40 protein-coding genes, 1 tRNA gene and 1 pseudogene (2 of these 42 cut by a window edge) are annotated in these 57,671 nt (G+C 55.9%); 36 read left to right on the forward strand and 6 right to left on the reverse strand.

Annotated elements, in window-relative coordinates:
• From ptsP to NTX17_04235, 34 genes are all read left to right on the forward strand, one after another.
• Positions 1-49: the end of a phosphoenolpyruvate--protein phosphotransferase gene (gene ptsP / locus NTX17_04070; GenBank protein ID MCX5800543.1), read on the forward strand. The gene continues 1,712 nt to the left of window position 1, outside the view; 49 of the gene's 1,761 nt are visible here — the last part of the coding sequence; the start codon falls outside the window, past its left edge; the stop codon is at positions 47-49.
• 44 nt (positions 50-93) lie between these two features.
• On the forward strand, positions 94-1,161 hold the full coding sequence (locus NTX17_04075; GenBank protein ID MCX5800544.1) for a bifunctional phosphoglucose/phosphomannose isomerase: 1,068 nt from the start codon (positions 94-96) through the stop codon (positions 1,159-1,161).
• Entirely contained in the window at positions 1,158-2,138 is a 981-nt protein-coding gene (locus NTX17_04080; protein MCX5800545.1) for a sugar phosphate nucleotidyltransferase, read from the forward strand. The genes NTX17_04075 and NTX17_04080 overlap by 4 nt, the downstream gene beginning before the upstream one ends.
• Before the next feature lie 18 nt (positions 2,139-2,156).
• Complete coding sequence (gene metK, locus NTX17_04085) at positions 2,157-3,299, forward strand: methionine adenosyltransferase (GenBank protein MCX5800546.1); 1,143 nt, start codon at positions 2,157-2,159, stop codon at positions 3,297-3,299.
• A gap of 6 nt (positions 3,300-3,305) precedes the next feature.
• Positions 3,306-4,574 carry an adenosylhomocysteinase gene (gene ahcY, locus NTX17_04090; GenBank protein MCX5800547.1) on the forward strand — a complete coding sequence of 423 codons (1,269 nt, stop codon included), beginning with the start codon at positions 3,306-3,308 and terminating at the stop codon, positions 4,572-4,574.
• A gap of 48 nt (positions 4,575-4,622) precedes the next feature.
• A complete protein-coding gene (locus NTX17_04095; GenBank protein ID MCX5800548.1) occupies positions 4,623-6,923 on the forward strand; it encodes a DNA translocase FtsK in 2,301 nt (766 codons plus the stop codon).
• A gap of 13 nt (positions 6,924-6,936) precedes the next feature.
• The gene (gene rimO, locus NTX17_04100; GenBank protein MCX5800549.1) at positions 6,937-8,322 is read left to right on the forward strand and encodes a 30S ribosomal protein S12 methylthiotransferase RimO; all 1,386 of its coding nucleotides are present in this window, start codon (positions 6,937-6,939) and stop codon (positions 8,320-8,322) included.
• On the forward strand, positions 8,319-9,053 hold the full coding sequence (locus tag NTX17_04105; protein ID MCX5800550.1) for a hypothetical protein: 735 nt from the start codon (positions 8,319-8,321) through the stop codon (positions 9,051-9,053). Before rimO ends, NTX17_04105 begins: the two co-directional genes overlap by 4 nt.
• 103 nt (positions 9,054-9,156) lie before the next feature.
• On the forward strand, positions 9,157-9,930 hold the full coding sequence (gene bamD / locus NTX17_04110) for an outer membrane protein assembly factor BamD (protein ID MCX5800551.1): 774 nt from the start codon (positions 9,157-9,159) through the stop codon (positions 9,928-9,930).
• 63 nt (positions 9,931-9,993) lie between these two features.
• The gene (gene nadD, locus NTX17_04115; GenBank protein MCX5800552.1) at positions 9,994-10,590 is read left to right on the forward strand and encodes a nicotinate-nucleotide adenylyltransferase; all 597 of its coding nucleotides are present in this window, start codon (positions 9,994-9,996) and stop codon (positions 10,588-10,590) included.
• A gap of 24 nt (positions 10,591-10,614) precedes the next feature.
• A complete protein-coding gene (polA, locus tag NTX17_04120; GenBank protein MCX5800553.1) occupies positions 10,615-13,317 on the forward strand; it encodes a DNA polymerase I in 2,703 nt (900 codons plus the stop codon).
• Positions 13,292-13,945 carry a dephospho-CoA kinase gene (coaE, locus tag NTX17_04125; GenBank protein MCX5800554.1) on the forward strand — a complete coding sequence of 218 codons (654 nt, stop codon included), beginning with the start codon at positions 13,292-13,294 and terminating at the stop codon, positions 13,943-13,945. Before polA ends, coaE begins: the two co-directional genes overlap by 26 nt.
• A 6-nt stretch (positions 13,946-13,951) precedes the next feature.
• Positions 13,952-15,050 (forward strand): peptide chain release factor 2 gene (prfB, locus tag NTX17_04130; GenBank protein ID MCX5800555.1). Its coding sequence is split into 2 segments (ribosomal slippage): positions 13,952-14,020 and positions 14,022-15,050, totalling 1,098 coding nucleotides; the frame shifts between segments, so codons are not numbered across the junction.
• A gap of 105 nt (positions 15,051-15,155) precedes the next feature.
• Complete coding sequence (locus NTX17_04135) at positions 15,156-16,529, forward strand: phosphomannomutase/phosphoglucomutase (protein MCX5800556.1); 1,374 nt, start codon at positions 15,156-15,158, stop codon at positions 16,527-16,529.
• 48 nt (positions 16,530-16,577) lie between these two features.
• Positions 16,578-17,693, forward strand: a complete 1,116-nt coding sequence (locus NTX17_04140; protein MCX5800557.1) for a DUF4912 domain-containing protein — start codon at positions 16,578-16,580, stop codon at positions 17,691-17,693.
• 98 nt (positions 17,694-17,791) lie between these two features.
• Positions 17,792-19,390 carry a DUF1957 domain-containing protein gene (locus NTX17_04145; GenBank protein MCX5800558.1) on the forward strand — a complete coding sequence of 533 codons (1,599 nt, stop codon included), beginning with the start codon at positions 17,792-17,794 and terminating at the stop codon, positions 19,388-19,390.
• Positions 19,391-19,548: 158 nt separating this feature from the next.
• Positions 19,549-20,628: an ethylbenzene dehydrogenase-related protein gene (locus NTX17_04150; protein MCX5800559.1), complete on the forward strand. Its 1,080-nt coding sequence runs from the start codon at positions 19,549-19,551 to the stop codon at positions 20,626-20,628.
• Between the two features lie 213 nt (positions 20,629-20,841).
• Complete coding sequence (locus NTX17_04155; protein ID MCX5800560.1) at positions 20,842-22,380, forward strand: hypothetical protein; 1,539 nt, start codon at positions 20,842-20,844, stop codon at positions 22,378-22,380.
• A 15-nt stretch (positions 22,381-22,395) separates the two neighbouring features.
• Positions 22,396-23,838 (forward strand): TldD/PmbA family protein, encoded by a 1,443-nt coding sequence (locus NTX17_04160; protein MCX5800561.1) that lies wholly within the window; start codon positions 22,396-22,398, stop codon positions 23,836-23,838.
• Complete coding sequence (locus tag NTX17_04165) at positions 23,838-25,187, forward strand: TldD/PmbA family protein (protein MCX5800562.1); 1,350 nt, start codon at positions 23,838-23,840, stop codon at positions 25,185-25,187. The genes NTX17_04160 and NTX17_04165 overlap by 1 nt, the downstream gene beginning before the upstream one ends.
• Before the next feature lie 409 nt (positions 25,188-25,596).
• Complete coding sequence (locus tag NTX17_04170) at positions 25,597-28,284, forward strand: TonB-dependent receptor (protein ID MCX5800563.1); 2,688 nt, start codon at positions 25,597-25,599, stop codon at positions 28,282-28,284.
• A gap of 47 nt (positions 28,285-28,331) precedes the next feature.
• The gene (locus NTX17_04175) at positions 28,332-30,794 is read left to right on the forward strand and encodes a hypothetical protein (GenBank protein ID MCX5800564.1); all 2,463 of its coding nucleotides are present in this window, start codon (positions 28,332-28,334) and stop codon (positions 30,792-30,794) included.
• 40 nt (positions 30,795-30,834) lie between these two features.
• Positions 30,835-31,770, forward strand: a complete 936-nt coding sequence (locus NTX17_04180) for a PorV/PorQ family protein (protein ID MCX5800565.1) — start codon at positions 30,835-30,837, stop codon at positions 31,768-31,770.
• Positions 31,771-31,860: 90 nt separating this feature from the next.
• Entirely contained in the window at positions 31,861-33,357 is a 1,497-nt protein-coding gene (locus NTX17_04185) for a GWxTD domain-containing protein (protein MCX5800566.1), read from the forward strand.
• 166 nt (positions 33,358-33,523) lie between these two features.
• Complete coding sequence (locus tag NTX17_04190) at positions 33,524-34,561, forward strand: ATP-dependent 6-phosphofructokinase (GenBank protein MCX5800567.1); 1,038 nt, start codon at positions 33,524-33,526, stop codon at positions 34,559-34,561.
• 74 nt (positions 34,562-34,635) lie between these two features.
• Positions 34,636-35,565, forward strand: a complete 930-nt coding sequence (gene fba / locus NTX17_04195; protein ID MCX5800568.1) for a class II fructose-1,6-bisphosphate aldolase — start codon at positions 34,636-34,638, stop codon at positions 35,563-35,565.
• A gap of 155 nt (positions 35,566-35,720) precedes the next feature.
• Positions 35,721-36,749, forward strand: a complete 1,029-nt coding sequence (gene pyk, locus NTX17_04200) for a pyruvate kinase (GenBank protein MCX5800569.1) — start codon at positions 35,721-35,723, stop codon at positions 36,747-36,749.
• 52 nt (positions 36,750-36,801) lie between these two features.
• Positions 36,802-37,905 (forward strand): ATP-dependent 6-phosphofructokinase, encoded by a 1,104-nt coding sequence (locus NTX17_04205; protein ID MCX5800570.1) that lies wholly within the window; start codon positions 36,802-36,804, stop codon positions 37,903-37,905.
• Positions 37,906-37,936: 31 nt separating this feature from the next.
• Positions 37,937-39,655: an alpha-glucan family phosphorylase gene (glgP, locus tag NTX17_04210; GenBank protein ID MCX5800571.1), complete on the forward strand. Its 1,719-nt coding sequence runs from the start codon at positions 37,937-37,939 to the stop codon at positions 39,653-39,655.
• Between the two features lie 178 nt (positions 39,656-39,833).
• Positions 39,834-40,838, forward strand: coding sequence for a type I glyceraldehyde-3-phosphate dehydrogenase (gap, locus tag NTX17_04215; GenBank protein ID MCX5800572.1), 1,005 nt, complete (start codon positions 39,834-39,836; stop codon positions 40,836-40,838).
• Positions 40,839-40,891: 53 nt separating this feature from the next.
• Complete coding sequence (locus NTX17_04220; GenBank protein ID MCX5800573.1) at positions 40,892-42,091, forward strand: phosphoglycerate kinase; 1,200 nt, start codon at positions 40,892-40,894, stop codon at positions 42,089-42,091.
• Positions 42,092-42,106: 15 nt separating this feature from the next.
• Positions 42,107-42,859 carry a triose-phosphate isomerase gene (tpiA, locus tag NTX17_04225; GenBank protein MCX5800574.1) on the forward strand — a complete coding sequence of 251 codons (753 nt, stop codon included), beginning with the start codon at positions 42,107-42,109 and terminating at the stop codon, positions 42,857-42,859.
• A 145-nt stretch (positions 42,860-43,004) separates the two neighbouring features.
• Entirely contained in the window at positions 43,005-43,550 is a 546-nt protein-coding gene (gene secG, locus NTX17_04230; protein ID MCX5800575.1) for a preprotein translocase subunit SecG, read from the forward strand.
• Positions 43,551-43,569: 19 nt separating this feature from the next.
• A tRNA-Leu gene (locus tag NTX17_04235) sits at positions 43,570-43,654 on the forward strand.
• An 82-nt stretch (positions 43,655-43,736) separates the two neighbouring features.
• Here NTX17_04235 and NTX17_04240 read toward each other — a convergent pair.
• Positions 43,737-44,756 (reverse strand): hypothetical protein, encoded by a 1,020-nt coding sequence (locus NTX17_04240; GenBank protein ID MCX5800576.1) that lies wholly within the window; start codon positions 44,754-44,756, stop codon positions 43,737-43,739.
• A 730-nt stretch (positions 44,757-45,486) separates the two neighbouring features.
• Between NTX17_04240 and NTX17_04245 the strand changes: the two genes are divergently transcribed.
• A complete protein-coding gene (locus NTX17_04245) occupies positions 45,487-50,253 on the forward strand; it encodes a DUF4062 domain-containing protein (GenBank protein MCX5800577.1) in 4,767 nt (1,588 codons plus the stop codon).
• Positions 50,254-50,581: 328 nt separating this feature from the next.
• Here NTX17_04245 and NTX17_04250 read toward each other — a convergent pair whose 3' ends face one another.
• The 3 genes from NTX17_04250 to NTX17_04260 form a co-directional block, all read right to left on the reverse strand.
• A complete protein-coding gene (locus NTX17_04250; GenBank protein ID MCX5800578.1) occupies positions 50,582-53,071 on the reverse strand; it encodes a RyR domain-containing protein in 2,490 nt (829 codons plus the stop codon).
• Positions 53,072-53,164: 93 nt separating this feature from the next.
• The gene (locus NTX17_04255) at positions 53,165-53,578 is read right to left on the reverse strand and encodes an NUDIX domain-containing protein (protein ID MCX5800579.1); all 414 of its coding nucleotides are present in this window, start codon (positions 53,576-53,578) and stop codon (positions 53,165-53,167) included.
• Between the two features lie 279 nt (positions 53,579-53,857).
• Entirely contained in the window at positions 53,858-54,034 is a 177-nt protein-coding gene (locus NTX17_04260; GenBank protein MCX5800580.1) for a tetratricopeptide repeat protein, read from the reverse strand.
• Positions 54,035-54,087: 53 nt separating this feature from the next.
• Between NTX17_04260 and NTX17_04265 the strand changes: the two are divergent.
• Positions 54,088-55,004 (forward strand): annotated as a pseudogene (locus NTX17_04265) (IS3 family transposase).
• A gap of 72 nt (positions 55,005-55,076) precedes the next feature.
• Here the strand turns inward: NTX17_04265 and NTX17_04270 are convergent.
• Positions 55,077-56,180 (reverse strand): toll/interleukin-1 receptor domain-containing protein, encoded by a 1,104-nt coding sequence (locus NTX17_04270; GenBank protein ID MCX5800581.1) that lies wholly within the window; start codon positions 56,178-56,180, stop codon positions 55,077-55,079.
• 248 nt (positions 56,181-56,428) lie between these two features.
• Positions 56,429-57,671: the 3' portion of a hypothetical protein gene (locus NTX17_04275; protein MCX5800582.1), read on the reverse strand. The gene runs 455 nt beyond the window's last position; the window shows 1,243 of its 1,698 coding nt (coding positions 456-1,698); its start codon lies off the right edge, out of view; the stop codon is at positions 56,429-56,431.

Consider the following 57,671-nt stretch of genomic DNA (forward strand, 5'->3'; position numbering starts at 1 on the left):
CGTCGAGGAAGTGATTGTAGCGAAGTTTCCTCAAATCCTGTCCCCTTGATTCGCCGTCCTGCTGGTAACTGTCCGACTTTCTGAGAGGGAATCATGATACTTGACGCCCCGATCGAGTTGAGAAAAATGGATCCTTCCGGAATGCTGAGGCTGGTCAGCGATATGCCTCAGCACATCGAGAAGGCGATGGTCATCAGTTCCTCCGCCCCGGTGGGTGTGTCCGACTCAGGGTTCAGGCACGTGGCGGTGGCCGGCATGGGGGGCTCGGCCATTGCGGGTGACCTGGTGAAAATGCTCATGGAGGAGAGGGCCGGTATTCCGTGCGTTGTGGTGAGGGAGTATGACTCCCCTCTTTTCGTGGGGCAGCGGACGTTGCTCTTCTGTTCGAGTTACTCGGGCAACACGGAGGAGTCGCTCTCGCTGTACGAAGACGCCAGGAAGAGAGGTGCGCGCGTCATTTGTCTCGGGTCCGGCGGTGAGCTCCAGAGGCGCGCCATGGTGGACGGCGTGCCTTTCCTCAAGATGGAAGAGGGATTGCCTCCGAGAGCGGCAATCGGATACTCCTTCTTCATGATGTACGACGTGCTGCGTCGAATGTCCATTCTTCCCGAAGAGCCTGGAGAAGCGAGCGAGGTCGTCTCGCTACTCAGAAGCAAGACACAAACTTATCACGAGGAGACTCCAACCTCTCACAATCCTGCCAAGAAGCTGGCCGCGGAGCTTTTCAACAGGTTCGTGGTCGTCTACGGAAGCAAGCTCACGTCCTGCGTAGCACTAAGGTGGAAATGTCAACTGAACGAGAACAGCAAGACGCCGGCCTACGTCGGCAGCTTTCCGGAACTCGATCACAATGAGATTGTGGGTTGGCGTGGGTTGAAGACGCTCGGTATCCCCACAGAAGCGATCGTTCTGAGAGATTCCTCTGAACACGACAGGGTCGGCAGGCGAATAGACATTACACTCGAGCTGATGAAGGCCGACGGAGTACAAACGAAAGAGGTCTGGAGCGAAGGGCGAAGCCTTCTGGCGAGAATCTTTTCATTGATTTACCTCGGCGATTTCGTTAGCATCTACCTTGCCATGCTCCGTGGTGAAGATCCGACTCCGGTACGAAGAATAGACGAACTCAAGAAGAGATTGTCGGAGGAAACGAACACATGAGGACGAAGGCAATAATCCCAGTGGCCGGCGTGGGAGCTCGATTGAGGCCCCATACGCACACGGTTCCGAAGGCGCTGATGAATGTTGCCGGCAAGCCTATTCTGGCTCACATTCTTGATCAGCTTCCGGAGCTCGGAATCCAGGAAGTGGTCATGGTTGTTGGATACATGGGAGACAGGATAAGGCAGTACGTAGAGGGGAACTACTCTCTAAATGTGACGTACGTGGAACAGGAGGAGAGAAAGGGTCTCGGTCACGCCGTTCATCTCACGGAGACTCACGTGAAGGACTCCCCGGTTCTCATCGTCTTGGGAGACACGATTTTCAAAGCAGACTTCTCCAAGGTCGTTGGTGGGACGACCAATTACATAGGCGTCAAGGAGGTCGCGGATCCGCGAAATTTCGGAGTCGTCGAGGTGACAAACGGCCACATCAAGAGGCTCGTCGAGAAACCGGAAGTCCCGCCCAGCAATCTGGCCATAGTCGGTGTGTACTACGTTGCACAGACCGAGCTGATGTTCGAGTGCATTCGCGAAATCATGCGAAGGAAGATAAGGACCAAGGGCGAATATCAGCTCACGGATGCACTCCAGCTCATGCTTGACCGCGGCTCCGAGATGCAGACCTTTTCCATCCACGGCTGGTACGATTGCGGCAAGACCGAGACACTGCTCATTGCCAATCGCGATCTCTTGGAGCTTGTCCGACATCAGCCGACAATATCTGGCAGCATCATCGTACCTCCCGTGGCAATAGACGAGTCGGCGAAAATCGACAACTGTGTGCTGGGACCGCACGTGTCCGTAGACACAGGTGCGATCGTCAGGAACTCGATTGTGCGCAATTGCATCATCAATGCCCACGCTTGCGTGGAGGACATACTCCTGGACGCTTCTGTGGTGGGTGAGAACGCGGTGGTACGAGGCGCCTTCAAGAAGGTGAACGTCGGAGACTCTTCAGAGGTGCAACTGACCTAGCAAGCGGAGGATCGTTGAATGGAGAAGAATCGTCTCTTTACGTCCGAATCGGTGAGTGAGGGCCATCCTGACAAAGTTGCGGACCAGATCTCGGACGGGATTCTCGATGCGTTGATCGAACTCGACCCGCTGTGCAGGGTGGCCTGTGAAACCCTTGTCACCACGGGTCTGGTGTTTGTGGCAGGCGAGATCAGTACGTCCTGCTACGTCGAGATACCTGAGATAGTTCGCTCGATCGTGAGAGACATAGGGTATACGGATGCCAGCTACGGCTTTGATTACGAAACCTGTGCGGTCATAACTTCGATTGACGATCAATCCGAGGACATAGCCCTGGGTGTCGACAAGCACGGCGCGGGTGACCAGGGTCTCATGTTCGGGTACGCCACGACCGAAACCCCGGAGCTCATGCCGCTGCCGATACTGCTCGCGCATCGTCTCGCCAGGAGACTGGCCCACGTCAGAAAGGCGGGCATACTCCCTTACTTGAGGCCCGACGGAAAAACGCAGGTCACAGTTCGGTACGAAGGAGACAGGCCCGTCGGAGTGGAAACCGTCATAGTCTCCACCCAGCATCATCCCGACGTTGCGCACGCCAAGATTGAGAACGACGTCATCGAGTCCGTGATCAAAGCTGTGATTCCCAAGGAGATGCTCCAGGGCAGAAACGTGAATTATTTCGTAAATCCGACCGGGAGGTTCGTGAAAGGCGGCCCCCTTGCAGACACGGGTCTAACGGGAAGAAAGATAATCGTCGACACGTACGGTGGCGTCGGTAGCCATGGGGGCGGATGCTTCTCGGGGAAGGATCCATCGAAGGTTGACAGATCCGCGTCCTACGCGTGCAGACACGTGGCCAAGAACATCGTGGCCGCCGGTCTTGCGACGAAGTGCGAAATACAGGTGGCCTACGCAATCGGAATCGCGAAGCCCGTCTCGGTTACCATAGACACCTTCGGGACGGGCCAGCTTCCTGATGATGAGATATCGAGGCTCGTAACGAAGCACTTCGATCTCACTCCTCTGGGAATAATCGAAAGGCTCAAGCTCAGACGTCCCATATACAGATCTGTGGCCGTCTACGGTCATTTTGGCCGTGAAGAGCCGAATCTCACCTGGGAATTTCGTGACATGGTTGACGTTCTTAAGAAGGGAGTCTAGGCGTTGATGAGCGCACCAAAGATGCACGACGTGAAGAATCTGGGGCTGAGTGCGGCAGGAAGAGCGAGAATTGAATGGGCAGACAGGAGCATGCCGGTCCTGAGAGCAATAAGGAAAAGGTTTGCTTTGGAGAAGCCCTTGAACGGATTGAGAATATCTGCGTGCCTTCATGTGACGAGCGAGACTGCGAATCTAGTGAGAACGCTGATGGACGGGGGGGCAGAAGTGAGACTTTGTGCCTCAAATCCCCTCAGCACTCAGGACGACGTGGCTGCTTCTCTCGTGTCGGACTTCGGAGCGGCGGTCTTCTCCATAAAGGGTGAGGACAAGAACGTTTACTATGAGCACATAAGTTCCGCCCTCGACATAAAGCCGACGGTGACGATGGACGACGGTGCCGATCTCGTGTCGGAGCTTCATACGCGGAGGAAGGACCTGATTCCCGGAGTGATCGGCGGAACCGAGGAGACCACAACGGGTGTGACGCGGCTTCGGAGCCTCGAGCAGAACAAGGCGCTTGCCTACCCCATAATCGCCGTGAACGACGCCAACACCAAGCACTTCTTCGACAATCGCTACGGCACGGGCCAGAGCACCATAGACGGCATCTTGAGATGCACGAACGTGCTCCTTGCAGGTCTCAACTTTGTCGTGTGCGGTTACGGGTGGTGCGGGAGAGGGGTCGCCATGAGGGCGAAGGGCATGGGAGCCAACGTAATCGTGACGGAAGTGGATACCTTGAAGGCCCTCGAGGCAGTGATGGACGGCTACAGAGTCATGCCGATCGCAGACGCGGCGGTGATCGGAGACGTCTTCGTCACGCTCACGGGCAACATGGCCGTGATACGCAGCGAGCACTTCGAGGTCATGAAAGACGGCGCCATCGTAGCCAACTCGGGTCACTTCAACGTGGAGCTCGACCTCGACTGCCTCGGCAAGATCAGCAAGGGAAAGCGGGGAATGCGCGACTTCGTCGAGGAATACACCCTGACCGACGGCCGAAGGATATACGTACTGGGTGAAGGTCGTCTGATCAATCTCGCCGCAGGTGAGGGGCACCCCGCAACGGTAATGGACATGAGCTTTGCCAACCAGTCGCTTTGCGTCGAGTATCTTGCAAGAAAAGGCGTGAAGCTCGAAAATAGGGTCTACCCGGTTCCGTCGGAGATCGACCAGCTGGTCGCCAGACTCAAGCTTGACGCGATGGGAATCCGCATCGATAGCCTGACGGAAGAGCAGACAAAGTATCTTTCTTCGTGGGAGCTTGGCACCTAAGGGAACGGTCTGGGACGGCAGACCGTACAGGAAGGAGAGCCGTGTCCCGTGGGCAAAAGAAGCTCTGGAACTTATTCTTTCGTGACGGGGGCCTTGCTGCTTGTGGCAGGTGTGATGCTCCTGTCGAGTCTTGTCAGCTACCACGAGGAGGACATCGGTCTCCTTGCTGAGCACGAGGGCAACGTTGCGAACGCCTTCGGGCTGCTCGGCGTCAGGATTGCTCAGGGTTTCCTCTCGGCCTTTGGCCTCATCTTTCCTTGGTTCATAGGCATTTTCCTCCTCGCGTGGTCTTGGAACCGCTTCGCGAGAAATCCCGCCGGCAAACTGTGGCTTCAAACTCTCTTCTCTCTCGGCCTAATCTGGATCCTAACAGTCAGTCTTGCGCTCCTCCCGGGTCTGTCCAGGGTCGGTGATCGGCGTCTGGCCGGACAGTTCGGTCTGGAAATAGCTGATCGAGGCCACTCGCTGCTGGGTTCCTTCGGAGCTCCCGTGGTCTCCTGGTGTGTCCTCGTCATCCTGTTCCTCGTCGGACTCGAGACCGGCCTCTTGCCCGGCCTGAAAGCGTTGAGTTTCTTGCGAAGACTGGGACTCCTGGCCGGCAGCATCGCGAACGCGCTGATCACGAAAGTGGCCGCGTTCGTTGACGAGAGGGCGCGCCGCACGAAAATCAGCCGGTCTGAAGAGCGACCGGTCGAGAGGAAGGCGCGCGGGCCGGTGAGGGCAAGTGAGCCATCGAGAGCAAAGATTCCTGCCGAACCCAGGATCACGCCTCCCTCTTCGGAACCGCGGCTTGCCGCTCAGATGCGAATTCCAGCCGCGGCAGAGTCAAACCAGAGATCAACGTCGCTTTTCCCTGCGACAAGGGAATCCAGGGCGGGAGAGCCTCCAACACGGGAGGCGGAGTTTTCTCTGCCCTCTCTTTCTCTCCTCGACGATCCTTCGGGACCCGAAACCTACATGTCAAAAGAAGAGCTTCTCGAGTCCTCAAAGATGATAGAGGAGAAGCTCGCGAATTTTGATGTGACGGGAAGAGTGACGGAAGTGCACCCGGGACCGGTCATCACAAGGTTCGATTTTGAGCCGGGGCCGAGCATTACCGTTAATCAAATCGCAAGCCGCGCGGAAGACCTCGCTCTCGGGCTCAAGGTGTCGCGAATAAGGTTGCTTACTCCGGTTCCCGGCAAGGCGGCAGTCGGAATCGAGGTCCCCAACAGGGTACCCTCCATTGTGTACATAAAGGAGCTTCTGTCCTCGGACGCCTTCCGCAAACAGGAAGGCCGGCTTGTCCTGGCACTCGGCAAGGATGCTCTGGGCGGATGTTTCTACACCGAGCTGTCCAGGATGCCCCATCTCCTGATTGCGGGTGCCACCGGTTCCGGGAAGAGCGTCTGCATCAGCAGCATCATCTTGAGTCTTCTTTACAGACTCTCGCCCAAGGAACTGAATCTTCTGATGATTGATCCCAAGAAGCTCGAGCTGACGGCCTACAACGGCACTCCGCACCTTGTGATGCCGGTGATCAGCGACGCCAGAGAAGCCAGCAGGAGCCTGAGATGGGTGGTGAAGGAGATGGAGCGTAGATACCACGTTCTCGCGGCAAAGGCCGTCAGAAACATTGACAGCTTCAACGAGCGTGTTCGCGAGGAGGGCGCAGAGGAACTGCCGTATCTTGTGGTCATAATAGACGAGCTTGCCGACCTCATGTGCATGCTGCCCACCGAGATCGAGGAGCCCATCTCCAGGCTTGCCCAGATGGCTCGCGCGGTCGGGATTCATCTGATACTTGCCACGCAGAGGCCGAGCGTGGACGTTATAACCGGGGTGATCAAGGCAAACTTCCCGACCCGACTGGCATTTCAGGTTGCCTCCAAGGTGGATTCGAGAACGATACTGGACATGAACGGAGCAGAGGCATTGCTCGGCAGCGGAGACATGCTCTTCTTGCCTGCAGGTCGGGCCGAGCCTGAGAGACTTCACGGGTCGTACGTGTCCGAGAAGGACATAGAGAGGGTGGTTTCCCATCTGAAGAACTACTCTTGGATGGCAAGGCCATTCGTTGACCTGACAGAGTCTATTGCGGCCGACGGAGGTGAGGCCGGTGCCGAGGACGAACTGCTGGAAGACGCAGCCAGAGTGGTCATAACTCATCGCCATGGATCCGTGTCCTTACTCCAGAGACGGCTCAAGGTAGGCTACTCGAGAGCGGCAAGGCTCATGGACAGGCTTGAAGAAATCGGAGTTGTCGGGCCCGCAGACGGTAGTAAGCCGCGCGACGTTCTCGTCAATGACTCCTTCCTGGATCAAGGAGGACTCTTTGAGAAAGAGTCTCAGAGCCCGCGGCCGTCTTGACGGAGGGCGATCGGTGGCTCTCATTTCACTCGGCTGTCCGAAGAACCTCGTGGATTCTGAGGTGATGCTTGCCCGGCTGGCCGAATGCGGCTTCAGCACAAAGAGCGACATGGGTGAAGCTGACGTGGTTGTGATCAACACTTGTTCTTTTCTGAACTCTGCCAGAGACGAAGCAGAGCAGTGGATAAGGGACGCGGTGCGCCTCAAGAGGCAGGGCAGCCTCAAGGGTGTTGTTGTTGCCGGCTGTCTGCCGGCGTTGGAGAGAGACCGTCTCTTTGAGGGCTTTGACGAGATCGACGCGATTTTGGGACCGCGTGACAGACTCAAGATAGCGGAGGCGTGCGATGTGGCGCTCGAAGCGAACGGCCGCAAGGCAAGCTTCCTCGACGACTCCGACTCTCTTGTTCGCCGTCTCCATCCCAGGGCGATTTCCACGGGGAGACACACTGCGTATCTCAAGATCGCCGAAGGCTGCAATAACAAGTGTTCCTACTGCCTCATCCCCCGCATAAGAGGAAACATGGTGAGTCGCAGCATGCAGAGTCTGGTCGACGAAGCATCGCGTCTTGCGCAATCCGGGGTACGCGAGCTGTCGCTCATAGCGCAAGACACGACCAATTATGGAGTGGATCTCTACGGGCGACCGAGACTGGCGTCGCTCCTGAAAGGCCTGTCCCGCGTCGAAGGTGTCGACTGGTTGAGGCTTCTCTACACTCACCCGGCGCACTGGTCCGACGAGATCGTGGAAGCATTCGCTGAGAATCCGAAACTCTGCAGGTATGTTGACATACCCGTCCAGCATTTCTCGGAGAAAGTGCTGAGGCTCATGCGAAGGCGCACGTCGCAGAGGGCACTCGTCAGAGTTCTCGAGAAAATGAGAATGGCAGTGCCCGGCATCTCCCTTAGGACCACCGTGATGGTCGGTTTTCCGGGAGAGGGAGAGAAGGAGTTTGCGGAGCTCCTGGGTTTTCTCAGAGATTTTCGATTCGACCATCTGGGAGCTTTCGCATATTCCAGAGAGCAGACTACTGGGGCGGCGCGCCTGCCGAATCAAGTGCCGGAGGACGTGAAAGAAGAACGCCTTCACAGAGTCATGGAGGCGCAGCAAGAGATCTCCAGGTCTAGAAACGAGGCGATGGTCGGCAGGGAAGTCACCGTTCTTGTGGACAGCGTGGGTCCGACACGGACCAGAGGCGTTGCCAGAACGGAAGGGCAGGCCTTCGAAGTGGACGGCGTAGTTCGCACGAGCGGAGCGAATCTCCAGAGCGGTCAGTTCTTGAAGGTTCTGATAGTGGGGTTCAACGAATATGATCTTTTCGGGAGGCGCTTTTCTGAAGATGTGTTGACGAATCAAGCGGTGGGAAAGACGACTATTACCAAGAGAAGGAGAGTCGAGTGAAAAGAAGGCGTCTATTGCTATGGTTCATCGTTGTGACTCTGTCGGTTCTGGCCCTTTGTCCTGTTGCTGCCTCAGGCCGGGACGTGCTCGGAAAGGGTCTGATGACGAACGTGGCCCTCATGGAGAAAACCACTTCGGCTGCGGTGGACTCGCTCGTTCAACTGTTGCCTTTTCCTCTGCGCGGGCCCGTACTTCTCGGGCCGGCACTCCCTCATGATGCAGGTTGGATGGTAGAGAACTTCCTCGGGGGAAGACTGAGAGAAAAGGGCGTCAAGGTAGTAGTCTCGGCGGTTCCTCCTGCCCCGGCCGTTCCCGACACGTCAGAGGCTGACACCACCGTCGTTAGCGATAGCTCGAGGGTCGGCGCAGCGCCAAAGAGTGAACAGGGGATGTTGACCTTGGAGTACAGGGTTACCGAACTGGGCATGGAATACCCGAGGGCCTGGAGACCTCACTACTTCGGTCAGAAGATAGTGGAGCGTGTTGCGGTTGTTTCTCTGTATGGCAGACTGATCGACCAAGACTCCGGCACGCTGGTTTGGGCCGGTGAAGGCCGCGCCACCCAACGTGACGTCGTCCCGGCATCCAGGCTGGCATTGCTGGAAGGCAAGGGCCCGGATTGGCAGAAGGGCACCCTGCCGGCCGGAAAGCTAGGCGGCATTGTTGAGCCCTTCGTCGTTGCTGCCATCGTAGTCGGTTTGGTCTATCTGTTCTACTCCAACAAGGAATAATTTTGTCGTCGAAAGCGGCGTGCCGTAGAGAGGACTTTACGCTGGACCCGCGAAAGGTACGCGTGAGACGGGCGCGGGTGAAGAAGGAAACAAGAAGGAAATGATGCACAAGAGATTGTTTGCCTGCCTATTTTCGTTTGGTTTTGCTGCAAGCTTTGTTCTTTCTTGCGCGACGACCGACGGCGCGCGGCCCACGGTCGCGGTCACACAATTCGAGAAGGCCAAGGCAAGGTACGAGGCGCACAGGTACGCGGAGGCGGCTGAGCAATTCAAGATCCTGCTGGCTCAATTTCCTGGTAGCAAGTACGTCGAACCTGCCACGTTCTTTCTGGGGAAGTCCTATTTCGGAAGCAAAGAGTATCCGCTCGCCCAGGTGGAGTTCGAGCGAGTCACGAGAGACTATCCCAGGGGAAGCTATGCCGAGGAGGCCACTTTCATGTTGGGCGTGTGCGCTTACAAGGAGCGTCGGCCTGCCCCTTACGACCAAACCTCAACTGACAAGGCCATAGCACTTCTTGAGGCCTACATCGCTTTCTACCCGGAGGGAGCCTTTGTGACTCAGGCACAGCAGGAGATCCGCGAATGCCAGTCAATCTTGGCGCAGAAGCTCTACCTGAACGGCCGACTCTATCTGAAACTGGGGGACTCTGTTGCGGCGCGAAGCTGCTTTGACGAAGTGCTGGCCAAGTACGCCGATTCTTCGTGGACGCAGTGGGCGTCTCTCGGAATCGCCCAATCGTATGAACGCGAGCGAAACTGGGAAAAGGCGGTGGAGGGGTACGAGAACGTAGTGAACGGAGACAAGAATCCGGAAACCTCCAATGTCGCCAAGGATAGGTTGAAGAAAATCAGAGGCAAAGCAAAGCGGGCCGGCTGAGAGCGTTGATTACGTTCGCGCTCATTCTTTCCTGCCTGAATTGTCGCGATGGAGAATGACACGGTGAAGATCGGTCTCTTCGGAGGCACGTTCGATCCAATCCACGTGGGGCATCTCATGATCGCTGAAGAGGCGCGTGAGAGGCTGGGGCTTGATAGAGTCATTTTCGTTCCCTCCGGAATCTCTCCCCACAAGAATCGTCTCAAGATATCGAGCCCGGAGTCACGTCTTGAGATGACCAGGCTCGGAATCGATGGAAACGAGCATTTCGAGTTCTCCGACTTTGAGGTGAAACGCCAAAGCACATCTTTTACGATAGAAACTGTTTCTTGTTTCAAGAACGCCCTGGGAAACGAAGCGGAGATCTTTCTCGTCGTTGGAGCAGACAGCATCCTCGAGATTTCCATGTGGAAAGAGCCTCAAAGGCTTGTTTCAGCGTGCCGGCCTGTCGTTCTGAACCGTCCTGGCTTTGACCTGAGGAAACTTGAACCATGGCTGCGTGACCGCGCCCTGATACTGGATGGGATGCTTGTAGGCATTTCATCCACGGACATACGTGAGCGGGTCGCCACCGGGCGTTCGATCAGGTATCTTGTTCCTCCCTCCGTCGCCGCTTACGTCTTCGATCACAGACTGTACACGGGCGCCAGCAAAGCTTGACGAGCTTGGCGCGGAGTTGCGTCCATGAAATCGCGCGTCTACCTTGTTGACGGTTCCGCTTTGGCCTACAGGTCCTATTTCGCCTTCGTGGGAAGGCCTCTCACGAATTCGAAGGGCGAAAACACTAGCGCCGTCTACGGCGTAGCGAACATGTTGCTCAAGCTTCTGAGGGAAGAAAGGCCGGACTACATCGGCGTGGTCCTCGACTCTCGGGTTCCAACCTTCAGACACAAGCGATTTCCGGAATACAAGGCCAATCGCGAAAAGATGCCGGAGGAGATGCGGAGCCAATTCCCTCGCATCCTCGAACTCATCAGCGCAATGGGACTGAAGACAATCGAGGCCCCGGGTTTCGAAGCAGACGACGTGATGGGCACGTTGGCGAAGCGCCTGACGAAAGAGGGAGTGGAAGTGGTTCTGGTCTCGGGAGACAAGGACTTTTGTCAACTGGTCGGAGACGACGTGAGGGTGCTCAACCCGGGCAGGGCCGGAGAGAATCCGGTTTGGGTTGACAGAAGGCAGGTCGAAGAGCGTTTCGGAGTCGGGCCGGAGAAGGTAGTCGACGTGCTTGCGCTTGCGGGCGATTCGTCCGACAACATTCCCGGCGTTCCGGGCATAGGGCCGAAGACCGCCTCCAAGTTGGTGTCCAAGTACGGCGGTCTCGAAGAGATCCTGGGGAAGCTTCCCATCGATGGAGAGGAACGGCTCTCCGAGAAACTGTCACAATTCTCCGAACAGGCAAGGCTCTCACGCGAGCTCGCCAGCATTTGCCTTGAGGCTCCCGTTTCAATTGAGCTCGGTGACCTGCGACCCGGCGAACCGAGGAACGAGAGGCTCAAGTCGCTTCTCGAAGATCTTGAGTTCAAGAAACTCGTGTCTACTATCTTCGAGCCGTCGGAGTTGCGGTACGAATGGACCGTGGTTGAGACCGAGGACGAGTTCGAAGAGTTTCGCAGGAAGGCCCGCTCGTGGAAGAAAGTCGGATTGGCCGTGCTTGCGGGGCGCCATCGTTTCTCGCTTCCCGTGGGGTTTGCCGTGGCAGCCTCGGCGAAGGAGTGTTTTTACCTGCCGCTCCGTCGTGGAGGCCGCGACCAGGGAGACCTCGATCTCGGAGCCCGCGACCCGGCTTCTGCGGCTCAGGTCTCGGAAGCGCTGGCAGTGTTCGTGTCGGATGGAGGCGTACTCAAGTGCACGCACGACCTCAAGACGCTGCTCCATTCACTCTCGATTCTGGGCACAAGACTGGAGGGCCCGGTCTTTGACGCCATGTTGGTCGCGTATCTGATTGACCCGTCTCCGGCGAACACTATTTCCTCGATCACCAGGAGATTCGTGGGAGTCGAGTGGGACAGCATGGATTCCTTCCTGGGGAGTTCCCGGGGAAAGGTGTCACTCGAGGACGTGCCTCTCGAGAAATTGGCTCAATACGGCTGTGGATGCGCCTTCATCGCGCTACGACTGCAGGAGACCATGTTGCCTCGCCTTGCGGGAATGGGGCTCGTCAGGCTCTATGAACACGTGGAACTGCCCCTCGCAGTCGTCCTGTTCGAGATGGAGAAACTGGGCGTGGCGGTGGACGTTGATTTCCTGAGGGAAATGTCGGACAGACTCGCCCAGGACATAGAACGGATCGAAAGAGATATTTTCCGATTCGCCGGGTGTCATTTCAATCTGAATTCCCCGGTGCAGCTGTCGAAGGTTCTGTTCGACGACATGGGGCTTCCGTCTGTGAAAAAAACGAGAGAGAAACGGCTGCACTCGACGGACGAAGAGGTCTTGGAGGAGCTGGCTGTTCATCACGACGTGGCGCGGGAGATCCTCAAGTACCGTCAGCTCACGAAGCTCAAAGGTACGTACGTGGACGTTTTCCCCAAGATGATTGATCCTTCGACCGGTCGCCTCCACGCGAACTTCAATCAGGCCGTCACCGCTACCGGTAGGCTCTCGATGAGTGAGCCTAATCTGCAGAACATACCGGTGAGGAGCGAGCAGGGCAGAGAAATCAGGAAGGCGTTCACTGCCGGTGAAAAGGGTTGGATCCTATTGTCGGCGGACTATTCCCAGGTCGAGTTGAGGCTCATGGCGCACTTTTCCGGCGACGAGAAGCTAATAGAAACGTTCAAGCAGAACGAAGATGTCCATTCGAACACCGCCTCTCTGCTGTTCGGTGTTTCTCCCGACGCGGTGCCTCCGGAACTGAGGGCCCGGGCCAAGGTAGTCAATTTCGGAATAATCTACGGAATGAGCCCGTACGGTCTCTCGAAGGAGCTGGGCATCACAACTGCCGAGGCCAAAGAGTTCATGGCCGGTTACTACAGGCTTTATCCGGGTGTGGCGGAGTACGTCCGCCGGACGATCGAGGAGGCAAGACGCAATGGGTGTGCCACCACGTTGCTGGGCAGACGGAGGCCGCTCGAGACTCTGAAGAGTGAGAACTCGCGCGTGAGGGCCGAGGCCGAGAGGATGGCAATCAATACGCCAATTCAGGGCTCCGCCGCGGACATGATAAAGCTGGCAATGATAGCGATTTCGAAGGAGCTCGGAGTACTCGGACTGAGAGCGCGGCTCATTCTTCAAATCCACGACGAGCTGCTGTTTGAGCTGCCCAGAGAAGAAGGGACGAAGCTGAGCGAGCTTGTGCGGCACGAGATGGAACATGCCCTGGAGCTGAGGGTGCCCGTGAGGGTGGAGATCTGCGAGGGTGAGAACTGGTTCGAAACACACTGACGTCGGCGTCCTTACCGTCGCCGTGACTGGCGGCATTGCGTCCGGCAAGACCTCTGTTTGCCGCTTCTTCGAGCGTCGCGGCGCCAAGATAATCGACGCCGATGCGATAGGTCGCCGAATAGTCGAGGAAGAAGGCAGTGTTCTTTCCGAACTGGTCGGGGTGTTTGGCGATGGCATATTGGGCCGCGACCGCAAGCTCGACAGGAGCGCGCTGGCGAGGCTCGCCTTCTGTGATAAGGCGAGCCTCGAGAAGCTCAACAAAGTAGTGCATCCGCTCCTCATCAAAGAAATTCGCGCGCAGATAGCGGGAGTTGTTCGGAAGGGATTCAAGGGCATGATCGTCGTGGACGCTGCGCTGATCTTCGAATGGAATCTGGTTGTTATTTTCGACGCCGTTGTGGTAGTTTCTTGTAGCGAGAGCGTCCAGCAGGCGAGGATGCGAGAGAGAGATTCGCTCGGAGCTGACGAGGCGCTTTCCAGGATACGCTGCCAAATTCCCCAGGCGGAGAAAGTGGCCGGAGCCGACTTTCGCATTGAGAATGAGGCCGGACTTCGAGAACTCGAAGAGAAGGCGGCCGGGGTCTGGGAAGAACTGCAAGAGCTGCTGAAATCCAAAGAAGGAGGATGAGTCTAGATGTGGGAAGAAACCAAGGTCAGAATTGCATCGTGTGAAAAATCCCTCGAAGAATTGAGTGATTGTCTTTGACGTCGCATCGAAGCGGAACAGTATTCTGCGAATCGACCAGGAGATGTCCAAGCCCGGCTTTTGGGACAGGGAGAGCTCCAAGCAAGTAGTTCAAGAGCTGGCCACAGCGAAGAGGGCGGTGGAGGAGTGGAATTCTCTCAACGAAAAAATCAAGGAGATCAAGGTCCTTCTTGAGCTGGCAGAGGAAGAGCAGGACGATGCCGTGCTACAAGATGTGATTTCGGACTGCAACCAGCTTGAGAGAGTGCTGGGTGAATTCAGGCTCAAGAGTCTTCTGGCCGGCGAACACGACAGAGGCGGAGCAATAGTGAGCATTCACCCTGGAGCCGGAGGGACGGAGTCGCAGGACTGGGCCCAGATGCTGATGCGCATGTACCTGAGATGGATCGAGTCCAGGGGGTTCGGTTATTCGGTTCTCGATCATCAGGCCGGTGAAGAGGCCGGCATAAAGGACGTGACGATTCAGGTCGACGGAGAGTACGCGTACGGATACATGAGGGGCGAGAGCGGCGTCCACAGGCTTGTCAGAATATCGCCCTTCGACGCCGCCCAGCGGAGGCACACGTCCTTCGCTTCTGTTTTCGTGTTTCCTCAGGTGGACGAGACGATCGAGATTGACATAAAGGACGGTGACCTTCGGGTCGACACCTTCCGCGCGAGCGGAGCAGGCGGACAGCACGTCAACAAGACCGACTCCGCGGTGCGCATCACGCATATTCCGACCGGAATCGTCGTTCAATGTCAGAGTGAAAGGTCGCAGCACCGGAACCGTGACAACGCCATGAAGATCTTGAGGGCGAGGCTCTACGTCTATTACCAGGAAGAGAAGAGAAAGAAACTTGACAAGCTCCACGACGGCAAGAAGGAGATCGCGTGGGGCAGCCAGATAAGGTCCTACGTGTTTCAACCGTACACTCTCGTCAAGGATCACAGGACTGGCCATGAAACATCGGACGTCGGCAAGGTTCTGGACGGTGACATAGATCCTTTCATAAACGCTTTTCTCGGATCAAAGGAGAAGTGTTAGGATTTTGTCCCTCGGTGCATTCAGGAGCAGAGCCCGTCGCTGCGAGCCGGGAGGATGATCCTGGAGTACCGGTCGGGAAGAGGTATCGAGAGGAGAAACGGCCCCATGGCGATCAATCCGCACATCTTCCGCGAATACGACATTCGCGGTCTGGCAGAGGAAGAACTCACCGATGAAGTCGCGTTTGCCGTGGGCAGAGCTTTCGGGACTTTCGTTGGTGGTTCAGGCAGGGTTACGGTCGGCAGGGACGTGAGGTTGAGCTCCTTCAGGTTGAACTCGAGTTTTTCCAGGGGATTGGTCGCCAGCGGTTGCGACGTGGTGGAGCTCGGCGCCGTGCCCACGCCGTTGGTCTACTTCTCGCTGTTCAACCTCGGCTCGCGAGCGTCCGCCGTGGTGACCGGCAGTCACAATCCCGTACAATACAACGGATTCAAGCTCGCGCTGGGAGATCTCTCCCTCTACGGACCCGAGATACAGGACGTCAGAAAAATCATAGAATCTTCTCGCTATTCCTCTGGGAAGGGGAGCTCGAGTTCCAGCGTGATAGTCTCCGCGTACATCGAGGAGATTTCCCGGAAGATCAACGTCGGAAGAAAGCTCCGTGTCGCCATGGACGCAGGAAATGGAACGGCAGGACCCGTTGCTCTGGAGCTTTTCGAGAAGCTCGGAGTCGAAGTGGTTCCTCTCTTCTGTGAACCCGACGGGAGATTTCCCAATCATCTTCCCGACCCGACGATTCCGGAGAACGTGGAGGATCTCAGAAAGCTCGTGCTGGCGCAAGGCCTTGATCTGGGAATCGCCTACGACGGAGATGGCGACAGGATAGGGGCGATTGACAGCGAGGGTAGAATCATCTGGGGAGACCAGCTCGTCGCGATTTTCGCCGGCGAGATTCTCAAGAAGACCCCCGGGGGAACCATAATCTTCGACGTGAAGTGTTCTCAGGGACTCGAAGAACACATAAGGGTGCTGGGAGGAAGGCCTCTCATGTGGAAGACGGGACATTCTCTGATAAAGCGAAAGCTCAAAGAAACGAAGGGGCTCTTGGCCGGGGAGATGTCGGGGCACATGTTTTTTGCGGACGACTACTACGGCTACGACGACGCCATTTTCGCCTCCGCAAGGCTGGTGGCTCTGGTTTCGAATTCGGAGAAGTCTCTCTCTCGTCTGGTGGATGAGCTTCCGCAGTACGTGTCGACCCCCGAGATGCGGCTTGAATGTCCCGACGAGCTCAAGTTTCAGTTGGTGGACGCGGTGAGGGAGTTTTTCAAGAAGAGTCATAGTGTCATCGAAATAGACGGTGCGCGGATCCTGTTTGGAGATGGCTGGGGTCTCGTTCGGGCGTCGAACACACAGCCGGCTCTCGTGGCAAGATTTGAGGCGAAGTCTGAGAAAAGGCTTGAGGAAATCAAGTCCGAGGTGCTTGCCGAGGTGGCGCATCTCAAGTCGGAAATGGCACGCACGCGCTCGGGCGACTGAATAGCGGAACTGAGACGGACGCGTGCACGCGGGAAGGAGGAGATGACATTGGAGGGCCAAAGAAAAAAGGCTCGGCCGCGCAAGGTTGCCGGCGAAAAGAGGGTGGGTACCGGGGCGAAGAAGAGGACCAAGGGAGCTTCGAAGCGAACTCGTATGAGCGCGAGTGCGAGTGGGGTAGGCAAGCGCAAGGCGGCAGGCAGGGACGCCGCGAGAGGTAGCGCCAAGAAGGGCGTCAGGAAGGCCGGCTCTTTCCGCGGTTCCAAGAAACCTTCCGCAGAAACCTCGCTATCGGCGCCTTCGGTCGAAAGAGTGAGAGAAGAAGCCAGGGCGCTCGAGGAACGTGGTCCTGGTAAGGTTGAATCCGAGCTCCAATACACACTGCCGGATTCGTACGGGAGAGATCGCGTCGTGGCAATGTCGAGAGACCCTTACTGGATTCACGCTTACTGGGAAATCACGGAGGAGACTCTCTCCCGTGCCTTGGAGAGCCTGGGTTCCGCCCAACTGAATGTTCGGAGGGTACTCAGAGTGTACGTCAAGGAGGGGGAAGGTGCAGGCGCAGAGCGAGTTCTTTTTGACGTTTTTCTGACCCCCGGGGCTCGAAACTGGTACATAAACGTAGGAGGTCCCGGGAGAACGTATCGCGTGGACGTGGGTCTTCTCACAGCCAGGGGCAAGTTTGTTTGCCTGGCGAGCTCCAATATCGTGAGGACGCCGAGCGACAGAATGTCCGACGTTCTGGATGAGAAGTGGATGAGCCTCCCGTCAGAATATGAAGAAATGTATGCGCTGTCGGGTGGTCTTACTCGCGGCGTGAGTTCCCCTGAACTTCACGAAAGATTGGCGCGCGAACTCGAAGTGAAGCTTGCGTCGCCGCTTTTCAGCCCGGGCATACGTGAAGTCCGCGGGGAAAAGGGTCTGGCCAAGTCGTTCTGGTTCATTGTGGACACAGATTTGGTTGTCTACGGGGCGACCGTTCCGGGCTCTACACTCAAGATCAACGGTGGAGACTGGCGGCTCAGGGAAGACGGGACGTTCTCCTTCAGATGTCATCTTCCGGATGGCCCCAAGGAAATAAGCGTTTCGGCCCGCTCGTCCGACGGCGCCGGGAACGAGCAAGTGAAACTCAAGGTGAGCAGAGGCACCCGTCAGACGAGCAGCTGAGGAGTTCCGGTATCGAGCCGCTCGTTCGTCGGAGATTTCTGCTGGATCGAGACGTCGATTGAGGCACGTTGCGCCTTGTTTGACGAGATGGTGGAAAAATGAGTGCAGATCACAAAGGCTATCTCTGTCTCGTACTTCACGCACACCTTCCGTACGTTAGGCATCCCGAGTACGAGCTTTTCTTGGAAGAGGATTGGCTCTACGAGAGTATTACGGAAACGTACATTCCTCTTCTGATGGTTCTGGAAAGGCTGACTGCCGAAGGTGTTCCTTACAGAGTGACGATTTCACTTAGTCCGAGTCTGGTAGGCATGCTGCGGGACCCGCTCCTCCAGGATCGTTATGTTCGACACATCGAGCGATTGATCGACCTTGCCCACAGAGAGGTGGAACGAACCCAAGGAGATTCGGACTTCAATAGGCTTGCTCGGATGTATCTCGATAGCTTCACGAGCGCCAGGAACTACTTCTTGGATAGATGCCGGAAAGATCTCACTCAAGGTTTTCGAGACCTCCAGGAACACGGTGGAGTTGAGCTCATACCTTGTGCGGCCACGCACGGATATCTTCCGCTCATGACAATGGTGCCCGAGGCCGTACGGGCTCAGATTAGTGTCGCCGCGAGCCACCACGAACGGTGCTTCGGCCGCAGGCCTCGAGGCATGTGGCTGCCGGAGTGCGGGTACGAACCGGGTATCGACCGCTTCCTCAAGGAAGCAGGACTGAGATTCTTCTTTACCGACGCCCACGGGATTCTGCACGCTTCTCCGAGACCCAAGCACGGGGTCTTTGCTCCGATTTTCTGTCCTTCCGGGACCGCCGCCTTCGGAAGAGACCTCGAATCGTCAAAACAAGTCTGGAGCTCCGTTGAAGGCTATCCGGGAGACTACTGGTACAGAGAATTCTACCGGGACATCGGCTACGACATGGACTACGAATACATCAGGCCTTACATTTGTGCCGACGGGAAGAGAAAGAACACGGGAATCAAGTATTATCGCGTGACCGGGCGCACTCCGCGCAAAGAGATATACGATCCTGACGCGGCGCTCGAGAAGGCCGCGATGCACGCGGCAAACTTCATGTTCAACAGGGAAAAGCAGGTGGAGTACCTCTACGACAAGATGGACGGACGTCGCCCCATCATAGTGGCGCCGTACGACGCCGAGCTTTTCGGACACTGGTGGTACGAGGGACCTCGGTGGATAGAGTTCCTGATCAGAAAGATGGCCTACGACCAGAAGACTCTGAAACTTGTGACGCCCAGCGAATATCTGGACGAAAACCCTCAGAACCAGATTGCCACTCCCTCTCTTTCGAGTTGGGGTTGGAAGGGTTACAGCGAGGTATGGCTTGAGGGCAGTAACGACTGGATCTATCCCCACCTTCACATGGCGGCGCAGCGGATGGTCGAACTGGCCACGACTTTCAAGGAGCCCACGCCTTTGGAAGGGCGCGCCCTGGCGCAGGCTGCCCGCGAACTACTCTTGGCTCAGAGCAGTGACTGGGCGTTCATAATGACGTCAGGCACGATGGTTCCCTACGCCGTGAGAAGAACAAAGGAACACGTGGGCAGGTTCACAGAACTGTACGACGGCCTGAGGTCTCATTGCATCGACGTGAGAAAACTCGAGGAAATGGAATGGAAAGATAACATCTTTCCTGAGATCGACTATCGCGTGTACGCCCCCAGGTAAAGAGCGTCTTCCGGCGCGAGAAGTCTCTCACGCGGCGCGAGAAGTCTCTTTCCAGCGTGCTTGAGCTTTTTGGCCTTGACAACTCCCAGAGTCCTCTTTACTCTTCTTGGGCAGCGTAGCTGCCGGGGGTCGGCCTGTACAACGAGAGGTTTGCTCAAATGAAAAAACTTTGTCTTCGCTTTGCGCTAGGAGCTATTGCGCTGGTTCTTGTTCTCGGCATTGGTTGTAGTGAGAAGAGCACGTGGTCGGTTCCTGGCGTTGTTCTCGAGTCGGTTTTTACGACCGAGCCGCCTCGGATTGACGGAAAAGCGCTTGACAGAGAGTGGTTCTCGGCTCCCGAGCTCATGGTTGCCGTGGGAGACAACAACGGAAACGGTGGCGGCAGCTTCTACGTCAGGATTAAGTCCGTGTACACCGCTTATGATACGGTCTACTTCTTGCTTCAGTGGGCCGACGCAGAGGAAAGCGCGTATCCCGATCGCTTGATTTACTGCGGAGAACCCTGGAGAGAGAGGTCTTGCGCATCCGATCTCGGCCTGGTGCAGTCCAGTAGCTGGACGAGACGCCCGTGGGAGATCGAGAATGAAGACAGGGCCGCCTTCATGTTTGAGATTACTCCCGCCAGCGATGCGTCGGGGACGTTTGCCTCTCGGGGGTGCAGCGTGGCGTGTCACGGAAACATGCATCCGACCGCAGGCAAGCTCGACGTGTGGTACTGGATGGCCGTTAGGACGAACCAGGTGAGTCGTTGCGACGATATGCGCGCTGATTCTGCCGGACTCGCGGGAGACACCGGTGACGGGACTTGGAGAATCAATTGGAGAGATCCGACCTTCGTGCCAAAGTACTTAGCGCAGGGCGATAACGGAGGTCTGAGCCCCGCCAAGTGCATCTACGATCCCGGCATCTTTGGCAGGGGATTCAACCAGTGTGACACGATCAATCCTTATTCAGGCCTTGCCTGGGGCGACACGCTGAATCCTGAGGGGTTCGACTACGTGCCTGCCTACGTCGTGAAATGGCCTACCGGAAGCAGAGGGGACATCGTTGCCAAGGGTTTCTGGGATGATGGCCGCTGGACGGTCGAGATTAAGAGAGCCATGCGCCCGGCAGGTCACGAAAGTGAAGACGTTTTCTTCTACCCTGCCAGAACGTACAACTTTGCGGTAGCAATCATGAACGGATCGCGGGAGATTCACAGCGGCTCAGATCCTCTCGTCTTGAAGTTCAGGCAGTAGTTCTTTTCGGATCGAAGGGTTCTGAGCCTCGGAGCGTGTAGTTCCGAGGCTCTTTTTTCCTTGACACTGCCGGTTATCGCCACTAGAATTCACTGACGTTTTTCAGTTCGCAAATGGCCCTGTGTTGCCGTTTTTTTGTTTTCTTACTGAAGGATTCCCTGATTACTGGAGACGGGTTCGTCGCGGGGTTGAAACGGGAAAGGAGACTTTGCTATGGGCAGAGAAAGAAGCGCACTGCTTCTTTTGCTGGTAGTCTCACTCGTGCTGCTTGCTATTCCCACGTCTTCTTCCGCTTACCTGGAAACTATATGGCTTCGCGGTACCGGTGTTGAGCTCATTCAAGGGTCCGGAACAATCCGTCTTGCCGGCATGGGGAACCTGACAGTAGCGATTGAAGACGAAAACAATCAAGTTGACCTCTACGATTTCACGGGTAACGTCGCCGCCCTCGCTCTGGACAAGAACACGAGCAATGTGGATTCCTGGGCCAGCTACGGCAAGTGGGCTGATGAGAAGGACGATTTCCGATGGCAGGACATCGACATTGTGCAGAGTGGGGCACTCGTCGTACTGAGAGGCAAGGGCGACTATGCGGGGGGAGTGACCATCTCAACTCGCAGACTCGATCTCAATAGAGTTGACGACCGGAATCTGAGGGAACTGCTGAAAGTAAGCTTTCCGAAGAGTGAGACTGCAAGGCCCGAAACCTCTCTGGTCGATACGGAGATAACGAGTGACCTTGTGGAGGGATACTACACTCACAAGGTTTTCGGCCGTGCTTTCCTCGGGGTGCACGGATGGGGGATGTTCGATGCTGAAAAAAAACCCGTGCGACTTCATTATGACCTGACCGACGATGTGGACGATTTTGGTGGAGGCCTGGGCCTTGTAGTCCTGCCGACCAAGTGGATGCAAATCGGCGGAACCGTGGACTTGAATTCTCAACTTGTTGAAGCCACAAGCGTGGACGCTTTTCATCAGGATACGTACACTCAGAAACGTGGCATACTTACTGTTTCATCGCACGCCTTGCTAGAATTCATGGGCAAGCTGCGCGGCGTGATGAACTACAAACATTCTTCCTTTGATAGCGACGAGACGTTGGACCTGCACTGGTCTGAGCTCTACGTGTTGAATCCGCAGTTGGAAACGGACGTCCGCATGAAGCTCAAGGTTGCTTCCGAGTCGCACGTGTCCGATTTTTTCGCCACTCGTTGGATCGTCTCGGGGCTTGGATTACCGCTCACGGTGAGCGGCTATTTTGATATGTTGAACGAGGAGTTCTGGCTTCACAACGAGCCGAATGTGATCCTTTGGGTGGACGAGTATGACGAGGCCCTGAACGAATGGAATCTCAGGGGTGGGGCGTCATACAAGATTGGAGAGAAAGGGCAGGCGGGAATGGAGGTACGTCTCAATAGAGGAAAGTTGGAGAACCGACTCCCCATTGAGGAAGGATACCGGAATTTCCGCACCCTGGATGTCAGAGGTGGCGGTGAGTATCGCCTCCTGAGATGGCTCGCTCTCAGGGCCGGATATTCCCGAGCTAAAGAAGAGAGAAGCATAGGAGTGCCCGAATACGATTTCAATTCGAACACGCTCTCTGTGGGTGCTGGGTGCTTCCTGAGAAAAGATAGCCTGAGTCTCGACGCCGCTTTCGTCAACAAGGTGACCAGGCCGGAACAGGACATCGGTGACGGGAGAGAGACCAGGGATCAAAGCTTTACACTGTACGGTCGGTTCCTCTTCTAGGGGAGATGAGAAGGAATGAAAGATCTCGCCCTTCTCGCCATGGACGTCGCCAAGGCTGGTGGAGCCAGCTACGGTGACATCCGAATGATCGAGACGAAAGTGGAGAACGTCTCCACAAAGAACGGCAAAGTCGGCTCTTACGAAGCCATAGAGGACATCGGGTTCGGAGTGCGCGTCATTGCGTCTGGTTCGTGGGGCTTCGCCAGCAGCGACGACCTTTCGAGAGAATCTGTCCAGGCGACCGCCAGGCGGGCCATAGAGACTGCCCTTGCCAGCTCAAAGCTCAAGGAACAGGAGACTGTGCTGATTCCCGAGGGCGCGCACGTGGGCAGGTGGAGTACGCCCTGCAAGATCGATCCTTTCAATGTGCCTCTCGACCAAAAACTGTCATTCTTATTTCAGGTGGACGAGGGCTTGAGGCGGGTCAAGGGGCTCACGATTGCGGAGTGTTCCCTCGGTTTCTTGCGCGAGAAGCAGATCTACGCCAGCACGGAAGGCTCTTACATAGAGCAAGAGCTTCTTCATTCCGGTGGCGGGATGGTGGCTTTTGCGGTGGGGCAGGGAGACGTCCAGCGTCGCTCTTTCCCTTCAAGTGAGGGCCATTACGCTTCGGGTGGATACGAGATTGTGGAGGGACTGAACCTTCTCGAGAACTGTGAACGTGTTGGTCGGGAGGCGGTCGCTCTTCTTTCCGCCGACGAGTGTCCTTCCGGAAAGAAAGACATCATTCTCGACGGTGCGCAATTGTGCCTCCAGATTCATGAGTCCGTGGGGCACCCCTCTGAACTTGATAGAGTGCTGGGCACGGAGGCCAATTACGCCGGTACCAGCTATCTCAGTCTTGATAAGCACAAGAAGCTCCAGCTTGGCTCTGAGCACGTGACCATCGTTGCCGATTCCACGCTGCCTGGTGGGCTTGCCACCGCAGGCTTTGACGACGAGGGCGTTGCGGCGCAGAAGTGGGAGCTTGTTTCGAAGGGTCGTTTTGTGGGCTACCTCACTTCCCGGGAGTTTGCGGCCGTATGCGGTGACGATAGGAGCAGAGGCTGCATGAGAGCTGACGGTTGGAACAGGATTCCACTCGTCAGAATGACGAACATCGGCCTTGCTCCCGGTAACTGGGACCTTGAGGATTTGATCGCGGACACCAAAGACGGCATCTTCATGCTCACCAACAAGAGCTGGAGCATCGACCAGATGCGCTACAACTTCCAGTTCTCCACCGAGATTGCCTGGGAGATCAAAAACGGGAAGCGGGGACGCATGCTGAAGAATCCCAATTACCAGGGGATAAGCACGGAGTTTTGGTCTTCCTGCGACGCGGTGTGCAAGCAATCGCAATGGATTCCTTGGGGAATCGTCAATTGTGGCAAGGGGCAGCCAGGCCAGATAGCGCGGATGACGCACGGTGCTGCGCCTGCAAGATTCAGAAACGTGAATGTTGGAGTCACCAAGTAGTGGATGGAGCCAAGGCGGAGGCCATACTCAAGAAAGCCCTCGGGTTTTCCCGTGCGGACGAGTCTGAAGTCTTCATTGGCGGGGGCAGCTATTCTCTCACTCGATTTGCCAACAGCATTATCCACCAGAACGTAAATGAGACGCGTTACCAGCTATCGGTGAGGAGCGTGTTCGGCAAGAAGACAGGGCGCGCAGTCACGAACAGGTTCAGTGACGATGACCTCGCCTCCATTGTGAAGAAGTCCGAAGCCGTGGCACGGGTTCAACCTGACATACCCGAACTTCTTCCCGTACCAGGACCGCAATCGTACCAGCGTGTAGAGGCCTTCGACGCAGAAACGGCGTCCTTCTCGCCCGACGCGCGGGCAGAGGCCGTGAAGAAAGCGGTGGAGATCTGCAAGAAAAGCGGGTTTCAGGCCGCCGGCTATTTTTCCACGGCCTGCGGTTCCATAGGTAGCTACGGCGAGATTTCTCCTCTCGCCATCGCCAACTCCAACGGGCTGTTCGCGCATCACTGCGGGACAGAGGCCTCCTTCAGCATTACCGCCATGGCGGATGATAGTTCCGGCTGGGCACAGGCGACCTCGTGGAAGGTGTCAGACATAGACGCGGTGGAGCTTGCGTCCGTCGCCGTTGAGAAGGCAAAGCGCAGCAGGAATCCAAGGGCAATCGAGCCGGGCAAGTACACAGTTATTCTTGAACCCGCGGCCGTCGCAGAGCTTCTTGGATACATGGCCTGGGTGGGTTTCGGGGCACTCCAGGTGCAAGAACACAGAAGCTTCATGTCGGACAAGATTGGACAGCCTCTTTTCGGACCGAACGTCACGATCTACGACGACGTATACAACGACCTGTTGAGGGGGCGTCCTTTCGATTACGAGGGCGTGCCCGTGCGGAAGGTCGCCATAGCTGAGAACGGCGTCATAAAGGGGCCCATCTATGACCGGATGACCGCCGCCAAGGAGAATAGGCAGAGCACGGGACACGGTTTGCCTGTACCCAATACGCTGGGCCCGCAATCTGCTTCCGTAGTTATGGACGCCGCGAAGCCTGTGACTCTTGCAGAGCTACAGAGCGCAGCAGATAACTGCATACTTGTCACACGGTTCTGGTACGTGAACGTGGTGGACCCCATGAAGGTGATCCTGACCGGTATGACCAGGGATGGCACCTTTCTCATTGAGAAGGGAAAGATTGCGAGCGGCATCCGGAATTTTAGATTCAACCAGAACGTGATAGAATTGCTCAACAACATCAAGGCCATGTCGGCTCCGATTCGGTCTGGAATGTGTGTGGTGCCGGGCCTCTTGGTGACTGAGTTTAATTTCTCAAGCGGGACGGAGTTCTGAGACGAAGAGAATTTGCTACCTTCGTCATCTCTGGTGTGGTTATCTAGTAACCACCAAAGCCGCTTGATGTGCAATGTGCTTGCGTTTCAAGCCGGGATTGTGGTGACACCGGTTTCAGACGGGAGTAGGCTCGCGAGGAGGGACGCAAGGGCCGTTTTTTTGCAGCCCAGTAACTGGTTGCAACGACTAGTATTAGAGAGTACGAAGAGGTAAGAGGATAAGCTCCGGCGTGGCACAGTTTGTGCTCAAGACCTCTGCGAGAGAGTCTTTTCGCACTTTGTCAGTTTCACCCTCTTGCGCATAAGTCGTTTGCATGGGGTCGGGGCTCGCGCTCACGTCAAGAAGAAACCATTCAGGTTGTTCCAGTCTGTCGAATGTTGCGCGGCTGTAAGGAAAGGAGTGCGTGGAGATGCGCCGTTGTCACAAGCTCTTAGTTCTGAGCCTGATGTGCGTCTTCGTTGTTTCAAGCCCTTCAATCAGCTTGGCCCAGGGCTCAGGGAAGATCGCAGGCAAAGTGGTGGACGCGGCTACAGGCCAGCCCCTTGCCTTCGCGAGCGTGGTTGTGCTCGGAACCACCCTGGGTGCGACGGCCCTTAGTGACGGCTCTTTCGTGATCAACAAGGTGCCAGTCGGAGTCCACTCCGTCAGGGCAATGATGATGGGCTACGACACTGCGACCAGGGCCGATCTCTCCGTCGATGCCGACAGGACCAGCTCGGTAGAGTTTTCGCTACATTCGAAGGTAGCCGCAACACTTGACGAGATCAGGGTGAAGGGGCAGCGAGAGCAGATAGATTTCAAGAGTTCGTCAACGAAGCACGTGGTGGAAGCCAAGGAACTCACCCAACTGCCCGTCGACTCCTTCCAGGAAGCCATCGCCTTGCGGTCAGGGATAGTGGCACAGGGAGGAGAGCTGCACTTTAGGGGCGGCCGTACGAGTGAAGTCCTCTACATGGTCGACGGTATACCCGTTCGTGACCCTCTTGTCGGGGGGGCGGTTGACCTCGCCACCATGGCGATGTCCGAGTCCGAAATCCTGGTCGGCGGACTTGATGCCCAGTACGGCAACGCCCAGTCCGGCATTGTAAACGTGTCGACAAGAGAAGGCGGGAGCACTTTCTCGGGGGAGATGCGCTTTCTCACCGATGACTACGGAGCCAAGGACAAGACCTACGACAACTTCGATAGGATCAGCGTGGGTTTTGGCGGCCCGTTCTTCGTGAAGGACATGACTTACTTCATGTCCTACGACGGCACTTTCACCGATACCTATTTGAAGACTTCCGAGCTCCGATCTCGTTACAGGCTGTTGGACTTCATCTCGCTGGGTAACAGGCAGAATAATGAGTCCAAGTTCCAGGGCAAGTTGGCATACAACATCTCGAGCAACCACAAGCTGACTGCCGAGTACGTCCAGAACTACCAACTTTGGGACAGCTACCTGCACATGTGGAGCAGAGACGGCTACGTGCAGACTATGCCCGACACCGCGACGAGCGGCGAGATCAAGACGCTATATGGAGATTGGTCATGGTACAAGGTTGATTCGACCTACGTTGCTTACAACCCTGCCGAGCACACGCCCGACAACCTTAATGAATTCCGCCAGCTCAAGTTGGTCTGGAAGCAGAAGATAAGACCGAATCTCTTCTACACGGCTAAGGTCAGTCGCCATTCGTACTATTTTGTCTCGAGCGTTCTTGGCAAGAAACCCTGGGAATACTCTATTCGCTATCCTCAATATTGGTACAACTGGATAGAGGGCACGGTGGAACCCTTCTACGTAACCCACGGTGACTTTCCCGCTTACACGGAGAGGGCCACGACCGTGTGGACCTCGGTGGGTGATGTCACTGCGACGCACAGAGGGCACACGCTGCAGTCGGGATACGAAGCGACGTACAACGACATGAGACTCCTATCTATTCGTTATCCTGAGCAGACCAACGCCCAAGGTTTGTACGGGGCACTGAGGAGCGACTACCATTACTACAACCCCGAAGGAGCATTCTACGTCCAGGACAAGTGGGAACACGAGGGCATGGTGCTCAACATAGGGCTCCGGTATGACGTTTTCTCAGTGGGAGATCAGATAGACGCCTCCGAGATCACGGACAGGGTCAAGGATCAGATCAGCCCCAGGATCGGGATCGCGTATCCGATTTCTGATAGGGACGTTCTTAGTTTCCACTACGGCCGTTACTACCAGATTCCGAACAGACAATACATCTTCGAGGACAGGGCAAGCACGAGTGCGGTCATCACCAGAGGTAACCCGGACCTCACGAACGAAACGACCGTTTCTTATCAGGCCGCCGTTCAGCACATGTTCACAAGCACGGTGTTCGGGCAGTTTTCCGTCTACTACAAGGACATCTTTGGATTGCTTTCCGCCCAAGAAAGGGTTGTGGCGGACAGTCCGCAGCCGGTGTACGTATATGTGAATCAGGACTACGCTTCCAGTAGAGGTTTCGAGCTTACCCTCAGAAAACGTTTCAGTTACAACTTCGCAGGAGAGCTTTCATACACGTACGGGCTTGCCACCGGTGTGGCGTCTGATCCCGACGCGCAGACGAGAACGCCGTTCCTCTATCTGCCGATCGCAGAGCAACCGCTCGACTGGGACCAGAGGCATACTGTGAGCGCACAGCTCCAAGTGAGTGTGCCTGAAGAGTGGAGCGTCAGCTTCGTTTGGAGATACGGCACGGGGTTCCCGTATACGCCTGTCAGCAGAGACCAGAGGGTGCAGGATCCCTCTTTGGTCAATTCCAAGAGACTTCCCAGCTCGACCACTCTGGACATGCAGGCCGACAAGACTTACAGACTTTGGGGGCAGCACCTTACGGTATTTATGCAAGCCATGAATCTGCTTGACGCCAAGAACATTGCAGATCTGGCACCGACGAACTGGCCCGTCTCGCCATATAGCGACACGGACGACTACATAATCTACTACACGGAGACCGGAAGAGCCGGCGGAGCGTATAACGCAGGAGACGTCAACGGTGATGGTCTGGACGATTATTACCCCGTCAACGATCCTCGCGTGTGGGACGAAGGCACTTCTGTGAGGATAGGCGTAGGGATTCAGTTTTAGAGAGTTGGCTCTTGTGCACCTTCTAAGAGTCTGATGGAGGTCAGGAAATGAGTTTCGTCAAGCGGGTGATGCCGCCGAGCTTCTTCGTCGTCTGTGGGTTGGTGGTGGGTGTGATGCTGGCTGCCAACCCTTGCCTTGCCCGGGGGCCTATGGACGATCCTTTTGAAGGTGTTCCCGGTGCGCAAGGAATCTACTGCTTAAGGCCTCCCAACGTCTACACACACGACGTTGGAAAGGTGACGCTCCAGGTCACAAACCTTGGCTTTTTCGGCAATCCTTACATCGAGGCCATCTCGATGGGTTGGCGGGGTGGAGAGTATCTTTACGTGGCAGGGTTGTGGATAGGGGCAATGGACGAAGACAATGTTCCTCACGTGTCCACGGCCGCGTATCAGGCGGAATTCAGACCCAGCATGAACACTCTTGACCACATTTACGTCTCCTACGAAGGCATGCCTGGCGGCAAGAGGTATGGACTCGGGAATAGCAGCGGTGACGACGACGGCGATGGGAAGGTTGACGAAGATTTCCAGGACGGTTATGACAACGACGGCGACGGCAAGATTGACGAGGACTTCGGGGCCATCGGCCAGCAGATGTTCTCGTGCGTATACAGAGATGACACTCCGGAGGCCAGGGCCTCTTACACCGAGCACGTGCCCTGGGGGCTCAAGGTGGAGCAAAGGAGTTTTGGTTGGGCCGTGAGCGGTTCCAACGAATTCATAGGTGTAGACTACAACATCTATCATGATGGTTCCGACGTCATGCGCAACGTCTACGTAGGCTTCTTCGTGGACGCGGACGCCGGGCCGAAGGGTCAGGAAAATCCCGGTTACTGGACAGACGATCTGGCCGGATACGCCGACACTCTTGTGCAGATATACGACGCCACGCAAATTGCGGGATGCGAGACTGACACTATTCGGATTCAAGTTGCATACATATGGGACGTTCCGGACAACGGCACGACTGCAAAGGGTGGGGACGTGGATGGAGCCGTAGGTGTTATGTTTCTCGGCCACAAGACCGATCGCACCGGCGTAACCGCTCCCGAGTCGGTCAAGGTCGCCACTGTCCGATGGTTCAGTTCGACGGCGCCTTACCCGGAAGGCGACCCCGGAACCGACCCTGAGCGATACGACCTCATGGCCAGCCGTCGGATTCCGAGTCGAAACGCCACCACTCCAAACGACTACAGATTCCTGCTCTGCGCCGGGCCTTTCCCGGTTGTTTCGCCGGGAGATGTTCTTCCCTTCCAGGTGGCCTTCGTGGTCGGCAAGGGCTTTGACGGAATGCTGGAGAACGCGATAGCGGCTCAGAGAATTTACAACGGCCAGTACTACAGCATGGACCCCAGCGCTACGTGGGGCTGGAACGGCAAGGAATCGCTGGTCAAGTGCGAAGGGGTGGGGTGCTACCAGTGCGTGGATGATGATTGCGACTCGCTCACTTCCTGCGTGATCATAAAGACGGGACAACAGGTCGCCGCCGATCTGGATTGCGACCTTTGCACCGGCGTCGCTGGCAAGGAAAGCCTTGTCCACTGGGTGGGTTCCACCGCGCCGCCGCCCCCTATTTGGAATGACGATCCTACTCTCTGGAATGATGATCCAACCGATGATCCTGTTCCGCCCGCTGCTACGGCGTCGATGGTTGGCCCTGCCGGCGACAAGAAAGTCGTGCTGCAATGGGACAACTCGAGTGAGATAGTGCCCGATCCTCTTTCTGCAAAGCTGAGGTTTGAGGGATACAGAATCTGGAAGGCCGCAAACTGGAAGCGGCCCGTGGGCGAAGTGGGTCCTTCCACCGACCTGTGGATGTTGATGGGAGACTTTGCGTATCATCCTATTGACAGTCTGGGCGCGAATTCTCCCAAGTATCTGGGCAACACCAGGGAATGGGGTGAGAACATCGCGTACGTCATCTGCGACACGTCTCTTGCATATTATGACTCGGACACACTCGCACTTCCTGGAGAGGAGGGTGAGGAACCGGACACCGTGATAGTGCATCACTATCCGGTGGGCAGGTACACGTTCACTGACCCCAATGTGATCAACGGGATGATCTACTTCTACAGCATTACGCCGTATGCGAAATGGTTTGACACTGCTTCGCAGGAGTGGATTGAGATTCAGACTCAGCCTGCTGCCACCGAGAACATTGCCATAATTCCGAGGGCAAACGCCCAGGACAAGCTTGGAAAGGTCACGGTAGTGCCGAATCCGTACGTGGGAGCCGCGGCGTGGGATCTGACCCCCAGCGACACTGACCCGACCGGCACCAAGATAGGCTTTTTCGGCCTGCCGAAGTGCAAGAGCACTCTTCGCATTTTCAGCCTATCGGGTGATCTGATCAGAGAGATGGCTCACGACGGTTCTGACGGCAACGGGACAATCTACTGGAACATGGTCACGAGAAACGGGCAGGACGTGGTGAGTGGAGTCTACCTGTTCTCCGTGGAGAGTGATTGGGGAACGTACGTAGGGAAATTCGTTATAATCAGATAGTCGGATCTGACGGTACCTGACAAAAGGAGGAGGTAAAGCCGTGAAAAGGCTTGCGACAATTGCTCTCTTACTACTGTTCATTCCTGCAACGTGTCTGGGCGCTGCCATATTCGAGAAAGTCGGAACCGTGGGCGGGCAATTTCTCAAGCTTGGGATAGGTGCCAGAGCTGCCGGAATGGGAGGAGCATACGTGTCGGTTGCAGATGATGCGACGGCCGTCTTCTGGAACCCTGCGGGTATAGCCCGCATTACGGGCAACGAGGTGTCGATCAACCACATGGTGATGCCTGCTGGCATAGCGTTCGACCAGCTTACGTACGTGTTCTCGTTAGGCTTCATCCCGGGCGCTTTTGCGGTCAATGCAAGGGCTCTAACGATGGACGACATGCCCCGCACCACGGTTTTCTATCCCGGCGGCGACGGTACCTACTTCGACGCAGGTGACATGGCGTTCGGGCTTTCCTATGGGCGTTCACTGACCGACAAGTTCTCCGCGGGTGCGACCTTGAACGTGGTGAGGTCGGGTCTTGACGAGTATTCGGCTCAATCAAACACGATTGACTTTGGGACCATATACGACACCGGTTTCAGATCCATAAGGATTGGCATGTGCATCTCCAACACCGGCTCGGAAATGAAGTTCATTGACAGGGGCGTGAAGATGCCGGTGATATTCCGGGTTGGCATGTCCATGAGTGTTTTCCAGAACGGACCGCATTCCATACTCTCCGCCGCGGAGTTCTCGCATCCGCCCGATAACGCCGAGAGGGCGAACTGGGGAGCCGAGTATTCTTTCCAGGACTTCTTCTTTGCGCGCGCGGGGTACAATTTCAACTACGACAGTGACGGCGTTGCGTTCGGTGCAGGCTTCAAGTTTCCGGTGAGCGGAACTGCTGTCGCAAGGCTTGATTATGCATACACCGACTGGCAAACCCTTGGTGGACTTCACAGGGTTTCCATGGAGCTGTCCTTCTAGTTGACGTCTTCTTTTGTCAGGTAATGGAATGGGTGTCGTATCCAGCGACACCTATTCCATTTTCCGGGCTGAAAGGTAGCCAGTACCGTGATGGCGTCTCTGTCTGCAAGAACTCTTGTCCTGGCATTGGTGGTCTCAGCCTCTTGCGCTGTCGTAACGCCACTTAGTGCCGGAGGTTTTCCCGTTGAGGGCACGGGAGACATCGAGTTCCAGGCGGACTGTGCCAGCTTTCTTGGACCCGACGGTACGGTTGAAGAGGAATTCTATGTCAGGGTGCAGAGCGAGCAGCTCAACTTCGAGAGAAGAGGCAAGAAGAATGAAGCTCACGTGCTTCTGACAGTGACTTTCGTCAACGAGTTGGGAGACGCCTACGAGATCAAGAGCCGGGAGTTCACCCCCGATCTGGAGGACAAGCCTGCGCGGGATGACTCCAATCTCTTCATGGTGCGTTACCCGATAACTCCCGCCGCAAAAAAGGTCCTAATCACGCTCGAAGATTTGAGGGCGCGCAGGCGGGGCATTTTCTACCTGTTCACCAAGGAAAGAAGGAAGGGAATCGCTGAGGCTGACGTCGAGGTTTCTGTACCCCTTTCCGGGACTCTCTCCATGAGCGACATCCAATTTGCGCGCTCCGTCAGTCCCAGTCAGTCGCAGAGTTCCGGATCCTTCGCGAAGAGCGGGCTTGACGTGATTCCGAATCCTACAAGAAGCTACGGTCTCCGAAGGGGAACGCTGTTTGCCTATTTTGAGGTCTACGATCAGACAGAATTCGCCCTCGAGAGGGGCAGAGTCTTCTACGACGTCGTGACGTCCATTCTGGACGTTAACAGGGAAACAGCGCTCTCAGACACCCAGAAAATCGTGTCGTCTTCTCGGCAATGGGTGCACACGATAGCCTTGGACGTCTCAAAATTGCCGACCGGAAGCTACTGGTTCAGGACCGAAGTCTGCCAGCAAGAAGGACTGAATAGAATTCTGCGTCAGAGCCAATTCAATGTGCTCTGGCAGGACGCTTCCTGGCAGAGGAACGACAGCTACGTCCTCGATGAAGCCAGTCTCTTTCTTACCAACGGGCAGTACAAGGCGTTCAAGCGCATGAATGCCGGAGAGAGAGAAGGATTCCTCGACGGATTCTGGAGACGCCTGGACCCCACGCCCGGAACCGCGACAAATGAGGTCAGGGAGGAGTTCGATCGAAGGGTAGCCTACGCAAACGCCCAGTTTTCCTTCTTCACCAAGGGCATGCTGTCCGACCGCGGGCGGATCTACGTGAGATACGGAGAGCCGGACCTCATCGACAAGCAAGTCGTGCCGACGGCGGGAGACGCGGCAGATATTCTCCTGGATGCCACCCTGAGCACGGAACAGGAAAATCTGGACCGCAGAGGAATAACGCCGAGGCTTGTCGGAAATGACAAGAGATCGTACGAAGTGTGGATATACAACATGAAGGGGAGGCCCCTGTTCTCGGGACAGGATCAGATGATGACGCAGTCGCTCGGGTTGAAGTTCGTATTTGTTGACGACACAGGCGCTGGGAACTACGTGCTTGACTACAGCAGCGACCGCAGCAACAAGTACCGCTAGCTTTTTGTCGCAGAAACGGGCTCCGCATCTCCCGGTGGTACTCCGCATTCCTGCGGCGCGCGGGTTTTCGCTTGACATTCCATGCCCGCCTCTCTTATACATATTTCACCAATCTTGTGAGAACGGACGTCTTTTCCGTGTGGTTTTCTATTCGGTGGAGGTCAAAGTGAGGATTGCAATCCTGACCGGTGGTGGTGATTGTCCCGGTCTCAACGCTGTCATAAGGGCTGTGGTCAGGAGGACGTTTCAAAGCTACGGAGGTCAAGTTCTGGGCATAAGTGACGGGTGGGCGGGACTAATTGAGGGAAGGCTTTCCCCGCTGGACATGCGCGCAGTTTCTGGGATTCTTCCCAAAGGCGGGACTATACTGGGCACGTCCAGAACGAATCCGTTCAAGGTGGAACAAGGTGTGGAGAGGATCAGGGAAAATCTGGCGAAATTCGGCATCGAGGCCTTGATCGTGGTTGGAGGGGAAGACACCCTGGGCGTGGCCACCACACTTTTCGAAATGGGTTTCAAGATCGTCGGCGTACCGAAGACAATCGACAATGACCTCTCCGGGACGGACTACACCTTCGGATTTGACACGGCCGTGAACGTCGCCACTGAGGCCATAGACAGGCTCCACACCACTGCCGAATCCCACAACCGCGTCATGGTGGTGGAAGTCATGGGCAGGCACACGGGTTGGATAGCAGTGGAGGCCGGCATGGCAGGTGGGGCCGATGTCGTGCTGATACCCGAGATTCCCATCAGCGTGGACGAGGTCTGTAAGCTCATCGTGCAGCGTCATCAGAAAGGGAAGGACTTCAGTATCGTTGTCGTGGCGGAGGGCGCCAAATTCCAGGACAAGGACATCTCTCGCATGATTGTGCAGGACGAAAAGGTGGACGCCTTCGGTCATGTTCGTCTGGGCGGAATCGGTGCCATTCTGGCTCGTGCGATAGAGGAGAAGATAGGGTTCGAAACCAGGTACACGGTGCTGGGACACATACAGAGGGGAGGCACCCCGACGGCGTTCGACAGGGTCCTCGGGACTCGATTCGGCGTGGCCGCCGCCGACCTCGTGGCGAAGGGGGATTTCGGCAAGATGGTCAGCCTTCAGGGCAACAAGATCAGGGCCGTGGACCTCAAGGAAGCGATCGGCAAACTGAAGACGGTCGACATGGAGCTCTACGAGATGGCAACCATCTTCTTTGGTTAGACGAAGCGGAGTGGACGGGTTTTTCGGGCCGCAATCGGGAAGTTACGACGACACGAAAAGCGAGGTATGGAAAAGTGACATTGGTGACCAATCGCGAGCTGCTGCAGAGAGCAACCAAAGAAGGTTACGCAGTCGGAGCCTTCAACACTAACAATCTGGAATTCCTTCAGGCCGTCACCTCAGCGGCAAGTGAAGAGAACTCACCAGTGATAGTCGCAATCTCCGAGGGGGCGCTCAAGTATGCGGGATTCGGCATGATTGTGACAATGGTGAGAGAGATTGCCACGAGACTGCCCGTGCCCGTTTCGCTTCATCTTGATCACGGCAAGGATGCTGCCGTTATCAAGGAATGCGTCGAGGGCGGATTCACGTCGGTCATGGTAGACGCCTCGGACAAGGAATTCGACGAGAACGTCCGGATTACGAGGAGTGTCGTTGAGCTTGCAAGACCCAGGGGTGTTTCCGTCGAGGCCGAGTTGGGCAGGCTTTCAGGCATAGAGGAGGGGATTTCGGTGACCGAGAGAGAAGCATTTCTGACCGACCCTTCCCAGGCGGCCGAGTTTGTCAAGAGAACGGGTGTAGACTCTCTGGCGGTGGCCGTGGGTACGTCGCACGGTGCTTACAAATTCAAAGGAGAGTCCGTCTTGGTGATTGAGAGGATACGCGAGATAAGGGATGCGACGGGTGGTTTACCGCTCGTTCTTCACGGCGCCTCCGGTGTGAGTCAGGAGCTTGTTGCGAAAGCGACACGCTATGGAGCAAGTCTGGGAAGGCCCGCGGGTGTTCCGGATGACAGCATCAGAGAAGCAATAAGACTGGGCGTGGGCAAGGTGAACATAGACACAGACATGAGGCTTGCGTTCATGGCCTCGCTGAGGGAGACCTTGTCGACCAAGACTAGCGAGTTCGATCCTCGTAAGATACTGGGTCCGGCCAGAGATTCCGTCAAAGAGGTGGTAAAGGGGAAGATGAGGCTCTTTGGGAGCAGCAATAGGATTTCTTGACGACGTTCGCCGGGCTCGAAGGGCCTTGTCGGCATTCTCGGCAACTCCTCCCACCTTTCAGGGGTGAACATCACGCCCCGTCATCGCCTGCAGCGGCTCAGTGGCAGATTCTACTCCGATCTGCGCACGCCCTTTCACTCTCGGTGGAAACCGCGATGGGAAAATCAAGAATAATCTGCACCTTGGGGCCTTCCAGCCAGGACGCGTCCACGCTCGGCGCCATGATGCGAGCGGGGATGGCCGTGGCCAGGCTCAATTTCTCTCACGGCACTCATCGCGAGCACCAATCTCGACTGGACCTCGTGAGGAGACTAAGCGAGAAACACGGCCGGGACGTGAGGATACTTCAGGATCTCCAGGGTTACAGAATAAGGATCGGCAAGTTTAAGGGCCGAAAATGGATTGTGCTGAAGGCGGGACAAATAGTTTTTCTGACCAACAAAAGCGAATTGACGGGCCGGGATATCGTGCCTTTCGACTACAGGGGTTCGCTGGCCGACATCAAGACAGGTAGTTCAATATACGTTGACGACGGCAACATAGCGTTGAAGGTCCGGACTAAGACCAAGGACTACATTCGGGCGGAGGTGATCGTTCCGGGAGTGCTCAAGGAGAACAAAGGCGTCAACATCCCGGAAGTCAATCTGCGATTCAAGGGGCTCACGGACAAAGACAGAACGGACCTCGAATTCGGCGTCAGGAACAGAGTCGACTTCGTCGCCCAGTCGTTTGTGAGCGGCAAAGAGGACATTCTTTGTCTGAGAAGCGTCCTACGTGAGAGCCGAGCCGATTGCCGAGTGATCGCAAAGATCGAGAATCGCAGGGGGATAGACAACATAGACGAGATACTGAGTGTGTCCGACGGCATCATGATAGCCCGCGGAGATATGGGGGTCTCTTTGCCGATATTCCAAATTCCTGTGCTCCAAAAGATGATTATCAGAAAGTGCAAACAAAGAAGAAAATTCGCCGTCACGGCCACTCAGATGCTTGAAAGCATGACGGAGCACCTGAGGCCCACTCGCGCAGAAGTGAGCGACGTGGCCAACGCGATGATAGACGGCTCGGATTACCTCATGCTCTCTGCAGAAACGGCCGTCGGCAAGCACCCCGTGGAGGCCGTTGAGATGATGACCGAGATTATCGATTTCACGACGCGTTCTCTCGGAAAACTCCATTCTTGAGAGACTCGTCGAGAGGCAAGGTGCGAGGAGCCTGGAGCGCAGGTAGAACAACATGAAGAAGACGGCACAACCGAAGAAACGAATTGCAGTTCTCACCGGCGGAGGAGATTGCCCCGGCATAAACGCGGTCATCAGGGCGGTGACGAAGAAGGCGATCGTTGCGTACGGCATGGAAGTCATCGGAATCGAAGATGGCTACGAAGGAATCATTCACGGCTGGCATAGGAAGCTTACGTACGAAGACGTTTCCGGAATACTTACACTGGGTGGTACGATACTTGGCGCCTCCAAGACGGCAAACCCATACAAGTACGCTGTGAAGCGAAAAGGCAAGCTGGAGTTCGAGGACGTCTCGCGCGTCGCGATCGACAACCTGCAGAAGCTCGACGTAGCGGGCCTTGTGTGCATAGGCGGAGATGGAACGCTGGGCATTGCACGCGACCTGTGCGAAGACGGCGTCCGCGTCGTCGGAGTGCCGAAGACGATCGACAACGACATCAGGGGGACCGACGTCTGCTTCGGTTTTGACTCCGCGGTGTGGGTCGCCACGGAAGGTATTGACAGGATTCACACGACTGCCCAATCGCATCATCGCATAATGATTGTGGAGGTGATGGGGCACAAGGCCGGATGGATTGCCCTTCATTCCGGAGTCGCCGGTGGAGGAGACATCATCCTCATCCCGGAGATTCCGTATGACGTTGAAAAGATCGCTTTGAAGATACAGGAACGGCATCACAGACGCAGGAGCTTCACCATCGTGGTCGTGGCCGAGGGGGCAAGGCCAAAGGGAGGAGACGTCGTAATACAGAGGATGGTCAAGGAAAGCGCCGATCCTGTCCGCCTGGGCGGCGTAGGCTTTGTTCTTGGAGAAAAATTGGAGCGACTCACAGGTTTCGAAACACGAACCACCGTAATGGGACACGTTCAGAGGGGGGGGAGCCCGACGCCGTTTGACAGGGTACTGGCCACCGAGCTGGGTGCAAGGGCGGTGGACATGATAGAGGAAAAAGCCTTCGGCCACATGGTGGGGGTGAAAGGAAATGCGCTCGTCGACGTCCCTTTGGGCGTTGTGACGGGAGGGCCAAGGGTGGTGCCGCGCAACCAGAGATTGTTAGAGGCGGCGCGCGCCCTGGGGACATATTTCGGCGACTGATCAGACACGCTGTTCGAACGGAGGCGATGACGTGAATTTCCGAAAGGAAAAGACGAGGATTGCCTATTTTTCCATGGAGATAGGTCTTGATTCGAAGATACCCACCTACAGCGGAGGTCTGGGGGTCTTGGCCGGGGACACGATAAGATCCTGCGCCGATCTGAACGTGCCCATTATTGCTGTCACCCTTCTGTATCGAGACGGATACTTCCGCCAGAAACTGGACGCGTATGGAAACCAGGAGGAACTGGCGTCGGAGTGGAATCCAGGGGAACTCCTGGCGCTATTGCCCGTCAAGGTGAGCGTTCAGATAGAGACGAGAACCGTGTCTGTCCAGGCGTGGGAGTATCTAGTGACGGGTATTGGCGGCCACGTTGTGCCCGTGATTTTCCTGGATGCGGATGTTCCCGAAAACGGAGCGTACGACCGCAGCCTGACGCATTGCCTCTATGGCGGCGACGACAAGTACAGACTTTGCCAGGAAGTGATATTGGGAGTCGGTGGGGTGAGAATGCTCAAGGAACTCGGATACCACGAGATAGTGCGGTACCACATGAATGAAGGTCATTCGAGTCTGCTGACGCTCGAGCTGCTGAACGAGAGAAAGAAATCTGGCGCTGGAAGGAAAAGGGTCGACAAGATTGACGACACAAGATCCGATTGGGACGTTGACGGAGTGAGGAGGATGTGTGTGTTTACGACCCACACGCCTGTTCCCGCGGGACACGACCAATTCTCTTATAGTCTTGTGAGTCAGGTGTTTGGCGATTTCATTCCCGTGGACTTCCTGAAGCAAATTGGCGGCGGCGACACGTTCAACATGACTCTTCTGGCCATGAATCTGAGCCACTACGAGAATGGCGTTGCAAAGGAGCACGGCAAGGTCTCTCAAGTGCTGTATCCGGGATATCACATCGACTCGATAACCAACGGGATCTATTCGGCCAACTGGGTCTGCGACAGCTTCAAGGGGTTGTTCGACAAATACATTCCGGGCTGGAGAAACGACCCGTTCTCTCTGCGTTACGCCCTCAGTATCCCCAAGGAAGAAATATGGAGCGCTCATCGAGAGGCGAAAAGAGAGCTCATAGACTATACGAACGCCAAGGCAAACGCGGGCATGGATGGCGAAGTTCTGACGATCGGCTTCGCGCGCAGGGCGACGGCTTATAAGAGAGCGAATCTCGTCTTCTCTGACGTCGAGAGATTGACGAGTATTGCCGGAACCTCCGGCAGGGTGCAGTTCATCTTCTCCGGCAAGGCCCACCCCAGAGACATGCAGGGGAAGGAGCTGATCAAGCAGGTGGTTGCCGTGTCCCGGCGACTCGGAGACCAAGTCAGGGTCGCTTATCTGGAGAACTACGACATGGAATTGGCGAGAATGCTGATTGCCGGAGCAGACCTGTGGCTCAACACGCCTAGAAAACCTGAGGAGGCTTCCGGAACCTCCGGCATGAAGGCGGCTCACAACGGAGTTCCAAGCCTCAGCATTCTTGACGGCTGGTGGATCGAAGGATGCATCGAGGGTCTCACGGGATGGTCGATCGGGACGGTCGTGGCTGAGGAGAGCAGCGACGTCGAGGACGCCGGTTATCTGTATGACAGGCTGGAGAAGGTAGTCATTCCCACGTTCTACGGGAACCGTGACAGGTGGATCGAGATGATGCGGCATTCAATCGCCATCAATGGTTCATTCTTCAACACACACAGGATGGTGCTGCAGTACGTACTGAACGCCTACACGTATTGATGGGCGCTGACAATCGGTGTCGAAGCCCGGTGTCGACGGAACGCACCGCCGCAAGGCCCGAGCAACGTCGAAGACGCGCGTCGGCACGGCTCCTGCGCCTCACTTTGTGGTTCACTTCGAGGGCGTTCTGTGCTAGAGTTGCCGGCAATAAGTACCCTAGCTAACGGAGGTAAGAGCAATGGCAATCAGAGTTGGCATTAACGGATTTGGACGGATAGGAAGGCTTGTTCTCAGGTCCGGATACAAGGAAAGCGGCCTCGAATTCGTTGCGGTAAACGACGTGACTGACGTAGCCACGATGGCGCATCTGCTCAAGTACGACTCGGTCCACGGGATATTTCCTGACGAGATAAAGAGGGAGGCCGAGACCATCAAAATCGGTTCCAGCGCCAGCGTGAAGGTATTCTCCGAGAAAGACCCCGCCAATCTACCCTGGAAGTCGCTGGGTGTGGATATTGTGATTGAATCCACGGGCAAGTTCACGGAGAGGGATCTGGCCGCCAAACACATTTCCGCTGGGGCGAGAAAGGTGATGATTTCCGCGCCGGGAAAGAAGGCCGACGCGACTATTGTGATGGGAGTAAACGAGAACGTCTACGATCCTTCCAAGCACCACGTTGTTTCCATCGCTTCGTGTACGACGAACTGCCTTGCCCCCGTCGCGAAGGTGCTCAACGACAAATTTCAGATTGTTCACGGCCTCATGACGACCATACACGCTTACACGAACGATCAGGTGATTCTTGATTTTCCGCACAAGGATCTGAGAAGGGCCAGGGCGGCGGCCGTTTCAATGATTCCCACGACGACGGGCGCGGCGAAGGCGATCGGCCTCGTGCTGCCGGAGCTCGAAGGGAAGCTGGACGGCCTGGCAGTGAGGGTGCCCGTGGTTGACGCCTCTCTGGTGGACCTGGTCGTCGACGTGAAGAAAGCCACGACCGTGGATGAAGTCAGAAACGTCTTCAAGGAAGCCGCGAATGGCGCCATGAAGCGCTACCTGCAGTACAACGAGGACCCCATCGTCTCTGTTGACATCGTGGGAAATCCGCACAGTTCAATCGTCGACGGACCCCTCTGCTCGGTCATCGGCGGCACCATGGTCAAGGTTCTGGCCTGGTATGACAACGAGTGGGGTTTCTGTCAGCGTGTGATTGACCTTCTCAGACTCATGATGAAGACCTGAAGAAGGAAGGGGACCGTCGGAACCGAAGAATCCAGAAAGGGGACTCGGAGATGCTGAGAAAGCTCAGCGTGAGGGATCTTCCTCTCTCGGGAAAGAGAGTACTTACCAGAGTCGATTTCAACGTTCCTCTCGACAAAGAGGGGAACATCTCGGATTCGACGCGTATTGAAGCCTCCATGCCTACCATTCGCTACATGGTTGAGAAGGGCGGGCGAATAGTCCTGATGTCTCATCTCGGCAGACCGAAGGGCAAGGTCGTTGCAGGGATGAGCCTGGCCCCGGTGGCCGATAAGCTCCGGAGTTTTCTCCGCAAAGACGTTCTGTTCGCAACGGATTGCATAGGCGATCCCGCAATGAAGGCGGCGCTCTCCCTCAAGGACGGAGACGTTGCATTGCTGGAGAATCTCCGATTCCATCGGGAGGAAGAGGCCAACGACGAAAAATTCTCGCGCGAACTGGCTTCGCTCGGAGAGGTCTACGTCAACGACGCCTTTGGTTCGGCCCACAGAGCCCATGCGTCTACGGTCGGTGTGACCAGATACATCAGTCTGTGCGCGGCCGGCTTTCTCATGCAGAAGGAGGTCGAGTATCTGGGAAAACTCCTGGAAGAGCCCAAGCGACCTTTCGTGGCGGTGTTTGGCGGTGCGAAGGTGTCGGACAAGATCGGCGTCGTTCGGAACCTCGTTGACAAGGTCGACAAGATCCTCATAGGTGGGGGCATGATGTTCACGTTTCTGGCCGCCAAGGGATTGAAGATCGGGCAATCGATTCTGGAAGAGGAGAGCATTCCCGTTGCCAAAGAGATAATGGAGAGAGCCAGGAACAAGTCCGTTGAACTCATCCTGCCCGTTGATTGCGTCGTGTCCCCCTCCGTGAAAGACGCCGCCGAGACCAGGATCGTCCCCGTTGAAGAAATCCCCGAAGGACTTGCCGGTGTTGACATAGGTCCTCGCACGATAGAGCAATTCAGGGGAGCCCTGGCCGGTGCCAAGACAGTGCTTTGGAACGGACCGATGGGCGTTTTCGAAATAGAAGCCTATAGTGCCGGCACGGAGGCCGTGGCTCGCATGCTCGCAGAAGCCACTTCCTCGGGTGCGACCACGATCGTCGGTGGAGGGGATTCCGCGGCGGCGATTGTCAAGGCCGGCTTGGAGAATAGGGTCTCTCACGTGTCCACCGGTGGTGGGGCTTCTCTTGAGTTTCTTGAGGGTCTGGAACTCCCCGGGGTGGCCGCCCTCACAGACAAGCGTTGACAAAGGAAAGAGGCCATGCGGAAAAAGATCGTAGCAGGCAATTGGAAGATGTATAAAACCCCCGGCGAAGCCGTTTCTCTGGTGACACAGATCATCGCGTCCGCTCCTCCTCGTTCGGATCGTGACGTCGTGCTCTGCCCTCCGTTCACGGCTCTTTCCCGCGTGTCACAACTGCTCAAGGGCTCGCGTATCGAGCTGGGAGCGCAAAACCTGCACTGGGAGAAGGAGGGGGCCTACACCGGAGAGATCTCCGCGCCGATGCTCAAAGAGCTGGGATGCGAATACGTGATTGTGGGACATTCTGAGCGCAGGCAGTACTTCGGCGATGACGATTCGGTCGTTGCCAAGAAGCTTGGGGCGGTGCTTGCGGAGGGAATGACGCCCATCCTCTGCGTCGGCGAGAAGCTGGAGGAGAGAGAGGCAGCGAGAACGGAAAGTGTGCTTGAGTCGCAGATCAAGGGAGCTCTGGGCGGCTTTGACGCAAGGCAACTCGTGGACCTGGTGGTTGCATACGAACCCGTCTGGGCGATAGGGACGGGTAAGACAGCCACGTCGGAGATGGCTGTGGGAGCTCATAAATTCATAAGGAAGCTGCTTGACACCATGTTCGGGTCTCCCTTCGCAGAGCAAACCCGAATTCAGTACGGGGGAAGCGTCAAACCGGAGAACGCTTCCGAACTCCTTGGGGAGTCCGAGATTGACGGAGCACTCGTAGGTGGGGCGAGCCTCAAGGCCGATTCGTTCCTGAGAATCGTCGCCGCCGGTTGAGAGTGCGAGGTGCGATGCGGGCCGGCCGGGGCGACCGCCCGGCGACGGTAAGGCCCGTTGACGCGAGGGAGAATTTCTGTTAAAGTAAGGTGTTGTTGTAGAATTGGGTTGGCGTACCGTTTTTTGTTCATGATGGGGGTCTGACGTGTTTGCCTTCTTATTGGTTCTTCACTTGCTGATAACCGCTGCTCTGGTCATTGTCATTCTGCTTCAATCTGGCAAGGGAGGGGGGCTCGCCGGAGCATTTGGGGGGGGAGGCGGCAGCCAGACGATTTTCGGCGGCAGGGGTGCTGCGACTTTCTTGAGCAGGTCTACCGCCGTGCTGGGCGCCGCGTTCATGCTCACTTCCATGAGCTTGGCCCTGCTGACGACTAGGGGTCCAGTGAAGCGAGAGCGGAGCGTGATTGAGAACGTCATCAGGAAGGAGAGGGCGTCACAGCCCGCCCAGACACCACAAGGCGGAGTTCCTTCAGGGAGTCTTCCTGCGGGGAGAGTTCCGCTTGGGCAAACTCCAATCGGCGGTTCTTCTCAGTCGACGTCTCCGGCCGGTACTCAGTCAACCGTGACTCCGGGAACGGGACAAGTGGCCCCGGGAGCCGGTGTAGTCCCTAGTCAGACGGCGCCTGCTGCCGGGACGACGCAACCGACCCAACAGAAGAAGCCAACCGGAACATCGGCTACCGGAAAATAGACGCCCTAGCTTCCCACGTGCGGGGATGGTGGAATTGGTAGACACGTACGTTTGAGGGGCGTATGGGTAACCCCGTGCGGGTTCAACTCCCGCTCCCCGCACCATAAATCCCATAACTGCTTGTCGCCGTGTAAGTTGGCACGACAGACACTTTTCCTTTTCGCATCCCCAATCAACAGTGACCGATCATCGTACACGCTCCCACTTCCGCACTGTAACTGAGTCTCTAACAGCGAGCATTTCGTAGATTGAACCGTCTGTCCCTACAATCCAGGGCCCCTTGCCGTAGGTTAAAGTCGAGCGTTCATACCTCGGGAAGTCAATCACGGCGAGCATTCTTCCATCTGGAGAATATTTGCTTATCCTTTCGGACGAAGCAGTATCTGTGACCACGAAACTCTGTAGATAGACATTACTCAGACTATCTGTCCCCAAAGAGTCTCCCGGTAACTCTGCCCAGCCTTTGACCAACTTGCCTTCGTCATCAAACAGAATCGGGTTCCCTTTTACATCCACCTTGCTGTTGCACCGCGCGAAGGACCGAAAAGGACCTGTGGATGCAAAGATCCCTTCCCGCAAACTCGACAATTGGCTAGAGTCAGGGAGAACTCTTCCCCTTTCCACGAGCTTTATTGATTTCGTTGCGCGCCAATCGGCTAAATAGACATTCTCATGTTGATCCGACACAATCCCCGCCGAATTGAACTGCGGATACCCCTCTTCCGAACGGCAGAAACTCCAAGGCACTGCGACTGGCACATTTCTCACTGAATCCACGCCTGCTGCCTTCAAGAACACCCTATATCTGTCCTCCGCATCAGAAGTCTCGCAGAGAATGTATATGTCGCCGTTAGGGGGCAGAGTCATGTCCGTGGGAAACAGTAGGTCAACTTGCCAGGCCACGGCCTTGATCGTGTCCACGAATGCTCCATTATTTCCGTAGACCTTTATGTTTCCTTTCACCCCATCATATATGTAGATGTTCCCATCGGCGCCCATAGTGAAAAATAGAGCCCCGAGATAATTCCCATCGTATCCGTAGACCTTCTTCAGTCCGAATTCACTCTCCCCGCCACCGTACTGAGCCTGAATGAGGTTTCGGGGTCTGTAATTCTCGGCCGACAACGCGGTAGCAGGAATGAGCAAGGCCAAACCCAGCAACGCCGCGATCGATACCAGTCTTGTATTGACTCTCGAACAATCCATCAGCCACACCTCCTTAACTCGGAGAACTGGCGGATAACACGCACCCTAGCCCAGGATGGTGATCAAGATACAGGTGCTTTACACTAAACGCCCAGAGAAGCTCAGGAGCGATTCGGGGGACACCGATACACTATACTCTCCGATTCCTGTGCTTTGGGTCAACGCGTGACACGAGAGCACGGGATCCGTTCAAAATCCCTGACAGTTTTGCCTGAAGTTGGTCCTGTCGCAACATGGGTGAAATCCCGCTCCCCGCACTGAAAAATCAGTAAGCCCGAATTTGTGATTCAGCCTCTAAACGCTGCCGTCTCTACTCTGTGCCTCCCTCTAGAAACGCACGTGCTATTTGCAGTTACTGCTTCTCTGGGTCTTCTGCCAACGACTTTCGGTGAGTGTACAGCTTGGGGTCCTCGGGATGGGAGCCTGACACCGCACCTTCTACTCCGGCCTTCTGGGTTGGTTTTCCGCTCCGATCCGAACATCTCGGCGCTCCCACTGAAAGAATCTTCCGGATTGCGGGCACAGCGTGCGGTTCTCTTTCCTCGTTCCCGACTCTGTGATAGCATGTAGTTGGGAATCTGTTGTCACTGTAGTTGCAGATTATCTCCTAAGATCCCCAACAGGTAGTGCTCTATGGCTGACGGATCCGCATTCACTCCACGGCAGAAGCCCGAGATTCAGGGCGGCATGGTCTCCGTCTTCTGTCGGACGCGGGCAAGGGTGTCCGAAAATGGCACGTCGTGATTTGACCTTTCGCGTTTTTGTTAGTTCCACTTTCAGCGACCTAATTGTCGAACGGAATGCGCTTCATGAGCGCGTATTCCCTAAGCTGCGTGAGTTGTGCCTTCAGCATAGCTGCCGCTTTCAGGCGATTGACCTGCGTTGGGGTGTGAGCCAAGAAGCGACGCTGGACCAGCAGACCATGAACATCTGCTTGCAGGAGTTGGAGCGCTGCCGATCAATCACCCCCAGACCGAACTTCATGGTGCTCCTGGGCGACCGTTATGGTTGGCAGCCTTTGCCGCCACAGATCGAAGCCGGAGAGTTTGAAGCAATTCTGGAATGGGTCTCGCCCGAGGAAAAGAAGCTTCTCCTCTGGGGTGATGATCAACCCAAGGGTTCAAAGGGTTGGTATCGAAAGGATGAGAACGCGGTTCCTGCCGAATACTGTCTCAGGCCACGTGAGCTCAATGTTCCAGAGAATGTGACTGATAAGGAGAGACGGGGGGCCTTAGACCGAGAGGCCAAGGAATGGGAAGAGACAGAAAGGATGTTGCGGTCAATTCTCCTTCGGGCTCTGGACCAGCTTGGCTGGCCCGAGGGTGATCCCCGTCGCATCAAGCATGAGTACTCAGCCACGCACCAGGAGATAATAGACGGGGCGTTACGTGTGCCAGATGCGCATGAGCACGTGTACTGCTTTTTCAGGGAAATTGAGGGGTTGCCAATAGAGTCAAGCGCAAGAGGTTTTATTGACCTTGACGAGACCGGACATCTGGATAGTGATGCGCGTGGGAAGCTACAAAGTCTCAAGCAAAGCATGCGTGATCTCTTGCCCGGCAACGTACGTGAGTACAAGGTGGGATGGGCTGGACGGGGCGTTACGACAGAGCATTTGAACGAGCTCTGCGATGACGTTTACAGTGGGTTATCGCGCGTGATACTGGAACAGATCCGGACACTTGAGAAGGTAGATGAGCTGAAAACGGAAATCGAAGAACATGAGTCCTGGGGTAAGGAACGCGCGCGATTTTTCACCGGTCGAACAAGCATCCTACAACGAATAAGTGATTACCTGAGAGGCACAGATACTCATCCGTTGGCTATCTTCGGTGTGTCTGGTTCTGGCAAGACAGCGCTGATGGCACACGCGGCACAAAAAGCGCGGGAGATGCTTCCCGGTGCCCGAGTCGTCGTGCGTTTCATAGGTGCTACCCCGGGCTCATCAGACGGGCGTTCCGTGTTGGAAGACGCCTGTCGTCACATATACAGAGTATTCGATTTTGAAGAACAAAAACAGAACCTCCTTATTGACGTGCGAGAGATTGGTGAAGAGGAACATAAGAAACGGCAGCGTATTAAGGACGAGTATTCCATCCCCACGGAGTTTCAGAAGCTTTGCGTAACTTTCCAGGAGTTCGTTGCGAAGATACCACGGTCAGAGAGCCTAATCCTCTTTCTGGATGCTTTGGAGCAACTTTCCGAAAGTGACGACGCGAGAAGCCTCTCCTGGTTACCCACTGAACTGCCCCCGAATGTGCGCCTCATTGTTTCATGCCTTGTGGGCAAGTGTCTCTCAGTGCTCCAGGAAGCGCTGCCCGCTGCAAACCTTGTGGAGTTGGGGTCAATGGAGCCTCAAGAAGGTGAGAGACTCTTGGACCTCTGGCTCCAAGATGCCCGAAGGACTCTTCAGCCTCGGCAGGGGACAGAGATCTTGGCGAAGTTCCGGAAATGTGCTCTCCCTTTGTATATGAGACTTGCATTTGAGGAGGTCAGGCTCTGGAAGTCTCATACCGAACAGAAAGAGCTGGGTCTCGACATAGGAGGCGTCATCGGCAACTTATTCCAACGGCTTTCGTCGGATGCGAACCACGGGAGAGTGGTGGTTTCGCGCAGCTTGGGATATCTGGCCGCTGCGAAGAACGGCCTCGCCGAAGATGAATTGCTGGACATTCTGTCCCAGGATGAAGAGGTTGTGGCAGACTTCCTGCGCCGTTCGCCGCGGTCGCCGCGTGTTAAGCAGCTGCCTGTTGCCGTGTGGTCGCGCCTGTACTTCGAGCTCAAACCATACTTGACCGAGCGGCGCGCCGATCGGACGTCCCTGCTTGGGTTCTATCATATGCAGGTGCGACAGGTCGTGACGGAAAGATACCTGCAGCGTGAGCGGGAACAGATAGTCCGGGACGGGCTGATCCAGTACTTTGGCTGTCAGCCTCACCAGCTAGTTGATTCCGCGGGAGGCAAGGCACCCAATGCTCGCAAACTCTCGGAATTGCCCTTTGCCCTTCGACGGTCATGCAGATGGATTGAGCTATCTGTGCTCTTGACCGACTACGATTTCGTGGAAGCCGAGGTGCAAGCCGGAATGGTCATCGATCTCGTCGGACACTATGGCGAGATTCTGGCAGCAGGGACGTCGCGGCTGGAAGGGCAGGAGGAGGTACAACTCAGAGCTTGGGCTAACTTCGTGAGGAGCTCGGCTCACCTGCTACTACGCGGCGATGACCCATTTTTTCAGCTGGCCCTTAACCACGCCGATCGTGGCCCCGTGGTTGCCGCGGCTGAGGAGAGGGCTAGATATCATCCGGGACCGTGGCTCCGCCTGCTCAACCGACCTGTGCAGGCACAGTACCCGGCATGCTTCCGCACACTGGAAGGCCACACGGACGGCGTTAGTGCACTAGCCTTGACGCCGGATGGTCGCAGGATTGTCTCCGGTAGCGCTGATCGAACCTTGCGGCTTTGGGACCTTGAGAGCGGGCAATGCGTTCGTACCTTAGGAAAAGACATCGAGACGATAGAGTCCCTTGAAGTCTCGCCGGACGGTCGGCGCGTGGTTTCAAGTTGCAGATACAGAACGGTACGCGTGTGGGATCTCGAAGGTGGACGGTGTTTGCGCACTTACCGCGGGGGGTGGGGAGTGACCGAAAAGGTCACTGTCACTCCGGACGCCCACCTGGCGATATCTTACAGGGTGGACAGACGATTGACTAGGTGTGGTGGCCCTTTGAAACTGGACGGCACTTTGCGGGTGTGGGACTTGGATGTGGGTGACTGCGTGCGTAGCCTGGTTGGGCATCGTGAGCGGGTCCGAGCTGTTGTGGTAAGCGCAGATGGGCAAATCGCGCTCTCGGTCGGAGAGGATGGCATCAGGGTTTGGGCGTTGCGTACGGGCCAATGCCTGTGGCTCCTGGGGCGGGCCTCGACCTGGGTGGTCGCGATGACGCCGGACGGCCACCGCGCGGTCACGTGCAGCTTTGGGGAAGAGGCTCTGCGTATCTGGGATCTCAGTAGCGGGAGATCTTTGCAGACGTTCATAGGACAGTCCAGTGTGCGTGCCGTTGCCATCACGCCCGATGGACGGAGGGTCGTCTCAGTTGGGTTTTTGGACAAGATGTTGCGCGTTTGGGATACAGAAAGCGGCGCGTGTGTGGGCACGATAGGCGCAGCCCCTGACACCACGACTCTGGCCATCAAACCTGATGGAGGCTTCGCCGTGTCAGGAGGGTGGCGCGGGACAATCAAGGTCTGGGATCTGAGTACCGGTGAGGACGCCCACGTGAATCTAGGTCATCGCAAGAGCGTTGAGACCGTAGTCGTCACACCAGACGGGCGTATGGGCGTATCCGGGGGCTCAGGGAGTACGCTGCGGATATGGGATTTGGGTACAGGTGATTGCGTGCGCGTGATTGAGTGGACAGGGGTAGCAGAAGCAATTGAAGTGACGCCGGACGGGACGCGGTTGGTGTTGTCGGGCGAGAATCGCCTGAGTCTATGGAATCTCGAAACAGGAGAGTGCATTAAGCGGTTGTCGGGAGACACGAATTGGGCAGACGTGATCGTCGTTACCCCGGACGGAAGGCGTCTTATCTCAGGTGGATCCGATGGAGGTGTGAGGGTCTGGGATCTGCACACCGGAGAGCACCTGCAGGTCCTCGAAGGGCACACAGACTGCGTCCGAACCCTGGTGATCACCCCTGATGGGCGGCAGGTGATTTCCGGCAGCGATGACAAAAGCGTCCGAGTGTGGGATGTCGAAAGCGGCGAATGCGTGCGTGAACTGATAGGCCACACCGATGCAGTCGAGGCAATCGCCCTGAGTCCAGACGCGGGTCGCCTGGTCTCGGCAGGTGGCTTCGATCTTACGCTACGCGTCTGGAACCTAGAAAGTGGCGAGTGCTTGCACATACTCCAAGGGCACAAGTATAGAGTCAAAACCGTCGAGGTCACGCCCGACGGAGAGCAGGCAGTCTCTGCCGCACTTGACGACACTGTGCGGGTATGGAACCTACAGAGCGGAGAGTGCTTGCATGCATTGGCCGGACATAGAGACAGAATAATCGCAATTGCCGTTAGCCAAGACGGGAGGCACCTTGTTTCCGGTGGAATGGACGGCACCGTTAGGGTATGGGATTTGGTTGCGGGGAGACAGATTGCCTGCTTCTCCGGCTGGGGGTATGTAAGGGCCTGCGCCCTGAGCCCGGACTGTCGTCGCATCCTCGCTGGTGGTGAAAGCGCTCTGGTGGGCCATGTTTTCTTGCTTGCGCTCGAGAATGCTGTCCACGATCCGTTGATCGCTACGGGCTGGCGTTCAACGGTCAACTCACGTCATGTGATGCGTTGCCCACATTGCCGTACTTGGTCCGCGATTTCAGAATCTTACCTCGGCGCAACGCTAAGGTGCCCCGTTTGCCACCGTCTCATCCGGCTCAACCGCTTCACTATCAGTGGAAACTATCGTCCTATCCAGGCCGCTTGGCGCAGTCGGCAAACCTAATGCGGCTACGCCCAATAGGATTGAGGACCTAACTGGAAGGCCAACTGTAAATACGATTACGACTCAGCGCTCGCCAGACCGCCACATCATTTCCTGACTCTCAGTTTTCTCTCACCCTGTGCGACGAGGCCACGGGATCCGTCCAGAATCCCCGACAGTCTTGCCTGTAGTCGCTCTCGTCGCAATATGGGTGGAATCCCGCTCCCCGCACCAGCCGCTTTGCGACTGTAGGTGGATCCCAATATCCCTAACGGTTTATGAAGAAACCCCTGAGGCATAAGAGATGAACACCCTAACAGTTCGCCAGGGTTGTGGCATTGCTCAACCCCTATGTCTGCCGGCGGATATCGAGTCCAACCTTAGCTAGGAACTCTGGTATATTGCGCACCGTCTCTCTATCCCACTTCTTGACGTCTTCAGAGAGTTTGGTCCAAGGCACAAGATAAGGACTGATCTTCTTGGTCACATCCCTCTCTTGACCTAATTTCCAGCCTTTCGAAAGCCTCTCGACATTCCACCGAGCATGTTCCATCTCAGCCATAAGTTCGACCTCATCGCTAGTGAACGTCATTACCGCAATATTGCGATCAGTAACTCGGTGCACTGTGCAGCCAATCCGCTGCAGTTTCTCAAAAACGTGATCGGCCTGCTGCAGGTTAGAATCTCTAAGATCGCTCGCCAACTTTCCCCAATCTGCCATGGCCGGATCCTGGCCCGCCATGCTATCACAGCGAACTCGACGGTAGTTCTCGTGGATTGCCTTTGCGATGTTCTCGCGAATTGTGCGCTCCACGGCTTGGCTTCTGGAGCCGATGAATGTTCGTGCGGTCATCGTATCCACAGGCAGAGGGAGTAGTGAACTTGCGGTTCTCCATTCATCGTCTACCGGCAATCTCGCTGCTTCACCGCCACTGCCTTCTACAATGCCAACGACCGCACCAAGAGCTAACGCTATTCTGTACTCCGCCGCAGCTATGCTACCGCCGCCGATGCCAAGCACCTTGACGCTCGACGGTTTGATATCCGATGTCACAATGTCAGTCCAATACTGTAGAGCCTCAAGCGGACTGTATCCCGTCCCATCTGAGTGACGCATCTCCACCGGTGATTTGTCGCTGAGAATACCCGGTGACTCGTCCGCCGGGACGTACCCGATCATTGTGATACCAGTGCCATGCTCTTTGTAGATATCCACAAGTGCAGGCTCTCCTCCGTCTGCGTTGAGACGTGAAACAACGGTTCCGTTGAAACCCCGAAACGCATCGAGCAGAAGTTGACGATAGCCCTGGGTCTCCTGCTCAGAGCCGGAGTTGACTCCGCCAACCAGTACGATGACAGGGCCTGTAATCGTACTGGCAGCCTTCGAGGCTAGAGCCTTGAGTCTTTCCAGGGATTCCTTTGAGGGAAACTTAATTGCCTGCCCGAGCAGAAGGAGTCTTCTTGCCCACTCGTACCCCTGCAGCTTGTCCCCGAAAACCGCGAGCCTATCCAGAGAACGAAGCGAAGTCTCTATCATGAATGCCGCCGTGCTTAGCTGCACGGCTCGGGCATAAGCGGCTAGACTTTCGTAGGGCATCCCAAGCAGCAGGTAGAACTTCCCAATGTCATAGAAAGCCCAAGGTAGGTTCATACCCACATCGGCTTGATCGTGGCATCTGGCAATCGCACTGTCTATCGCAGGACGTAGCAATCCCACCATTGCAACGTCTGCGCGACGCAAGAGCTCACATTCAAGATAGTTTCCCAGAGGATACGGATCAGACGGGTCAAGTTCAAAGGCCTGGCGGTACAGTTCACGCGCCTTCTCGTCATCAATCCCTTTCCACGTGCCCGCCAACGAAGCCAGAGCATCGGGGTCTTTGTTGGGTGGCGCGGCAGCCGCCTCAAGATATTTCTGTCCGTTGCGGTATTCATCACTACCCGGGTTTGCCTTATGTAACTTGCACATTGCCATTCCAAGGTCTCTGAGGATTGCATGGTTTCCCGATTCGGCATATCTCTTGAGCACGCTTATTGCCTTTTCAAAGTCATCGAGGGTGATGGCTAGCTTCCCGATACGAGCAGCAAGGTCGGCGTTACCCGCATCATGTTCCAGGATGATCTCGAGAAGGTCGATCTCCTCGCGCATTGTTTCCTTAGTCATGTAAGCCCCGTAAGTGGCAGAGTAGCGTTGAAGAGCCGACTGGATTCTTGCAAATGAATTGTCGGTTTGCTCGAGCATGCCGGCCAGCGCCGATAGCTCTCGCTGCCACTTTTCGGGAATCTTGAAGGCGCCCTTGTAGGCTCTGTCATGAGTGAAAACCGCCCAGGCGTGTTCAAGTATCGTCTTTACCTGTATCTCCGCTTTGAGGCCGAGAGTCTCTTCCGGGATTTCAACGTCCACGTCCCCGGTCGGAAAGACACCCGGCCTCAATCGAACCACGTAGTGGACGGAACGATAACCAAATTCAGCAGGCTTGAGCCGTTGTGCTACGTCGATAGTATTCTCCCAGTCAATGTCAAAGTGCCGTTCAATGAACTCACAGACGGCCCTGACTTCGGCAAGCGTGGGGAGTATCACTCTAGCGCCGCACAAGTCCGTTATCTGATTGACAGGATCCCTGTACTTGTTCTTCTTCCGCTGGATCTTTTCCCCAAAGCTAGCGACTGACTTTGGTCGTGTCTGTACGATGGCTAGCGGCGCGTACTTCTTCGCGGCTTTCTCGAGCACCACTTGGAGCATGTTAGCGTACTTCTGGTAGCGCCCATGTATAGATTTGTATTTCTCTATCTGACTTTTGGCCCATTCCTCTTCTTTAGATTTGGTGCTTTCTTCCATCTGAACGTTCCTCGTGGTTTCGGTGCTTTCCGATGACTATCTATAATCGGAGAAAATGGTTTTCGATCTTACTGCTGCCATCTTGGGAAACGGTCAACTTTCCTCGGCTTGAATGTAGTTCTTAGCAAACACTCTGAATTGATCCACCAGATCCATGTCCGCAAGATCATGAGGATCGACCCAGATGTATTCGTCGTGCTCGCTGCTAAGGCGGACCTCGCCGGATTCTACAATACCTTCTAGAATCAAGTATGCAACTCTAGTCGTAGGCGACTCGTACTCGGACGCTCCCAGAACACGTTGAAGTGAAACCCGCAGGCCGGTCTCCTCGGCAACCTCGCGCAGCAGCCCCTGTTCAAAGCTCTCCCCACTGTCAACTTTACCGCCGGGTAGGTCCCACCTCCCAGGGCTTCCCCTGGAACTCAACGAACGCTTGAGGAGCAGACAGCGTCCGTTGTTATCACGAAGCAGGACCTTGGCAGACAACCTAATCGGTCTTGATGACATTACGTGCTCCCAATTGGTGACTGAAATCCGTTTATTGGATTCCGGGTCCTCAGAGGCGTAAGTTGCGATACAAGGACTGCTCAGCACATCGGCCCGGACCGTTGCATCCAGCTTCTCAAGCCGGAAGGATTAGCACTATTCTTCGTTCTCAACGATAATGGCCCTGCTTTCGGACAGGGAAGCAGGTTAAGAGAATACTCTACCACTCCCGCGAACTGTTGGCCAGCCGTCTTCTTTCCTTATAGGTACTCGTGCGCACATTAACGCTCTCTTCGCTACTCATTGCATGGCCTGCAGACAGGATTTCCAGTTCTTCTCAATCATCTTGGTACTAGGGTGGTTGGGTCCCAGGATCTCTTCAGCTATTCCCAGGGCATGTTTGTATAGAGGCTCGGCCTCGGGATAGTTACCCTGGGCATAATAGAGCAGGGACCTCCCCCCACAAAAATGATCCACTCATAATGTGAGTTTTCTGGCAAGATCTCTGTTTCTGGAAGGGGGTTTCGTCCATGAGGAAGTCGAAGTTCAGCGAGGAACAGGTTGCGTTTGCGTTGCGGCAGGCGGAGACGGGCACGCGGGTGGCGGAGGTCTGCCGGAAGGTGGGGATCAGTGAGCAGACGTTCTTTCGATGGAAGAAGAAGTACGGAGGGCTTGGAGTTTCGGAGCTCAGGCGTCTGAAGCAGCTCGAGGAGGAGAACCGTCGGCTCAAGCGCATGGTGGCGGACCTGAGCCTGGATAAGCAGATGCTTCAGGATGTGCTGTCAAGAAAGCTCTAAGGCCAGCCCAGAAGCGTGAGCGCGTGGAGCATCTGCAAGAGGCGTATTGGGTGAGCGAACGGCGGGCATGCGATGTGGTGGTGATATGGCGATCGTCACATCGGTACTGTTCGCACGGGAGAGACGACGGAGCCTTGCGGATGCGGATCCGGGAGATCGCAGAGACGCGGTTTCGGGCGTTAACGATAGTCGATAATTATAGTCGGGAGTGCCTGGCGATTGAAGCCGGTCAAAACATCACGGGAGCGGAAGTCGTCGCCGTCGTGCGGCGGCTCGTGAAGGAACGGGGCGTTCCTGATCGCATACAATGCGACAAGGGGAGTGAGTTTATTTCTAAGGTTTTGGATAAGTGGGCCTATGAGCATGGAGTCACGATGGATTTCTCGAGACCCGGCAAGCCCGGTGACAACGCGATGATCCAGTCGTTCAATGGAACGTTTCGGGATGAATGCCTGAATGTGAATTGGTTCTTGTCAATGGAGGATGTTCGAGAAAGAATAGAGAGGTGGCGCGAGGAGTATAACATGTTTCGACCTCATAGCTCGCTCGGTGATTTGACGCCACGGCAGTTCGCCGAGCAGTTCGCTGTGAGCTCGCAAGGTCAGAAAACTCTACTTTTGGCTGGACGGGGTAAGGTCAGAATGGGTTGAACCCAGTGGCTTGCGACGCAAGCGATATCGTAACAGAGGGCCTGGCACTCTTGCCTCGCTCGGGCGACGGCACTACTCCCGTTTAAGCTCCCTCTTCCAAATCATGTCGAGAAATCTGTCAAGTAGTCCAGATGAAACGAAAAGATTCACAGCTTTAGTAGTTTCGTGGGCGAGATTACCCCAGAGTGCTACCCGCCTGTCTCCCTGGTCCATGGAATGCTGAACGGTTATTCTCTCCTTACTGACTGGGTCTCTTGGGAGCGCTTTAACAATATCCGCGGTCAATTTGTTGCTGACCGGCCCCCCGATGGCAATGAGCGGACATCTCATGAATTCCTGTTCTGCGAGCAGCCCCACGTCCGTGACCACACAGGCAAACTCCATTTTCTCGGGACTGCCTTTGCGATTGATTTCGTTCCTCAGCTCTGTTGCGTCTTCTCCATCGTGTATCTGTGGAAGGATCATGGCGCCTACAACTATCAATATGCTCTTCCTCCAATCCGGCCGCCTCTCCCGAAGCAGTTCACCAACGTTCACTGTCCAGCCCGGATGCTTGTAGAGGGGATCTATCCCATGGATGTCGCATAGAAGATCCCGTGCCTCGGGAATCTGAAGGTGCTTCCAGTATTCCATGGCCCTCGCAAATGCCACTACTAGCCCCGCTTCTGCGGGGGAGTGAGCCATCGAATCCTGACCAGCATGAGATGCTGAAGTAATCTCTTGTGACCCAGCCGGCCGAACCCCCAACTCAAGCAACCCTCTTTCTATGCGAGGAAGAATGGCCAGCACACCCTCTGGTGGGATTCTGATTGAGACGGCAGCCCCCAGACACTGCGCCAGGTCAGGCTTGCGTTCCTGAAGCTCAGCGTGAGTGATGTCGCGAAGGACGGGAATAAAAGGCTTACCCTGTTCATAAGCTCTGACAACTTCGTTCGTGGTGTGGGAAGCACGGGCACGAAGGAAATCCTGGGAGATTACCACCAGAACAACTCTGGCCTGATCGATTGCCTCTCGCACCTGAGTTAGGTAAGTAACCCCGGGAAGGGCGTCACGTTCGTAATACCAGGTCGTATAGCCTGCTTTCTCCAGTCCCTCAGCAAGTTGCTTTACTACGTCGGAGTTTTTCTCAACGTAACTGACGAAAATATCAGCCTTGCGGAGTCTCGAATTCGACATTGGCTTAGCCTCACCCTGAATAGGTGTCTATACACCACATGAAATCTACATAGCGCTCAAGTCCGTGTCAACCTGTTGAAACGGTGGAAAGCGCTGGAGCGCTCTTTGACAATACCAAAGTTGCATCATCTCACTGACTCTTTCCTTCACTCTGATGAGGCCAGTAGTGGAGCTCACAAATGCGTTGTAGCTTCCACAACCTGCTCGGGATGTAACTAGCTCGGCTGCTAGGCTTCGAACAACGATCGCTATGGCCGAAGCACTTGAAACCTGAATATCACCCGCCAGTCCTGGTTTTCCAGAAGCATCAGCTCGTTGGCTTCTTCCAGGGAACCGACGAGCGTCTCCCTGTCTTCTGATTGCTCTATTCGCCCCGTAATTCTGGTCAAGTGGTCGACCATGTGTCTATATCGCTCCGAGTTTCGTAAGTACTCGCGGTGAATACGAATGCTTGCGATAGCAGCGCCAGCCGCCGGCAGAACTATAGCCCAGGACGCCAAGATATTCGTAAGAGTAGCAAGCTCTGGTCTCCAGTTGGCTTCGAGCCTGCCCGCATGGACGATTGCGACCACTAGCGTCAACGCGAACACCATCGCTCCGGCACTGGCAAGCCGAGTGTGCTTTGCCCTCTGCCTCACGCTTTTGCTCTTATAGAAAGAGATTTGGTCTTCTATCCATGCCGCCAGCAAGAAGTTTCTAAGATTCTCGAATGAGACTGTGGGGCTCGGGTCTCCCTTGGGCCGTGCGTCCCAAATCGACGCAAATGCCTTAACCATCCAGTCATCTGGCCTGTACGATAGGCTCAGGGGTGGTGGTGCAGTTTTGGGAGGCTCGCATTCTATGCCTGCCACCCACAAAAAAATAGCGGCACGCAGACGCTCTGCCACAAATCTATAATCAATCCATTTGCGATGCCACTCACGCCGCCAGGAAAGCGCCAGTAACACGAGAATGGCCGCAATCTCACCAACCTCAACCCAAAGTAGGGCAGGGCGAAGCGGAAATAGAAGCGCTTGAACTGTCACTGTTGCCACTGCAGCTGCCGCCAGAAGGTAGATTGCAACTCCTGCGTTCACATGGTAGGTCTGGTAGTGAGCGGCCAGGAAATCGGCACGTGCGTATTGAGAGACCATGTTGTCATGTAACGGCTTCAGAACGTCTGGCGGAAGGGTGTAAGGCGCCCCCGTTCGACCCGGAATGCCGAACTCAGCCTCAACTGCCGACATACTCCTGGTGCTGCCTAAGCGCTCGCCATTATAGGCGTCCAGATGCCTAAGAGAGTCAAGCGCATGATCCTCGCTTCCCACTCCCTCTGTTTTCTTCTCTTCGTTTATGCGCTCCAGCCTCTCCCTCGTCTTCTTTGTATCTCCTATCTCGCCATTCTCCGAATTGATCCAGAATACGGACCGTCCGGTCTTGAGCGCATATTCCACTATCTCCGCCGTGCCCCCTCGGCCTTCCGAGGGTTTCCCGCTCCAGACGGCAATGAGC

This window comes from Candidatus Eisenbacteria bacterium (assembly GCA_026388185.1).
In the GTDB taxonomy this organism is placed as follows: Bacteria; Eisenbacteria; RBG-16-71-46; order JAFGJU01; family JAFGJU01; genus JAPLKG01.

What these genes read in the sequence shown, in the direction of transcription:
- NTX17_04175 (MCX5800564.1), top strand. Translation starts at nt 28,332, where the DNA reads ATGAGTTTCGTCAAGCGGGTGATGCCGCCGAGCTTCTTCGTCGTCTGT.
- NTX17_04135 (MCX5800556.1), top strand. Translation starts at nt 15,156, where the DNA reads ATGGCGATCAATCCGCACATCTTCCGCGAATACGACATTCGCGGTCTG.
- NTX17_04240 (MCX5800576.1), bottom strand. Translation starts at nt 44,756, where the DNA reads ATGGATTGTTCGAGAGTCAATACAAGACTGGTATCGATCGCGGCGTTG.
- NTX17_04250 (MCX5800578.1), bottom strand. Translation starts at nt 53,071, where the DNA reads ATGGAAGAAAGCACCAAATCTAAAGAAGAGGAATGGGCCAAAAGTCAG.
- polA (MCX5800553.1), top strand. Translation starts at nt 10,615, where the DNA reads ATGAAATCGCGCGTCTACCTTGTTGACGGTTCCGCTTTGGCCTACAGG.
- bamD (MCX5800551.1), top strand. Translation starts at nt 9,157, where the DNA reads ATGCACAAGAGATTGTTTGCCTGCCTATTTTCGTTTGGTTTTGCTGCA.
- tpiA (MCX5800574.1), top strand. Translation starts at nt 42,107, where the DNA reads ATGCGGAAAAAGATCGTAGCAGGCAATTGGAAGATGTATAAAACCCCC.
- NTX17_04245 (MCX5800577.1), top strand. Translation starts at nt 45,487, where the DNA reads ATGGCACGTCGTGATTTGACCTTTCGCGTTTTTGTTAGTTCCACTTTC.
- NTX17_04150 (MCX5800559.1), top strand. Translation starts at nt 19,549, where the DNA reads ATGAAAAAACTTTGTCTTCGCTTTGCGCTAGGAGCTATTGCGCTGGTT.
- NTX17_04270 (MCX5800581.1), bottom strand. Translation starts at nt 56,180, where the DNA reads ATGTCGAATTCGAGACTCCGCAAGGCTGATATTTTCGTCAGTTACGTT.
- NTX17_04075 (MCX5800544.1), top strand. Translation starts at nt 94, where the DNA reads ATGATACTTGACGCCCCGATCGAGTTGAGAAAAATGGATCCTTCCGGA.
- NTX17_04205 (MCX5800570.1), top strand. Translation starts at nt 36,802, where the DNA reads ATGAAGAAGACGGCACAACCGAAGAAACGAATTGCAGTTCTCACCGGC.
- NTX17_04185 (MCX5800566.1), top strand. Translation starts at nt 31,861, where the DNA reads ATGGCGTCTCTGTCTGCAAGAACTCTTGTCCTGGCATTGGTGGTCTCA.
- metK (MCX5800546.1), top strand. Translation starts at nt 2,157, where the DNA reads ATGGAGAAGAATCGTCTCTTTACGTCCGAATCGGTGAGTGAGGGCCAT.
- NTX17_04255 (MCX5800579.1), bottom strand. Translation starts at nt 53,578, where the DNA reads ATGTCATCAAGACCGATTAGGTTGTCTGCCAAGGTCCTGCTTCGTGAT.
- NTX17_04080 (MCX5800545.1), top strand. Translation starts at nt 1,158, where the DNA reads ATGAGGACGAAGGCAATAATCCCAGTGGCCGGCGTGGGAGCTCGATTG.
- pyk (MCX5800569.1), top strand. Translation starts at nt 35,721, where the DNA reads ATGGGAAAATCAAGAATAATCTGCACCTTGGGGCCTTCCAGCCAGGAC.
- NTX17_04155 (MCX5800560.1), top strand. Translation starts at nt 20,842, where the DNA reads ATGGGCAGAGAAAGAAGCGCACTGCTTCTTTTGCTGGTAGTCTCACTC.
- ahcY (MCX5800547.1), top strand. Translation starts at nt 3,306, where the DNA reads ATGAGCGCACCAAAGATGCACGACGTGAAGAATCTGGGGCTGAGTGCG.
- gap (MCX5800572.1), top strand. Translation starts at nt 39,834, where the DNA reads ATGGCAATCAGAGTTGGCATTAACGGATTTGGACGGATAGGAAGGCTT.
- NTX17_04170 (MCX5800563.1), top strand. Translation starts at nt 25,597, where the DNA reads ATGCGCCGTTGTCACAAGCTCTTAGTTCTGAGCCTGATGTGCGTCTTC.
- NTX17_04160 (MCX5800561.1), top strand. Translation starts at nt 22,396, where the DNA reads ATGAAAGATCTCGCCCTTCTCGCCATGGACGTCGCCAAGGCTGGTGGA.
- NTX17_04145 (MCX5800558.1), top strand. Translation starts at nt 17,792, where the DNA reads ATGAGTGCAGATCACAAAGGCTATCTCTGTCTCGTACTTCACGCACAC.